This is a genomic window from Exiguobacterium sp. s192 (assembly GCF_018618795.1).
Taxonomy (GTDB): domain Bacteria; phylum Bacillota; class Bacilli; order Exiguobacteriales; family Exiguobacteriaceae; genus Exiguobacterium_A; species Exiguobacterium_A undae.
Genome location: NZ_JACSMS010000001.1, coordinates 346029 through 403553 on the forward strand (window position 1 = coordinate 346029; position 57525 = coordinate 403553).

General features: G+C 47.5%; 64 protein-coding genes (2 of these 64 running past the window's edge). All 64 read left to right on the forward strand.

Annotated elements, in window-relative coordinates; all coding sequences use genetic code 11:
- On the forward strand, nt 1-40 hold the 3' portion of the coding sequence (gene smc, locus KNP87_RS01670; protein WP_214720635.1) for a chromosome segregation protein SMC. The gene continues 3530 nt to the left of window position 1, outside the view; 40 of the gene's 3570 nt are visible here — the last part of the coding sequence; the start codon falls outside the window, past its left edge; it ends in the stop codon at nt 38-40.
- Nucleotides 37-1041 carry a signal recognition particle-docking protein FtsY gene (ftsY, locus tag KNP87_RS01675; protein WP_026832609.1) on the forward strand — a complete coding sequence of 335 codons (1005 nt, stop codon included), beginning with the start codon at nt 37-39 and terminating at the stop codon, nt 1039-1041. The genes smc and ftsY overlap by 4 nt, the downstream gene beginning before the upstream one ends.
- Before the next feature lie 101 nt (nt 1042-1142).
- Nucleotides 1143-1463 carry a putative DNA-binding protein gene (locus KNP87_RS01680; protein WP_026832610.1) on the forward strand — a complete coding sequence of 107 codons (321 nt, stop codon included), beginning with the start codon at nt 1143-1145 and terminating at the stop codon, nt 1461-1463.
- Nucleotides 1464-1474: 11 nt separating this feature from the next.
- Nucleotides 1475-2827, forward strand: coding sequence for a signal recognition particle protein (gene ffh / locus KNP87_RS01685; protein WP_026832611.1), 1353 nt, complete (start codon nt 1475-1477; stop codon nt 2825-2827).
- Between the two features lie 94 nt (nt 2828-2921).
- Nucleotides 2922-3197, forward strand: a complete 276-nt coding sequence (rpsP, locus tag KNP87_RS01690; protein WP_012370770.1) for a 30S ribosomal protein S16 — start codon at nt 2922-2924, stop codon at nt 3195-3197.
- A gap of 87 nt (nt 3198-3284) precedes the next feature.
- Nucleotides 3285-3794, forward strand: a complete 510-nt coding sequence (gene rimM / locus KNP87_RS01695; RefSeq protein ID WP_028106009.1) for a ribosome maturation factor RimM — start codon at nt 3285-3287, stop codon at nt 3792-3794.
- Nucleotides 3791-4519, forward strand: a complete 729-nt coding sequence (gene trmD / locus KNP87_RS01700; protein WP_119923193.1) for a tRNA (guanosine(37)-N1)-methyltransferase TrmD — start codon at nt 3791-3793, stop codon at nt 4517-4519. The genes rimM and trmD overlap by 4 nt, the downstream gene beginning before the upstream one ends.
- 112 nt (nt 4520-4631) lie before the next feature.
- Nucleotides 4632-4985 (forward strand): 50S ribosomal protein L19, encoded by a 354-nt coding sequence (rplS, locus tag KNP87_RS01705; RefSeq protein WP_012370767.1) that lies wholly within the window; start codon nt 4632-4634, stop codon nt 4983-4985.
- A 100-nt stretch (nt 4986-5085) separates the two neighbouring features.
- Nucleotides 5086-5625, forward strand: a complete 540-nt coding sequence (lepB, locus tag KNP87_RS01710) for a signal peptidase I (protein ID WP_026832614.1) — start codon at nt 5086-5088, stop codon at nt 5623-5625.
- Between the two features lie 215 nt (nt 5626-5840).
- Nucleotides 5841-6707 (forward strand): ribosome biogenesis GTPase YlqF, encoded by an 867-nt coding sequence (ylqF, locus tag KNP87_RS01715; RefSeq protein WP_026832615.1) that lies wholly within the window; start codon nt 5841-5843, stop codon nt 6705-6707.
- Nucleotides 6708-6765: 58 nt separating this feature from the next.
- Nucleotides 6766-7518, forward strand: coding sequence for a ribonuclease HII (locus tag KNP87_RS01720; protein WP_026832616.1), 753 nt, complete (start codon nt 6766-6768; stop codon nt 7516-7518).
- A gap of 13 nt (nt 7519-7531) precedes the next feature.
- A complete protein-coding gene (locus tag KNP87_RS01725) occupies nt 7532-8410 on the forward strand; it encodes a flagellar hook-length control protein FliK (RefSeq protein WP_214720636.1) in 879 nt (292 codons plus the stop codon).
- Nucleotides 8407-8667, forward strand: a complete 261-nt coding sequence (locus KNP87_RS01730) for an EscU/YscU/HrcU family type III secretion system export apparatus switch protein (protein ID WP_026832618.1) — start codon at nt 8407-8409, stop codon at nt 8665-8667. The genes KNP87_RS01725 and KNP87_RS01730 overlap by 4 nt, the downstream gene beginning before the upstream one ends.
- A gap of 88 nt (nt 8668-8755) precedes the next feature.
- Complete coding sequence (gene sucC, locus KNP87_RS01735; protein WP_026832619.1) at nt 8756-9916, forward strand: ADP-forming succinate--CoA ligase subunit beta; 1161 nt, start codon at nt 8756-8758, stop codon at nt 9914-9916.
- 13 nt (nt 9917-9929) lie between these two features.
- Nucleotides 9930-10844 (forward strand): succinate--CoA ligase subunit alpha, encoded by a 915-nt coding sequence (sucD, locus tag KNP87_RS01740; RefSeq protein ID WP_026832620.1) that lies wholly within the window; start codon nt 9930-9932, stop codon nt 10842-10844.
- 64 nt (nt 10845-10908) lie between these two features.
- Complete coding sequence (gene dprA, locus KNP87_RS01745) at nt 10909-11736, forward strand: DNA-processing protein DprA (protein WP_214720637.1); 828 nt, start codon at nt 10909-10911, stop codon at nt 11734-11736.
- Between the two features lie 47 nt (nt 11737-11783).
- The gene (gene topA / locus KNP87_RS01750; RefSeq protein WP_026832621.1) at nt 11784-13880 is read left to right on the forward strand and encodes a type I DNA topoisomerase; all 2097 of its coding nucleotides are present in this window, start codon (nt 11784-11786) and stop codon (nt 13878-13880) included.
- A 3-nt stretch (nt 13881-13883) separates the two neighbouring features.
- Nucleotides 13884-15188 carry an FADH(2)-oxidizing methylenetetrahydrofolate--tRNA-(uracil(54)-C(5))-methyltransferase TrmFO gene (gene trmFO / locus KNP87_RS01755; protein ID WP_026832622.1) on the forward strand — a complete coding sequence of 435 codons (1305 nt, stop codon included), beginning with the start codon at nt 13884-13886 and terminating at the stop codon, nt 15186-15188.
- Nucleotides 15189-15360: 172 nt separating this feature from the next.
- Nucleotides 15361-16239, forward strand: a complete 879-nt coding sequence (locus KNP87_RS01760; RefSeq protein ID WP_026832623.1) for a tyrosine-type recombinase/integrase — start codon at nt 15361-15363, stop codon at nt 16237-16239.
- Between the two features lie 13 nt (nt 16240-16252).
- The gene (gene hslV / locus KNP87_RS01765; protein ID WP_026832624.1) at nt 16253-16804 is read left to right on the forward strand and encodes an ATP-dependent protease subunit HslV; all 552 of its coding nucleotides are present in this window, start codon (nt 16253-16255) and stop codon (nt 16802-16804) included.
- Nucleotides 16791-18167 (forward strand): ATP-dependent protease ATPase subunit HslU, encoded by a 1377-nt coding sequence (gene hslU / locus KNP87_RS01770; protein WP_026832625.1) that lies wholly within the window; start codon nt 16791-16793, stop codon nt 18165-18167. The genes hslV and hslU overlap by 14 nt, the downstream gene beginning before the upstream one ends.
- A gap of 16 nt (nt 18168-18183) precedes the next feature.
- The gene (gene codY, locus KNP87_RS01775) at nt 18184-18963 is read left to right on the forward strand and encodes a GTP-sensing pleiotropic transcriptional regulator CodY (protein ID WP_026832626.1); all 780 of its coding nucleotides are present in this window, start codon (nt 18184-18186) and stop codon (nt 18961-18963) included.
- A gap of 252 nt (nt 18964-19215) precedes the next feature.
- Nucleotides 19216-19578 carry a flagellar basal body rod protein FlgB gene (flgB, locus tag KNP87_RS01780; protein ID WP_028106015.1) on the forward strand — a complete coding sequence of 121 codons (363 nt, stop codon included), beginning with the start codon at nt 19216-19218 and terminating at the stop codon, nt 19576-19578.
- A gap of 3 nt (nt 19579-19581) precedes the next feature.
- Entirely contained in the window at nt 19582-19980 is a 399-nt protein-coding gene (gene flgC / locus KNP87_RS01785; RefSeq protein WP_026832628.1) for a flagellar basal body rod protein FlgC, read from the forward strand.
- A 16-nt stretch (nt 19981-19996) separates the two neighbouring features.
- Nucleotides 19997-20284, forward strand: a complete 288-nt coding sequence (gene fliE / locus KNP87_RS01790; protein WP_026832629.1) for a flagellar hook-basal body complex protein FliE — start codon at nt 19997-19999, stop codon at nt 20282-20284.
- A gap of 28 nt (nt 20285-20312) precedes the next feature.
- On the forward strand, nt 20313-21881 hold the full coding sequence (gene fliF / locus KNP87_RS01795) for a flagellar basal-body MS-ring/collar protein FliF (RefSeq protein WP_214720638.1): 1569 nt from the start codon (nt 20313-20315) through the stop codon (nt 21879-21881).
- Between the two features lie 4 nt (nt 21882-21885).
- A complete protein-coding gene (gene fliG / locus KNP87_RS01800) occupies nt 21886-22893 on the forward strand; it encodes a flagellar motor switch protein FliG (RefSeq protein WP_028106017.1) in 1008 nt (335 codons plus the stop codon).
- On the forward strand, nt 22877-23602 hold the full coding sequence (locus tag KNP87_RS01805) for a FliH/SctL family protein (protein ID WP_214720639.1): 726 nt from the start codon (nt 22877-22879) through the stop codon (nt 23600-23602). The genes fliG and KNP87_RS01805 overlap by 17 nt, the downstream gene beginning before the upstream one ends.
- Nucleotides 23595-24908 carry a flagellar protein export ATPase FliI gene (gene fliI, locus KNP87_RS01810; protein ID WP_214720640.1) on the forward strand — a complete coding sequence of 438 codons (1314 nt, stop codon included), beginning with the start codon at nt 23595-23597 and terminating at the stop codon, nt 24906-24908. Before KNP87_RS01805 ends, fliI begins: the two co-directional genes overlap by 8 nt.
- A gap of 13 nt (nt 24909-24921) precedes the next feature.
- Nucleotides 24922-25356, forward strand: a complete 435-nt coding sequence (locus KNP87_RS01815) for a flagellar export protein FliJ (protein WP_214720641.1) — start codon at nt 24922-24924, stop codon at nt 25354-25356.
- Nucleotides 25353-25907, forward strand: a complete 555-nt coding sequence (locus KNP87_RS01820) for a MotE family protein (RefSeq protein ID WP_214720642.1) — start codon at nt 25353-25355, stop codon at nt 25905-25907. The genes KNP87_RS01815 and KNP87_RS01820 overlap by 4 nt, the downstream gene beginning before the upstream one ends.
- 16 nt (nt 25908-25923) lie before the next feature.
- On the forward strand, nt 25924-27090 hold the full coding sequence (locus KNP87_RS01825) for a flagellar hook-length control protein FliK (protein ID WP_214720643.1): 1167 nt from the start codon (nt 25924-25926) through the stop codon (nt 27088-27090).
- Nucleotides 27083-27553 carry a flagellar hook capping FlgD N-terminal domain-containing protein gene (locus KNP87_RS01830; RefSeq protein ID WP_214720644.1) on the forward strand — a complete coding sequence of 157 codons (471 nt, stop codon included), beginning with the start codon at nt 27083-27085 and terminating at the stop codon, nt 27551-27553. Before KNP87_RS01825 ends, KNP87_RS01830 begins: the two co-directional genes overlap by 8 nt.
- Nucleotides 27553-28389: a flagellar basal body rod protein FlgG gene (gene flgG, locus KNP87_RS01835; RefSeq protein WP_214720645.1), complete on the forward strand. Its 837-nt coding sequence runs from the start codon at nt 27553-27555 to the stop codon at nt 28387-28389. The genes KNP87_RS01830 and flgG overlap by 1 nt, the downstream gene beginning before the upstream one ends.
- Entirely contained in the window at nt 28386-28622 is a 237-nt protein-coding gene (locus KNP87_RS01840; RefSeq protein WP_026832639.1) for a flagellar FlbD family protein, read from the forward strand. Before flgG ends, KNP87_RS01840 begins: the two co-directional genes overlap by 4 nt.
- Nucleotides 28597-29046, forward strand: coding sequence for a flagellar basal body-associated FliL family protein (locus KNP87_RS01845; protein ID WP_028106024.1), 450 nt, complete (start codon nt 28597-28599; stop codon nt 29044-29046). The genes KNP87_RS01840 and KNP87_RS01845 overlap by 26 nt, the downstream gene beginning before the upstream one ends.
- 9 nt (nt 29047-29055) lie before the next feature.
- Entirely contained in the window at nt 29056-30039 is a 984-nt protein-coding gene (fliM, locus tag KNP87_RS01850) for a flagellar motor switch protein FliM (protein ID WP_012370738.1), read from the forward strand.
- 1 nt (nt 30040) lies between these two features.
- A complete protein-coding gene (gene fliY, locus KNP87_RS01855) occupies nt 30041-31171 on the forward strand; it encodes a flagellar motor switch phosphatase FliY (RefSeq protein WP_214720646.1) in 1131 nt (376 codons plus the stop codon).
- A 12-nt stretch (nt 31172-31183) separates the two neighbouring features.
- Nucleotides 31184-31549 (forward strand): response regulator, encoded by a 366-nt coding sequence (locus KNP87_RS01860; RefSeq protein WP_026832642.1) that lies wholly within the window; start codon nt 31184-31186, stop codon nt 31547-31549.
- Nucleotides 31546-32040 carry a flagellar biosynthetic protein FliO gene (locus KNP87_RS01865; RefSeq protein ID WP_214720647.1) on the forward strand — a complete coding sequence of 165 codons (495 nt, stop codon included), beginning with the start codon at nt 31546-31548 and terminating at the stop codon, nt 32038-32040. The genes KNP87_RS01860 and KNP87_RS01865 overlap by 4 nt, the downstream gene beginning before the upstream one ends.
- The gene (gene fliP, locus KNP87_RS01870; RefSeq protein ID WP_028106027.1) at nt 32037-32705 is read left to right on the forward strand and encodes a flagellar type III secretion system pore protein FliP; all 669 of its coding nucleotides are present in this window, start codon (nt 32037-32039) and stop codon (nt 32703-32705) included. Before KNP87_RS01865 ends, fliP begins: the two co-directional genes overlap by 4 nt.
- Before the next feature lie 10 nt (nt 32706-32715).
- Nucleotides 32716-32988 carry a flagellar biosynthesis protein FliQ gene (gene fliQ, locus KNP87_RS01875; RefSeq protein ID WP_012370733.1) on the forward strand — a complete coding sequence of 91 codons (273 nt, stop codon included), beginning with the start codon at nt 32716-32718 and terminating at the stop codon, nt 32986-32988.
- A gap of 20 nt (nt 32989-33008) precedes the next feature.
- The gene (gene fliR, locus KNP87_RS01880; RefSeq protein WP_353049346.1) at nt 33009-33752 is read left to right on the forward strand and encodes a flagellar biosynthetic protein FliR; all 744 of its coding nucleotides are present in this window, start codon (nt 33009-33011) and stop codon (nt 33750-33752) included.
- Between the two features lies 1 nt (nt 33753).
- Nucleotides 33754-34845 (forward strand): flagellar biosynthesis protein FlhB, encoded by a 1092-nt coding sequence (flhB, locus tag KNP87_RS01885; protein WP_214720648.1) that lies wholly within the window; start codon nt 33754-33756, stop codon nt 34843-34845.
- Nucleotides 34846-34859: 14 nt separating this feature from the next.
- Nucleotides 34860-36884: a flagellar biosynthesis protein FlhA gene (gene flhA, locus KNP87_RS01890; RefSeq protein ID WP_214720649.1), complete on the forward strand. Its 2025-nt coding sequence runs from the start codon at nt 34860-34862 to the stop codon at nt 36882-36884.
- Nucleotides 36885-36887: 3 nt separating this feature from the next.
- Nucleotides 36888-37946: a flagellar biosynthesis protein FlhF gene (locus tag KNP87_RS01895; protein WP_214720650.1), complete on the forward strand. Its 1059-nt coding sequence runs from the start codon at nt 36888-36890 to the stop codon at nt 37944-37946.
- Nucleotides 37943-38797, forward strand: a complete 855-nt coding sequence (locus KNP87_RS01900) for a MinD/ParA family protein (protein WP_026832649.1) — start codon at nt 37943-37945, stop codon at nt 38795-38797. The genes KNP87_RS01895 and KNP87_RS01900 overlap by 4 nt, the downstream gene beginning before the upstream one ends.
- A 21-nt stretch (nt 38798-38818) precedes the next feature.
- On the forward strand, nt 38819-40819 hold the full coding sequence (locus KNP87_RS01905) for a chemotaxis protein CheA (RefSeq protein WP_214720651.1): 2001 nt from the start codon (nt 38819-38821) through the stop codon (nt 40817-40819).
- An 11-nt stretch (nt 40820-40830) separates the two neighbouring features.
- Nucleotides 40831-41259 (forward strand): chemotaxis protein CheW, encoded by a 429-nt coding sequence (locus KNP87_RS01910; protein ID WP_026832651.1) that lies wholly within the window; start codon nt 40831-40833, stop codon nt 41257-41259.
- Nucleotides 41252-41860 carry a chemotaxis protein CheC gene (locus tag KNP87_RS01915; RefSeq protein ID WP_026832652.1) on the forward strand — a complete coding sequence of 203 codons (609 nt, stop codon included), beginning with the start codon at nt 41252-41254 and terminating at the stop codon, nt 41858-41860. Before KNP87_RS01910 ends, KNP87_RS01915 begins: the two co-directional genes overlap by 8 nt.
- Nucleotides 41853-42335 carry a chemotaxis protein CheD gene (locus tag KNP87_RS01920; RefSeq protein WP_026832653.1) on the forward strand — a complete coding sequence of 161 codons (483 nt, stop codon included), beginning with the start codon at nt 41853-41855 and terminating at the stop codon, nt 42333-42335. The genes KNP87_RS01915 and KNP87_RS01920 overlap by 8 nt, the downstream gene beginning before the upstream one ends.
- A gap of 13 nt (nt 42336-42348) precedes the next feature.
- Nucleotides 42349-43122 carry a FliA/WhiG family RNA polymerase sigma factor gene (locus KNP87_RS01925; protein ID WP_026832654.1) on the forward strand — a complete coding sequence of 258 codons (774 nt, stop codon included), beginning with the start codon at nt 42349-42351 and terminating at the stop codon, nt 43120-43122.
- Between the two features lie 11 nt (nt 43123-43133).
- A complete protein-coding gene (locus KNP87_RS01930) occupies nt 43134-43553 on the forward strand; it encodes a hypothetical protein (protein ID WP_026832655.1) in 420 nt (139 codons plus the stop codon).
- Nucleotides 43554-43682: 129 nt separating this feature from the next.
- Nucleotides 43683-44417 carry a 30S ribosomal protein S2 gene (gene rpsB / locus KNP87_RS01935; protein WP_012370721.1) on the forward strand — a complete coding sequence of 245 codons (735 nt, stop codon included), beginning with the start codon at nt 43683-43685 and terminating at the stop codon, nt 44415-44417.
- A gap of 82 nt (nt 44418-44499) precedes the next feature.
- Entirely contained in the window at nt 44500-45381 is an 882-nt protein-coding gene (tsf, locus tag KNP87_RS01940; RefSeq protein WP_214720652.1) for a translation elongation factor Ts, read from the forward strand.
- A 110-nt stretch (nt 45382-45491) separates the two neighbouring features.
- Complete coding sequence (gene pyrH / locus KNP87_RS01945; RefSeq protein ID WP_026832657.1) at nt 45492-46211, forward strand: UMP kinase; 720 nt, start codon at nt 45492-45494, stop codon at nt 46209-46211.
- Between the two features lies 1 nt (nt 46212).
- Nucleotides 46213-46770: a ribosome recycling factor gene (gene frr / locus KNP87_RS01950; RefSeq protein ID WP_014970659.1), complete on the forward strand. Its 558-nt coding sequence runs from the start codon at nt 46213-46215 to the stop codon at nt 46768-46770.
- Between the two features lie 83 nt (nt 46771-46853).
- A complete protein-coding gene (locus KNP87_RS01955; protein ID WP_026832658.1) occupies nt 46854-47591 on the forward strand; it encodes an undecaprenyl pyrophosphate synthase in 738 nt (245 codons plus the stop codon).
- Between the two features lie 19 nt (nt 47592-47610).
- Nucleotides 47611-48411, forward strand: a complete 801-nt coding sequence (locus tag KNP87_RS01960; protein ID WP_026832659.1) for a phosphatidate cytidylyltransferase — start codon at nt 47611-47613, stop codon at nt 48409-48411.
- A 12-nt stretch (nt 48412-48423) separates the two neighbouring features.
- Nucleotides 48424-49578 carry a 1-deoxy-D-xylulose-5-phosphate reductoisomerase gene (locus KNP87_RS01965; RefSeq protein WP_214720653.1) on the forward strand — a complete coding sequence of 385 codons (1155 nt, stop codon included), beginning with the start codon at nt 48424-48426 and terminating at the stop codon, nt 49576-49578.
- Between the two features lie 13 nt (nt 49579-49591).
- A complete protein-coding gene (gene rseP / locus KNP87_RS01970) occupies nt 49592-50833 on the forward strand; it encodes an RIP metalloprotease RseP (protein ID WP_026832661.1) in 1242 nt (413 codons plus the stop codon).
- Between the two features lie 29 nt (nt 50834-50862).
- The gene (locus KNP87_RS01975; RefSeq protein ID WP_214720654.1) at nt 50863-52563 is read left to right on the forward strand and encodes a proline--tRNA ligase; all 1701 of its coding nucleotides are present in this window, start codon (nt 50863-50865) and stop codon (nt 52561-52563) included.
- Between the two features lie 124 nt (nt 52564-52687).
- The gene (locus KNP87_RS01980) at nt 52688-56983 is read left to right on the forward strand and encodes a PolC-type DNA polymerase III (protein ID WP_214721025.1); all 4296 of its coding nucleotides are present in this window, start codon (nt 52688-52690) and stop codon (nt 56981-56983) included.
- Between the two features lie 129 nt (nt 56984-57112).
- On the forward strand, nt 57113-57525 hold the 5' portion of the coding sequence (gene rimP / locus KNP87_RS01985; protein ID WP_026832664.1) for a ribosome maturation factor RimP. The gene runs 55 nt beyond the window's last position; 413 of the gene's 468 nt are visible here — the first part of the coding sequence; the start codon lies at nt 57113-57115; the stop codon falls past the right edge of the window.

The window sequence follows — 57525 nt, forward strand, 5'->3', positions numbered from 1 at the left end:
TTTAAGTGAAGAAGTAGAATCAAAGGGGATAAAAAAATGAGTTTCTTTAAAAAATTAAAAGATCGTTTAACGACGTCCACACAGGAAGTCACATCGAAATTCACCGAAGGCTTGACGAAAACACGGGACGGATTAGCCAGCGCGGTCAACGATCTCGTTTATCGATTCCGTGAAGTGGATGAGGAATTCTTTGAGGAACTGGAAGAAGTGTTGATCCAGGCGGATGTCGGGGTGACGACGACAATGGATTTAGTTGAAAAACTAAAGGTGGAAGTCAAACGGAGAAACGTTAAAGACACCAAGGAAGTTCGTGATGTCCTCGTCGAGGTCGTCGCCAACATGTTAATCGAAGAGGAAGAGATGGAGCTTGACCTCACGCATGACCTCAATGTCATTCTGTTCGTCGGTGTCAACGGCGTCGGAAAAACGACGACGATCGGTAAACTCGCGAACCGTTTGAAAAATGAAGGGAAGTCGGTCATGCTCGCAGCCGGTGATACGTTCCGTGCCGGGGCAATCGATCAGTTGCAAGTCTGGGGCGAACGTTCCGGTGTACCGGTAATTCGTCAAGGAGAAGGGTCCGATCCGGCTGCCGTGATTTACGATGCAGTTCAAGCCGCAAAGGCACGGAAAGTGGATGTCTTGATTTGTGATACGGCCGGACGTCTACAAAACAAAGTCAATCTCATGAATGAGCTCGAGAAAGTCAAACGCGTCATCGAGCGGGAAATTCCGGGAGCTCCACATGAGGTGTTACTGGCGCTCGATGCGACGACGGGACAAAATGCGATGATTCAGGCCAAAGCGTTTAAACAAGCGACCGACGTCAGCGGAATCGTCTTGACGAAACTCGACGGCACAGCCAAAGGCGGAATCGTTCTTGCGATTAAGAACGAGCTGGATCTGCCGGTGAAATTCGTCGGTCTCGGTGAAAAAATCGACGACCTGCAACCGTTTGATGCGGAACAATTCGTCTATGGTTTGTTCGGAGATGTCTTCGAAGAAAAAGAAACGACGGAAGAAGTCCGAGAAGAGGACTGACCTCGATTTCCTTGTAAAGAAAAAAACTTGACAACACACTGTGAGGGCTGTACTATACTATCTGTAAAGGAATTTCACTTAACAACCGTGGAGGTGCTCGGATGACACTTGATAAAACGAACCGGATGAATTATCTGATTGACTTTTATCAGGAGCTATTGACGCCAAAACAGCGAAATTATATGTCACTTTATTATCTAGATGACTTTTCGTTAGGTGAGATCGCCGATGAGTTTGAAGTCAGCCGACAAGCAGTCTACGACAACATAAAACGTACGGAAGCGATGCTTGAACAATACGAAGAGCGGCTCGCTTTGTTCGCGAAATACGAACAAAGAAAGTTACTCCTTGATCAATTGAAGCAACTTGACCTTCCGAGCGAAGCTCACGTGACCATTGCGGCACTGGAGCAATTAGAGTAGGGGGCATTTTCATGGCATTCGAAGGATTATCGGAACGGCTTCAAGCCAGTCTTGCTAAAATGCGAGGCAAAGGTAAGATTTCTGAAGCGGACGTAAAAGAAATGATGCGTGAGGTTCGCCTTGCGTTATTAGAAGCTGACGTCAACTTCAAAGTCGTCAAACAATTCGTAAATGATGTGAAGGAACGTGCTGTCGGGCAAGATGTCATGACGTCCCTCACACCCGGTCAGCAAGTTGTCAAAATCGTCCATGACGAATTGACAAAACTGATGGGTTCGGAAGTTTCTCCACTGACGTTATCGAACCGTCCACCAACCGTCATCATGATGACCGGTTTACAAGGGGCGGGTAAAACGACGACGACAGGGAAACTGGCCAATCATTTACGAAAGAAACAAAATCGCAGTCCACTGCTTGTTGCAGCGGATATTTACCGACCGGCTGCGATCAAACAGCTCGAGACGTTAGGGAAACAACTCGAACTGCCTGTTTTCTCGATGGGAGATCAGGTCAGTCCACAAGAGATTGTCACTAATGCGCTCGACTATGCAAAAGAGCATCACCACGATATCGTGTTGATCGATACGGCGGGACGCTTGCACATCGATGAGGACCTCATGCAGGAACTGGTCGACGTAAAAGAAATCGCCAAACCAAATGAAATCTTCCTTGTTGTTGATTCGATGACGGGTCAAGATGCGGTCAATGTTGCTGAAAGCTTTAATGAAAAGCTGGGCGTGACAGGGGTCGTCTTGACGAAACTCGACGGCGATACTCGAGGCGGAGCAGCACTCTCCATCAAGGCAGTCACCGGAGCACCGATTAAATTCGTCGGTCTTGGAGAGAAGCTGGACGCAATCGAGCCATTCTACCCTGAGCGGATGGCGTCACGAATTCTCGGCATGGGCGATATGCTGACGCTGATTGAAAAAGCGGAGTCTCAAATGGACGCTACACGCGCCAAAGAGCTCGAAGGCAAAATGCGCGATGCATCGTTCACGTTTGACGATTTCATCGAGCAGTTGCAGCAAGTGAAACAGATGGGTCCTTTGGATGAGTTGTTAGGAATGATTCCGGGTGCCGGTAAAGGAAAGATGAAGGGTTTGAAAAATGCCCAAATCGATGAAAAGCAACTTGTGTATGTCGAAGCGATTATTCAATCGATGACGAAGCGAGAGCGCTCTGAACCGGAAATCCTCAATGCCAGTCGTCGGAAACGGATTGCGCGCGGCAGTGGTCGCAGCATTCAAGAAGTGAACCGATTGATCAAGCAATTTGAAGACATGCGGAAGATGATGAAACAATTCTCCGGCCAAATGGGCAAAGGAAAAAAGAAAGGCGGCTTTGGCCTCCCATTCTTCTAAAAGTCTTTTCACTTTTGCTGGAACGTTGTATACTAGTGAAGTTGTCAATTTGACTAAACGAAAAAAATTATTTATTACTTGGAGGGACTTACGAATGGCAGTTAAAATTCGTCTTAAGCGCATGGGCGCAAACAAATCACCTTTCTACCGTGTGGTAGTAGCAGACTCACGTGCACCACGTGATGGTCGTTTCATCGAGCAAATCGGATACTACAACCCGGTTGCTAAACCAGAAGCAGAAGTAAAACTTAACGAAGAGCTTGCTCTTAAATGGCTCGCTGAAGGTGCTAAACCTTCGGACACAGTTCGTAACCTCTTCTCAAAAGCTGGTATCATGGAGAAATTCCACAACGCGAAACTCGCGAAGTAAGACGATTGGAGGTGAGCGAAAGCTTACCTCCTTTTTCTATGGCGAAATAATGAGAAGTGCTATTTTTTAATTGAGGAAGTGAAACAGATGGAATGGTTGGAAATCGCAAAAATCGCGAATACACACGGTTTAAAAGGAGAGCTGAAACTCCTTGCTAGTACTGATTTTCCGGAAGAACGTTTCAAAGTCGGGAACGAGGTCTATTTGGAGTCGAACGGGACATATACACCGTTTACGATCGGCAGCTACCGCAAGCATAAACAATTCATCATGGTGACGTTCAAGGGAATGCACCACATCAATGATGTCGAGAAGTACAAAGGATTGAAGTTGTATGTGCAGCCGGAAGCGTTGCAGGAGCTTGGCGAACATGAGTATTATTATCATGAAATCATCGGTTGTACGGTCTTTGACGGAGAAGACGAGATCGGTGTCGTGTCTGAGATTCTGGAAACCGGAGCAAACGACGTCTGGACGATCAAACGTCCCGGGAAAAAGGATGTCTTGATTCCTTACATCGAACAAGTCGTCGCGTCGATCGACGTGCAAGAAAAACGGATTCAAATCACACCGTTGCCGGGATTAATCGAAGGATGAACATTACGGTCATGACCTTGTTCCCGGAGATGTTCACGGCACTGAATCACTCGATTGTCGCCCGTGCCCAAGAGGAGAAGCGGATCGAGCTGAACTATGTCAATTTTCGGGATTATTCCACCAATCGTCATGGTCGGGTCGATGATTCCCCTTATGGCGGCGGAGCCGGTATGTTGCTTACGCCACAACCGATTTTTGATGCGGTTGCGGCGCTTCCGGAGGCGAAACGACGAATCATCGTCTTGACGCCGACCGGACGCCGGTTTGACCAACGTCTGGCCGAAGAGTGGTCGCAGGAGACGGAGCTCGTCTTTTTGTGCGGCCATTATGAAGGCTTTGATCAACGGATTCATGATGAGCTCGTGACGGACGAAGTGTCGCTCGGTGACTTTGTCCTGACGGGCGGGGAACTTGCGGCGATGACGATGATTGACGCCACCGTACGCCTGTTGCCGGATGTCCTTGGAAAGTCAGCCAGTCATGAGGATGACTCTTTTTCAACCGGATTGTTGGAATACCCTCATTACACCCGTCCGGCAAATTTCAGAGGACTGACGGTTCCGGATGTCTTATTATCTGGCAACCATGCCCGCATTGAAACATGGCGACGTCAGCAGGCATTGAAGCGAACGCTCGAGCGGCGACCCGATTTACTTGACCAAGTAACCTTGTCAGATGCCGACCGTCACTATTTACAGTCAATTTCAGGATTGTCAAACGACTGAATCTGTGATAAGTTAAAACATGTGGCAAAAGCCACCTATTAACGATGTTCCGCTGTTGGATGCCAAGGGCAAATGAAGATACGAACATTGGTGAAAAAAGGAGAAATCATTCATGAACACACAACAATTGTTCCGTGAAATTACACAAGAACAAATCAAGTCAGACGTCCCTGCATTCCGTCCTGGTGATACAGTCCGCGTCCACGTTAAAGTCGTCGAGGGAACGCGTGAGCGGATCCAGCTTTTCGAAGGCGTAGTCATCAAACGTCACGGTGGCGGCATCAGCGAAACGTTTACAGTTCGTAAGATTTCTTACGGAGTTGGCGTTGAGCGTGCATTCCCGCTTCACTCACCACGTGTCGCACAAATCGAAGTCGTTCGTTACGGTAAAGTCCGTCGTGCGAAACTTTACTACCTCCGCAACCTTCGTGGTAAAGCGGCGCGTATTAAAGAAATTCGTCGTTAATCATGTGAAAAAGTGGCTTGTCTCCGGACAAGCTTCTTTTTTTTATCGTTTATGCGTATACTAAGTTTAGGCAAGAGATTGAATTGAAGGAGTGGAACGCGTGAAGGAGTTATTCAGCTGGGTCAAGGCGCTTGTCGTGGCGCTTGTAATTGCGTTCATCATCCGAACGTTTTTATTCGTACCGGTCATCGTAGATGGTGAATCGATGATGCCGACGTTACACAATTCGGATCGCATGATCGTCAACAAAGTCCCTTATTACTTTAACGAGCCGGAACGTGGAGATATCGTCGTGTTCCATGCGACGGAAACACGCGACTATATCAAACGTGTGATTGCGGTTCCTGGTGATACGATGTACTACAAAGATGACACATTATATGTCAATGATAAAAAAGTCGAGGAACCTTATCTCAATGAATTCAAGGCACAAATGAACGGGGTTCCGTTAACAGAAGACTTTACACTGGAAGAAAAAACGGCGCAGACGACTGTGCCAAAAGGGAAAGTGTTTGTAATGGGAGATAATCGTCAAAACTCGAAAGACAGCCGGGACATCGGTTTTGTGGATGAAGACCAAATCGTTGGCACAACGAACTTTGTCTTTTATCCGTTTAACGATGTACGGTCAGTGGATTAAGATAATCATCCCGAAACAGAAAAACGAGGTTCACCTCCGGTGGGCGTCGTTTTTTTGTTCGTTCTCAGACAGGGTTCTTTTCTTTCGAGAAGTTGCGTATACTAGAGAGTGGATCGTTTCTCTCGAACAGGGAGTGTATCGGTAATCATCGATACACGATAGATCAATCGTTCATTATTAGCAGTCCAGCAATATGAAAACTTGAGGTGGAAGATATGACAATACAATGGTTCCCGGGACACATGGCGAAAGCACGCCGTGAAGTCACGGAAAAATTAAAATTGATTGATGTCGTCATTGAGTTAGTGGATGCCCGCTTACCGATGTCGAGCCGCAATCCGATGGTCGAACAAATCACAGCCGGAAAACCCCGTTTGATCGTCTTGAATAAATCAGATATGGCAGATGGTCGTCTGACGGAACAATGGATGCAGGCACTGCGTAAAGACGGCGTGGACGTCATCGCGGTCGATGCGAAACACAATAAAGGACTCGGGCAGATCCATGAAGGTGCCTTGCGTCTGATGAAAGACAAACATGACCGGATGCGGGAAAAAGGCCGGAATCCAAGTGCGATTCGGGCCTTGATCATCGGAATTCCGAACGTCGGGAAATCGACGTTGATCAATCGCCTGGCCGGCCGAAACATCGCCATCACCGGTGACCGCCCGGGTGTGACAAAACGTCAACAGTGGATCAAGATGAAGACCGGTGAGATGGAATTGCTTGATACACCAGGGATTCTTTGGCCGAAATTCGACGATCAGCTTGTCGGCTATCGTCTTGCGGCAACAGGGGCGATCAAGGATGATATCTTGAATATCGACGACATTGCCTTATTTGCGATTCGGGAGCTGAAAACACGTTATCCGGAACAATTAAAAGCGCGTTACCGCTTGAATGAAGTTGCAGGTGAAGCTGTTGATGTACTGGAAGCGATCGGTAAAAACCGCGGATTCGTCACAAGTGGGTATGTCGACTTTGAACGAACAAGCGAAATGTTGCTCCATGAGCTGCGGACCGAGAAAATTGGACGGGTTACGCTTGAAACCGTCGAAGAGTGGGCCACTGTAACCGAATAAGACAGGCTTGGGTTTCTCTAAGGAGAATTCCAAGCTTTTTTCAAAAAGGAGACACGTCATGAACATCCAAGAATTAAAAATACACTTAGCAAACGTTCCCCGCAGTGAGCTGGAAGAATGGAAAGTGCGCCTCGGCGACGATTCACGAAAAGGAGTCATCACAGCCCTTGAACAAGCGGAACGGCGATTGGAGCGTGAAGAACAGCAACGCCTCCATTTTCAAGAACGGTCGTCTTTCGAAGAGCAGTACCGCGAGCAAGGATACACGCGGATTGCCGGTGTTGATGAGGTCGGACGGGGACCGCTGGCAGGTCCAGTCGTGGCGGCAGCTGTCATTTTACCGGTTGATTTTTACCATCCGGGTCTGACCGATTCGAAACAAATGTCGAAAAAACAACGGCTCGTTGCCTATCAACACATTCAGGAAGTCGCAGAAGTCGCAATCGGCATCATCGAACCGGAAGAGATTGACCGGATCAATATCTATCAGGCATCGAAACAAGCAATGCAACAAGCTGTCACGACGTTGCAGCCGGAAGCCTTGTTGGTGGATGCGATGGAATTGAACGTCGAGATTCCGCAGCTGTCCTTGATCAAAGGCGATGCCCGCAGTATCTCGATCGCAGCCGCGAGTGTCATTGCGAAAGAAACACGGGATACGATGATGGAACAGTACGCCCGACTGTATCCGGAGTATGGTTTTGAACAACATGCGGGGTATGGAACAGCACAACATTTACGCGCACTTGACACTGTAGGCGTGACCCCGATTCATCGGAAAACATTTAAGCCGGTCCTGGACCGACTCTAGGAGGTGAGTGGTCATGCAGATTGAACATCGTGCCTTACTGCCGTTCAAGATCATTGATGCATCCAATCAACCGTTGCGTGAAGGGGCGAATGTCATCGGAAAAGTGTTGAAGTTATTACCCGACGGTTTGATGGAGCTGCAAGTCGGTCAACGCGTTCTGACAGCCGGAACGACAGCGGAGCTCAAGGAAGGAGCGACCTATCGGTTCACCGTCACCAGTGCCGAAGGACAACCGGTCCTGAAAATTGTGTCACAGGAAATGGCGCCGCCAAAAACGGTCACGTTGCCCGTGTTTGACCGTCTCGGACAATTTTCGACAGAACCGGTTCCGCAAACGACACGGGATCTTTTGCAACAACTTGGTCAAAAAGTCATGGAAGGATCAGGACCTGCCTTTAAGCAAACCATCATCGAACTGGTACAATTGGCGCGCAGTGCGGACGGGACGACGGAGGGACAACTCGACCGAAAAACGAGTGATCAGGTGCTCGCGCAACAGGTCATACAAGCGACAAATGAGACGGGGCGCGGTGTTTTTTTGTTTCACTTACCACAGTTCGGTCCGTTTGAAGAAGTGGATTTGACAATGGAGGCGCCGTTTGACCAAAAAGAGTTTAACCCGGATCATGCACGCATTGCTTTTTACTTAAAACTACCTCAGCTCGGAGAAATTGCCCTCGATCTGTTGATCACGGACCGGAAAATCGCGATTTCTGTTTTCCATCCGGACGAACGGGTTGCAACCTTCATGGCGCATTATCAACCCGCGATCGAACAACGTCTGCAGGAGCAAGGATATGAATTGATCCGCTTTGAACAAGTGGAAGCGGTGAAAGAACGGATTTCCTTTCAACCGACGAACCGTGACGGAAGGGTGGATTATCAGATATGAAAAAAGCCATCGCGTTATCCTACGAAGAACAGATGCAAGCGCCTAAAGTCGTTGCCAAAGGTTCGGAACGGGTTGCCGAACGGATTCTCGAGGAGGCGTTGCAACACGGGATTCCGATTCGCCAAGATGAGACGCTGATCACCTTACTCGATGCCGTCCAAGTATCGGAACAAATCCCCAACGAATTGTATGGGGTCATCGCCGAGTTGTTTGCCTTTTTATATCAGCTTGACCAAACCGGAATTTCGAAGAAATAAATGCTTTCGGTCGATAACGATAGACAGCGCTTCCAATTTTAACTACAATGAAAGAGCCGAAACTAAAGGGGTTAAGGGGGATTTTTTCATGAATGTACATGAATATCAGGCAAAAGAGTTACTTCGTTCATACGGTGTACCCGTTCCGAACGGAATTGCGGCATTTACAGTCGAAGAGGCAGTCGATGCAGCGGAACAATTGTCAGGTCCGATCAAAGTCGTAAAAGCACAGATTCACGCAGGGGGTCGCGGTAAAGCCGGTGGTGTTAAATTGGCGAAATCGCAAGAAGAAGTGAAGGAATATGCGACAGAGTTACTCGGCAAAACACTCGTCACGCATCAAACAGGTCCAGAAGGTAAAGTCATTCAACGTCTTCTTGTAGAAGAAGGATGCGCCATCGATAAAGAATACTATCTCGGGATTGTCCTTGACCGTGTAACAGGACGGGTCGTCATCATGGGTTCAAGTGAAGGCGGAATGGACATCGAAGAAGTGGCGGAAGCGACTCCGGAAAAAATCATCAAAGAAGTGGTGGATCCGGCAGTAGGTCTTCAAGCGTTCCAAGCCCGTAAACTCGCATTTGCGATGGGTGTTCCGGTTAAACTCGTCAACAAGTTCGTCGGCATGGTCACGAAGCTGTATACGTTCTTCGTCGACAAGGATTGTTCAATCGCTGAAATCAATCCGCTTGTCACAACAAAAGATGGGGATGTATTGGCTCTTGATGCCAAGCTCAACTTTGATTCAAATGCACTGTACCGTCATCCGGACGTCGTCGCACTTCGTGACGAAACGGAAGAAGATCCGCGTGAAGTCGAAGCTTCTAAAAATGACTTAAACTACATCGCGCTCGACGGCAATATCGGATGTCTTGTCAACGGTGCGGGACTCGCAATGGCAACGATGGATATCATCAAACACTTCAGCGGGGACCCGGCAAACTTCCTCGATGTCGGCGGTGGCGCGACAAAAGAGAAAGTAACGGAAGCCTTCAAACTGATTTTGTCAGATGAAAACGTCAAAGGAATTTTTGTTAACATCTTTGGGGGAATCATGAAGTGTGACGTCATTGCAGAGGGTATCGTGGCCGCGACAAAAGAAGTCGGTTTAGAATTGCCGCTTGTCGTCCGTCTTGAAGGAACAAACGTCGATGCCGGAAAACAAATTCTCAAAGATTCAGGTCTAGCGATTACAGCAGCTACATCAATGGCAGACGGCGCAGAAAAAATTGCTGCGCTCGTGAAGTAAGGGGGAGCTAAGGATGAGTATTTGGGTAAATGAATCAACAAAAGTCATCATTCAAGGAATTACAGGGAATCAAGGGATGTTCCACGGGGAACAGATGATTGATTACGGAACAAACCTCGTCGGTGGTGTCACACCAGGTAAGGGTGGAACGGAAGTATTGGGTGTACCCGTGTTCGATACAGTCGCTCAAGCGGTTGAAAAAACAGGTGCCAATGCTTCCATCATCTACGTACCGCCTGCATTCGCAGCGGATGCAATCATGGAGGCAGCAGATGCCAATATCGCATTGATCATCTGTATCACAGAAGGTATTCCGGTACTTGACATGGTTAAAGTGAAACGTTACTTGGGCGGGAAACCGGTCCGGTTGATCGGACCAAACTGTCCGGGTGTCATCACGCCGGGCGTGGCGAAACTCGGAATCATGCCGGGATATATCCACACACCGGGTCATGTCGGAATCGTGTCGCGTTCTGGAACGTTGACATACGAAGCGGTGCATCAATTAACGACAGCAGGAATTGGTCAATCAACAGCTGTCGGTATTGGTGGCGATCCCGTCAACGGAACGGACTTCATCGATACGCTTCAAGCGTTTAATGAAGATCCGGAAACAAAAGCCGTCATCATGCTTGGTGAAATCGGTGGAACGGCGGAAGAAGAAGCGGCGGAGTGGGTCAAAGCCAATATGACGAAGCCGGTAATCGGATTCATCGGCGGACAGACAGCACCTGAAGGCAAACGGATGGGTCATGCCGGTGCTATCATTTCAGGTGGTAAAGGAACAGCTGCTGAAAAAATCAAAACCCTTCGTGCGAATGGCATCGAAGTGGCAGAAACACCAGCGATCATTGGTGAGACATTGATTCGTGTCATCAAAGAAGCCGGAATTTATGATGAATGTGTCACAGGTTCAACAGTAAAATAAAAAAGATGATGGCTGTCCTGATGAAATCAGGACGGCTTTCTTCTATATAAAAGGAGCCTCTTGGATGAACAGAGAACTGTATGCACGTTTTGCGACTTGCCGCGTTCCGTATTCACTCGTTGTCTTGATCGAGCAGTATGGTCTTTTGCCGGCAGAAAACTTACCGGTCACGAAAGCCGTTAAACATCGCTACCAACAAGCCTTACGATTGGATCAGGTCCCAACGAACCTCCTTGTTCCGGGTGATCCTCATTTTCCGCTTCAGTTGCTCCAGATTCCCCATCCCGTTTATAGCTTGTTTTATCAAGGGGATCCGTCCCTTCTGCAGCAACCGATGATCGGTATCATCGGAAGCCGAGATCCGTCCACCACTCATGAAAAACGTCTCTCTTTCCTTCAACCCTTTTTTAAACCGCCATTCGTTACCGTCTCCGGTGGAGCTCTCGGCATCGATTCGCTTGTCCATCGCCTTTCCCTGAAACATCACCAAGCAACAATTGCTGTCATGGCAAGCGGCTTCGAGACCCTTTATCCGGCACAACACCTTCCTTTATTTCAACGCATCCAACAATCCGGACTACTCCTGTCCGAATATCCACCTTCCACACCCATTCGAAAATATCACTTCTTAGAACGGAACCGTATCATTTCCGGTTTGTCTTCCGGCTTGATCATCGTCGAAGCAGCACAGAAAAGCGGTACGATGAATACAGCCGGTCATGCACTCGAACAGGGCAAAGACGTGTATTGCCTGCCGGGATGCCCAACAGAAAAAAACTTTCAAGGAACAAATCAATTGATTGCTGAAGGCGCAATTCCACTGTTAAATCCTGAAGAAGTTTCAAAAAGTATCTTGATGAACGTTGACAAATGGGAATCGAGACTACTATGATAAGTGAGATTAAAATACGAGTACGCCTCTAATAGGGAGCGATTGCAATGGCAAAATATCTAGTAATCGTCGAATCACCTGCAAAGGCAAAAACCATCAAACGTTATCTCGGTTCGAACTATACCGTGAAAGCTTCGATGGGGCATGTTATCGATTTGCCAAAGAGCCAAATGGGTGTTGACGTTGAACATGACTATGAACCGAAGTATATTACGATTCGTGGTAAAGGTCCGGTATTAAAAGAATTAAAAACTGCGGCTAAAAAAGCACAAAAAATTTATCTCGCGGCCGACCCCGACCGTGAAGGGGAAGCGATTGCCTGGCACTTGGCGAAAGCCCTCGGCGTCGATGAATCGACGGAATGTCGGGTCGTCTTTAATGAGATCACAAAAGATGCCATCAAAGATTCGTTCAAGAGACCCCGCAAGATCAACTATGATCTTGTCGATGCACAACAGGCACGGCGTATCTTGGACCGTCTTGTGGGATACAGCATGAGTCCATTACTTTGGAAAAAAATCAAAAAAGGATTATCTGCAGGACGTGTTCAATCCGTTGCGGTGAAGATGATCATTGACCGGGAACAGGAAATCAATGCCTTTTTACCAGAAGAGTACTGGACGATCAAACTCGAGTTGGATGCCAACGGTGAAAAACTAGAAGCAAACTTTTATGGAATAGATGGCAAAAAACGTGAGTTGCACTCGGAAGAAGAGGTCAACGAAGTGTTGGCGCAACTTTCCCAGTCGTTTACCGTTGATTCTGTGACGAAAAAAGAGCGGCGGCGTAATCCGGCACTTCCGTTTACGACCAGTTCGCTTCAACAAGAAGCAGCGCGTAAGCTGAATTTCCGAGCGAAGAAGACGATGATGATTGCCCAGCAATTGTATGAAGGAATCGAGCTCGGAAAAGAAGGGACCGTCGGTTTGATCACCTACATGCGAACAGACTCGACACGAACTTCTGAAACGGCGAATCTCGAAGCGCACGGCTTCATTGAAAATGCGTACGGAAAAGAATACATTGCCGTTGAGAAACGGAAAGAGAAAAAAGCGGCAAATTCGCAAGATGCCCACGAAGCCGTTCGTCCGACATCCACGATGCGGGATCCGCAACTGGTCAAATCGTATTTGTCACGCGATCAGTTCCGTTTATACAAACTGATTTGGGAACGGTTTGTCGCCAGCCAGATGGCACCTGCCGTCCTGGATACCGTAAAAGTGGATCTTGTCTCAAACGGAGTGACGTTCCGCGCAAACGGTTCAACGGTCAAGTTCGCAGGATTCATGAAAGTCTATATCGAGGATACAGACGACGAAGCCGTGACTGACGTTAAGGAAGGGTTATTGCCTCCACTTGACGATGGAGAAGTGTTGCAACAAGAAATGATTGAACCGAAACAACATTTCACGCAACCACCGCCACGTTATACAGAGGCACGGCTTGTCCGGGCGATGGAAGAACTCGGGATTGGTCGTCCGTCGACGTATGCTCCGACACTGGATACGATTCAAAAACGTGGGTATGTGACGCTGGAAGAGAAAAAATTCTTGCCGACGGAACTCGGTGAACTCGTCATCGATATGATCAGCGACTACTTCCAAGAATTCATCACCGTCCAGTTTACGGCCGATATGGAAGCCTTGCTTGATGCGATCGAAAAGGGTGATATGCAGTGGACAGAAGTCGTCGATCCGATTTATAAATCGTTCGCGAAACGTTTGACACGGGCAGAAGCCGAGATTGAAAAAATCGAAATCAAGGATGAACCAGCCGGAGAAGACTGTGAAGTCTGTGGGCACGCAATGGTCATCAAGATGGGCCGTTATGGTAAATTCATGGCGTGCTCGAATTTCCCGGAATGCCGGAACACCAAACCGATTCAAGTCGAAATCGGTGTCAAATGTCCGACATGCGGAACGGGTGAGATTGTGGAACGCCGGAGTAAAAAAGGCCGCCTGTTCTACGGCTGTTCCAATTATCCGGAATGTGAATTCGTTTCATGGGATAAACCGGTCGAAGAACCATGTCCGGTTTGTAGCAGTATGATGGTACAAAAGAAAATCAAGAACGGTGTGAAAGTAGAATGTACGTCTTGTGGACATCATGAAACACGCATCGATCAGGAGCAAGAGGAGGAATGACCGGTGAAACGAGTAACCGTGATCGGCGCCGGACTCGCAGGTTCTGAAGCAGCATGGCAACTTGCGAAACGTGGCGTTCAAGTAGATTTATATGAAATGCGACCAGTGAAGCAGACCCCTGCTCACCATACGGATCAATTTGCAGAGCTCGTTTGTTCAAATTCACTACGGGCGAATCAATTGACGAATGCAGTCGGTGTATTAAAAGAAGAAATGCGTCAATTGGATTCCTTGATCATGAAGGCAGCTGACTTGGCGAGTGTTCCGGCAGGTGGAGCACTTGCCGTCGACCGCCATGACTTTGCAGGATACGTGACAGAGACATTAAAGAATCACCCGAACGTTACCGTTCATCATGAAGAGATTGAAGCGATTCCGGACGGTCCGACCATCGTTGCGACGGGTCCGTTGACGAGTGCTGCTTTATCGGAGTCATTAAAACAGTTCACAGGAGAAGATTACCTGTACTTCTTTGATGCCGCAGCACCGATTCTTGACGGTGATACGATCGACCGGGAGAAGGTCTACCTCAAGTCACGTTATGACAAGGGCGAAGCCGCTTACTTGAACTGTCCGATGACAGAAGAAGAGTTTACGCATTTCCATAACGAATTGATTCAAGCGGAAGTCGTTCCGCTAAAAGAATTCGAAAAAGAAATTTATTTTGAAGGCTGCATGCCGTTTGAAGTACTTGCATCGCGTGGACCAAAGACGTTATTATTCGGACCGATGAAACCGGTGGGTCTCGAAGATCCGAAAACCGGAAAACGTCCGTATGCCGTCGTTCAACTTCGTCAAGATAATTCAGCCGGTACGCTTTTCAATCTGGTCGGTTTCCAAACGCATCTGAAGTGGGGCGAACAAAAACGGATCATCCGCCTGATTCCAGGTCTTGAGAATGCAGAGATCGTCCGCTATGGCGTCATGCACCGAAATACGTTTGTGAACTCGCCGAACCTGCTCCAACCGACTTATCAAACGCGGACACGTCATGATTTGTTCTTTGCCGGACAAATGACGGGTGTGGAAGGGTATGTCGAATCGGCCGCTTCTGGTTTGATGGCAGGAATCAATGCAGCGCGTCTGATCAATGAAGCAGAACCGGTGGCTTTCCCGAAAGAGACGATGATGGGGGCAATGGCTCACTACATCACGACGACGGAAGGAAAGAACTTCCAACCGATGAATGCAAACTTCGGACTTGTTCCGGCGCTGGTCGGACAGACCGGACGCATGAAGAAACCAGAGAAGTATGCGCTCTTTGCCGAACGGGCACTCGAAGCAATCAAAGACTTTACAGATATGTAAGAAAAGATGGGGGAAAAGGCGCATTTCAGCGTTCTTTTCGCCCATTTCTTAATTTGTCATAAAAGCGTGATAATTTTGTCATCTTTCTGGTTTTTGGTCTATTGTCAGACTACTTCCGGTATGCTATGCTAAGGTCGATTCGAGTATGAAATGGTTAGAAGGAGGCTCACTAATGGGAGTAGACTCAGAGTTTGACCTACTGCGGAAATCTTTTTTGCGGTATGTACACATCGAACGTCAATTATCTCCAAATACGGGCCGCTCTTATGATCAAACACTTCGACAATACGCCGCTTTTTGCCTCGATCATCAGCTGAGATCGATTGAATTGGCAACTGCACGGCGTTATTTGTTTGCCCTTTACGATCAAAACGCATCCAGATCGACCATTGCTCAAAAAGTCTCTTGCTTAAAACAGTTCGGACGGTTTATTACACGGGATACGGACAACGTGAATCCATTCGACGGACTGAAGGCACCAAAACGTGTTCAGACGTTACCAACGTTTTTAGTACCGTCCGAATACGAACGTTTTCTGGAGGCTTTCCGGACGTCAGATGCGTTTGGTGTCCGAAACGTGGCATTGATCGAATTGCTGTATGCAACTGGCATGCGTGTCAGTGAACTAGCCGGATTGAACCTCAAGGATTTGGATCAGGATTTAGAATATGTTCATGTGTATGGAAAAGGAAGAAAGGAACGCATTACACCCATTGGATCGTTTGCGAGAAAAGCGCTGGCCGCTTACTTAGTTGAGCGGACACCAATGGAGGGTGATGAACAGGCCTTGTTTCTTTCCCGGTCAGGTCGGCGTTTGACGACCGACGGGATTCGAAAGATTCTCAAAAAAGGGGATCCCCTGCTTTCGAAACACGTCACACCACATGCCTTACGACATAGCTTTGCAACAGATCTTCTGGAACGTGGAGCCGATTTACGAGCTGTACAGGAATTGCTTGGTCATGCTTCATTATCGACAACGGGACAGTACACACACGTCACGACGGAACGCCTTCGTCATGTTTACCAGCAAGCGCATCCGCGTGCCTAAGGGAGGAAACAAAATGTTTCATGCAACGACGATTTTTGCCATTCAACATAACGGTCAATCCGCGATGAGCGGGGATGGACAAGTGACCTTCGGAAACCAAGTCATCATGAAGAAAAGTGCGAAAAAAGTACGACGTCTCTATGGCGGCAAAGTGATTGCCGGTTTTGCTGGAAGTGTTGCCGATGCGTTCACACTATTTGAAAAGTTTGAAGCGAAACTCGAGATGTACAACGGGAATCTGCAACGAGCTGCCGTCGAATTAGCAAAAGAATGGCGTGGCGATAAGATGTTACGGCAACTCGAAGCGTTATTGCTCGTCATGGACGGCAGTCATTTGTTGCTTGTATCCGGAAACGGGGAAGTGATTGAGCCGGATGATGGGATCCTAGCAATCGGTTCAGGCGGTAACTATGCCCTGGCAGCAGGACGGGCGTTAGTACGCCATGCAGCACATCTGACGGCTGAAGAGATTGCACGGGCGGCTCTTGAAACAGCTGGAGAGCTATGTGTGTTTACGAATGATCAAATCATTTTAGAAACGATTGGGGGAAGTGCAGATGCATGAATTTACACCGAGACAAATCGTGGAAAAACTAAATGAACATGTCATTGGTCAAGCCGATGCCAAACGGGCTGTCGCGATTGCGCTTCGTAATCGTTACCGTCGTCAATTACTCGATCCAAGTTTGCGTGATGAAGTGACACCTAAAAATATTTTGATGATCGGACCGACTGGCGTCGGTAAAACGGAGATTGCGCGCCGACTGGCGAAATTAGTCCGGGCACCGTTCGTCAAAATTGAAGCGACAAAGTTTACGGAAGTCGGCTATGTCGGACGAGACGTCGAATCGATGGTCCGTGATTTAGTGGAGGCATCACTTCGCCTCGTAAAGGATGAGAAGAAAGAAGCCCTGAAAGAACGTGCCGAGGCAGTCGCAAACGAACGAATCGTCGATGCTCTGGTCGGGAAAAAATCTTCCGCCGGTCTTGGGGGCGGCAATCCGTTTGAGATGTTATTTGGAGGCAACCAAAAACCACCTGAACAAGAAACTGCGAACGATACAGCAGACCGCTCGGTGATTCGTCAACAACTTTTCCAAGGTCAACTAGAAGACCGCATGATTGATGTTGACATCGAAGAGCGGCAAATGGATCTGTTCTCCGGCCAACAGGGGATGGAAGGTCTAGCAAACTTGCAAGACATGCTCGGACAAGTGATGCCGAAGAAAACGAAAAAGCGTCAATTGAGCGTCAAAGAGGCACGTCCGATTTTGACGGCGGAAGAAGCGGAACGGTTACTCGATTTAAATGAAGTGCATGATGAAGCGGTCCGTCGCGCGGAACAGATGGGCATCATCTTCGTCGATGAAATCGATAAGATTGCGACAAAAGGTCACGACAGTGCCGGTGTGTCGCGTGAAGGCGTCCAGCGGGACATCTTACCGATTGTCGAAGGGTCAACGGTCGTCACAAAATATGGACCGGTCAAGACTGATCACATGTTATTTATTGCAGCCGGTGCCTTTCATATGGCAAAACCGTCCGATTTGATTCCCGAATTGCAGGGACGTTTTCCAATCCGGGTGGAACTCGACAGTCTGACGGAAGACGATTTCGTTAAAATCCTGACGGAACCAAACCAAGCTTTACTCAAACAATACAAAGCCTTACTTGGGGCGGAACAGGTACATGTGACCTTTACCGAAGAAGCCATCCGTCAAATTGCACGGATTGCGGCACAAGTGAATGATGAAACAGATAATATCGGTGCTCGCCGTTTATATACCATCATGGAGCGTGTGCTGGAAGAATTATCATTTGAAGCGGCAGATATGCCGGAAACAGATGTGACCATTACACCGCAATATGTCATGGATCGAGTCGGAAAAGTAGCAGATGATCGTGACCTAAGTCAGTTCATCTTATAAGTGGAGGAAGAAAATCATGAATTTACTGGCAAAAACACGAAAGCTCAACACGATGTTACAACAAGAAGCAAGCACACACGTAGACTTTAAGGTCATGGCAGATCGTTTAAGCGAAGTCATGGAGTCGAATACATTCATTGTCAGCCGTCGTGGAAAGTTGCTCGGCATTGCGATCAAGCAACAGATTGAAAACGCACGGATTCGTGGTTTCCTCGAAGAACGCCAGTTCCCGGAAGATTACACGAAAAAATTATTTAACGTAACAGAAACGACGGCAAACATTGCCATCGACAGCGAGCACACGGCTTTTCCGATTGATAACCGGGAGATGTTTGAGACATCAAAAACAACGATCGTTCCAATCATCGGCGGTGGAGAACGCCTTGGAACACTTGTTCTTGGTCGAATGATCGAAGATTTCAACGAAGAGGATCTTGTTTTGGCAGAGTACGGAGCAACCGTCGTCGGAATGGAAATCTTGCGTGAAAAGGCACATGAAGCAGAAGACAAGGCGCGAAAGAAAGCGGTCGTTCAAATGGCAATCAATTCACTCTCCTATTCGGAGCTTGAAGCCATCGAGCACATCTTTGAAGAGTTAGATGGGAACGAAGGATTACTCGTTGCTTCGAAAATTGCGGATCGTGTCGGTATTACACGTTCAGTCATCGTCAATGCACTTCGTAAACTGGAGAGTGCCGGTGTCATTGAATCCCGTTCACTCGGAATGAAGGGCACATACATCAAAATCTTGAACGATAACTTCCTTTATGAACTAGAACGGATTAAATCGAACTAAAAAAAGGGAAATGTAAGAATTATGAAGAAGACCTAGTAAAGTACTGGGTCTTCTTTTTTTTATAGGTATTATTTATCATTTTTATAAGAAAAGGGTTTAAAAAGCGAATAATTAACATCTCATTCCCCTCTTTTTCAAAAAACTTCTTTTCAAACATTGACCTATTTGTTTCAATTATTTCAGATATATTACTAACCGCTTACGGTATAATACTAAGTTTTACCATATAAAAATAAGAGTGGAGGTTGAATGATGAACTGGCTTGGTTCAGATTATGCAACGATGACACAGGCCGTCAATCGGACGGTGGCAGCGCAAAAAGTAATTTCAACAAATATTGCGAATGTCGATACCCCGGGTTATAAAGCAAAACGTCTTGTGTTTGGGGATGTCTTGAATTCGGAAATGAAAATGAGTTTAAAACGCCACGCCACGATTGGATCTTCTGGGAGTATCGTTGAACAATCATCTGCGATGCGTAACGATGGCAATGGTGTCGATATTGATCTCGAAATGTCTGAATTATCACGCAACCAGATTGAGTATGAAGCACTGGTCGAACAGTTGAACCGGAAATTCTCTGGCATTCAATCTGTCATTCGGGGAGGACGCTAAACGATGAGTATGTTCTCAGGATTTCATACATCTGCAACGGGACTGACAGCACAACGACTGCGACTGGATACCGTTTCGGCGAATATCGCCAATGCTCAGACGACACGTGGGGAATTGGTCAATGGTGAATGGCAGCCTTACGCCCGAAAATTGGCGGTCTTAAAAGAAACGGGCAACGGTGTGACCGTGAGTGAGATTCGAAAGGATCAAGAGCCGTTCAAACTAGAATACAATCCGAACCATCCAGATGCGGATGATTTAGGATACGTCAAAATGCCGAATGTCGATTTATTAAAGGAAATGGTCGATATGATGGGAGCGACACGCTCATATGAAGCGAATGTCACTGCCTTGAATGCAACAAAAGCAATGTTAGTCAAAGCAATGGAAATCGGTAAGTAATAAAGGAGATGACAAGATGGCGATTCAACCGATTCAAAATATGCAGATGGTCCTACCGTCTCAGTCTGTCGCAAAAACGACACCAAGTGATTTCAGTGAAGTATTGAGTCAAGCCATGAACGGCTTAAATGAGGCCCAACAAGCTTCATCCCAGGCACGGGTCGATCTTGCGACCGGAAAGACAACCGACTTACATAACATCATGATCAAAACAGAAGAAGCATCGCTTTCTATGCAGCTAGCTATCGAAGTCCGCAATAAAGGCATCGAAGCATACCAAGAAATGATGCGTATGCAACTGTGATTGTTGAGGAAAGCGTGGGAGATGTTTGATGAATGAAGGACTAAAAACGCGCTTTGGCGCATTAAAAACGACGTGGCAAGAATGGTCACTGGCGAAAAAGGCGACCATCATCGGATTGGTTCTGATTGTAATAGCAGCCATCATCGTCGCATCGATCTGGTTGACGAAACCAACAATGACGCCATTATATTCGAAACTTTCTCCAGAAGAAGCAGGTCAAGTGACAGAGAAATTAAATGAAGACGGCGTCAAGTCAGAAGTTGTCAGCGGTACGGACGGTGTGACGATTCTTGTCCCGGAAGAAAGTGCTGAAAACCTAAAAGTTGAACTCGCAACAGCGGGTATTCCAAAGTCCGGTCAAATCGATTATTCCTTCTTTAGTGAAAACGCCGGTTTCGGAACGACGGACAAAGAAATGAATATTTTAGAGCGCGACACGATGCAGACCGAACTTGAAAACTTGATTACACAAGTAAACGGGATTGACGCAGCAAAAGTCATGATCACCTTACCTGAGAAAAGCGTCTTTTTATCCGATCAGGAAGAAACCTCAACGGTGTCGGTCGTGTTGACGTCTAGTGCCGGGAGTGACTTGAATCAACAGACCGTCCAAGGGCTGTACCATTTGATCGCAAAAAGTATTCCGAACTTAAAAGAGGAAAACATTACGATCATGGATCAATACTTTACGTACTATGAACCGGGCAAAGGATCACAGACTGCTGGTGGTACAGATCCGATGCAATTAAAAAAGACGACGGAAAACGATTTACGAAAACAAATCCAACAGATGTTGTCGGTTGTCCTAGGACCACAAAAGGCTTTGGTTTCCGTGACAGCGGATGTAGATGTCACCCAACGCCAAGAAGAACAAAAATTAGTCGAACCGGTTGATCCGGATAAAATCGAAGGAATCGTCACGTCTGCTGAAAAAGTAGCGGAAGCCTACACAGGAGCAGCCAACGAAGGTACAGCCGGAACCGGTGAGAACGAAACGATCAACTTCCCGGAAGGTACCGGCACGACAGGTGATACCAGTGAGAAAACACACGATATCATCAACTATGAAGTGAATCGGATTACGAAACAAATCACGGGTGCGCCTTATGAAATCCGCGATTTGGGGATTCAAGTCATCGTCGAGCCACCAAAAGGTCAAAATCAAATCGATCCACAACTGCAAACCGATCTTCAGACGATGATGTATTCCATCATTCGCACATCTTTAACAAAAGAAGATGCCAAAACGACGTTAACGGATGCAGAACTGGCGAATAAAGTCGTCGTCATGTCTCGTCCATTTGCTGAGACACCAAAAGAAACGGTGACAACGGAAACGACACCGATGTGGGTCTGGTTCGCACTCGGTGCTGCCGCATTGGTGGTAGTAGGTGCAATCTTCCTCTTGATGCGCAGAAAACGAACAGCTGAAATCGAGGAACTGGAAGAGTGGACGCCGATTGAAACGGATATTCCTGAGCTGTCAACGGAAGATACAAGTGACGGTGCAGTCAAACGGAAACAGCTTGAAAAACTTGCCTCATCTAATCCAGATGAATTTGCGAAGTTATTACGCACATGGTTAGCGGAGGATTGATGACATGAAAAAATTAGAAATGAACAGTCGCGAAAAAGCTGCGATTTTAATGATTTCGCTTGGACCGGAAGTGGCAGCGAGTGTCTATAAACATCTGTCGGAAGAAGAAATGGAATGGCTGACCTTACAAATTTCCAGTATGAAACGGATTGATCCGGAAGAAAAACTGGAAGTGCTGGAAGAATTCCATGAGTTGGCAATGGCACAAAACTACATCACACAAGGCGGCATTGGATTTGCGAAATCGGTTCTTGAAAAAGCGCTCGGTGAAGAGAAGGCGATGGAGCTCATCTATCGCCTGACATCGACCTTGCAGGTCAGACCGTTTGAATTCGCAAGAAAGGCGGATCCAAAGCAGTTACTGAATTTCATTCAAAATGAACATCCGCAGACAATCGCCTTGGTATTAGCGCATCTGGACCCGGCCAAATCGGGACAAATTCTATCCGAACTTCCGGCAGAAGCACAATCGGATGTGGCGCGACGGATTGCGACGATGGATCGGATGAATCCGGAAATCATCAGTGAGGTCGAACAAATTCTGGAACGGAACCTGTCACAAGCCGGCATGCAAGACTATGCCCAGTCGGGTGGTATTGAAGCCGTTGTCCAAGTCTTGAACGGTGTCGATCGAACAACCGAACGGACCATTTTGGATACGCTTGAAATTCAAGATCCGGAATTAGCAGAAGAAATCAAAAAACGGATGTTTGTCTTTGAAGACATCGTCACACTCGATGCCCGTGCCATTCAACGCATCATCCGCGAAGTATCGAATGAAGACTTGTTGCTTTCGCTTAAAGTATCTTCAGACGACGTCAAAGAAATGGTGTACCGAAACATGTCGCAACGAATGGTCGAATCATTCAAAGAAGACATGGAATTCATGGGCCCCGTTCGGTTGCGTGATGTTGAAGAAGCACAAAGTCGGATTGTCGGCATCATTCGCCGCTTAGAAGATATGGGTGAGATCGTGGTAGCGCGTGGTGGAGGAGATGATATCGTTGTCTAACGTCATTAAACGGCAAATTGTTTTTGAACGGGATCAGAAAACGATTTTTCACCAGACAAGCTCACCGCAGACAGTTGATCCGGAACCCGTCGTTTCTTATGAAGAGATGATGAATGAAGGACAGGAACGACTGCAACAACAACAAGCGGTATTAGAACAACAAGAACAGGCGCGGCGGGCTGCACTGGAACAAGAACGAATCGCTGTGCTAGAAGAAGCACGACAACAAGGATATGCGGATGGTTTTGAATCCGGGCAACAAGCCGGACAAAATGTGTATCAACAACGGATTGAAGAGACGAATCAATTTACGCAACGTCTTGAACAAATGTTTGCTGACCGAATTGTCATGATGGAAGACGAACTATGTGCGCTTTCGCTGCAACTGACACATCAGTTTTTGGAGCGGCTACATGATACGGACGAAGAAGCACTCTATCAGACCATTCATAAGTTGATTCTGCAATTTCGCGATCGTGAAAAACTGATTGTCTACACATCTGCTGAAGACTTTGAACGGGTCGTCTTACTAGAGGAGCGACTGCATACGATTTTAGGCGGAACGGCGACCATCAGCCTGCGGATTGATCCGGAACTGGCAGCGCGGGACTTCCGGGTTGACTCGGAGAACGGAGCGATTACAGGTGGATTGACTGCCGGTTATGATCTGTTGCTAGCGCAGTTATCTGAGGTATTGCAGGATGTATAAACTCAAAAAATTACAAGCCGCGATTCGGGATGTCCGTCCGGAAGATTTGGTCCAACATTCGGGTAAAGTCGTGCAAGTCATCGGATTGATGATTGAATCGCGTGGACCAACAGCGGTCGCAATCGGAGAACGGTGTTTGATCCGGATTCATCGCGGAGAGGAAATCGAAGCGGAAGTGGTCGGATTCAGAGAAGGACATGTCTTGCTAATGCCGTACGGTGAGACGACAGCTATTGCTCCCGGGTCAATCGTCATCGCAACTGGGAAACCACTTCATGTTCCGGTCGGAGAAGAATTGATTGGCAAAGTCCTCGACGGATTAGGACGTTCCTTGGACGGAGAGTCACTGAAACATTTACGAACGACGTCAATCGTCCGTAAACCACCGAGTCCATTGGATCGTCCGCGGATTGATCAAGTGTTATCGACCGGAATTCGTGCCATTGATGGGTTATTGACGGTCGGTCAGGGGCAACGGGTTGGACTGTTTGCCGGTTCCGGGGTCGGGAAATCGACCTTGCTTGGGATGATTGCGAAACGTTCGACAGCCGACATCAACGTCATTGCACTGATTGGTGAGCGGGGACGTGAAGTGAAGGAATTCATCGAAGCGGAACTCGGTGAAGAAGGCATGAGTCGGTCGATCATCGTCGTAGCGACCAGTGATCAACCGCCACTCGTCCGACTGAAAGGCGCGTATACGGCAACCGCGATTGCGGAGTATTTCCGGGATCAAGGCAAAAATGTCGTGCTGATGATGGACTCCGTCACCCGGTTTGCCATGGCGCAACGGGAGATTGGTCTTGCAACGGGAGAACCGCCGGCATCAAAAGGGTATACGCCGAGTGTATTTGCCTTGTTGCCTCAATTGCTCGAACGCAGCGGGAAAACGACAGAAGGTTCGATTACCGCCTTTTACACGGTTTTAGTGGACGGGGATGACATGAATGAGCCGATTGCCGATGCAGTTCGCGGAATTCTCGACGGTCACTTCGTGTTGGATCGAAATTTGGCCAACAAAGGGCAGTATCCGGCGATTCATGTGTTGCGCTCGATCAGCCGGGTCATGAATCAAATCACATCTGCTGAACATAAGGACAGTGCCATTACCTTTCGGCAGTTGCTTTCGACTTATCTCGATGCAGAGGATTTAATCAATATCGGTGCCTATAAAAGCGGTACGAATAAGGAGATTGACCGTGCGGTCGAAAAGTATCCCGAGTTGATCGGGTTTTTGAAACAACGTGTGGAAGAAAAATCTCATTTTGAAGAAGGAATGAATCGTTTGATTACGACAATCCGTTAAAGGAGGTGCAAGTATGAAGACGATATATGAACGCATCATCCCTTTGGCGGAGGCGGAAAAGGATCGTGTTTCAAAACATACTGCTGAAAAAAAGAAACACTATGAAGTGGAAGTTGAAAAATTGTATCACCTTCTGGTTCGTTATGAAGCGTTTTTAAAAGCTCAAAACGAGACGGGTGCCGTTGAATTGTTAGCCTCCCAGTACCGGGAGCGTGCACGCGATGTCGTTAAACAACAAATTGAGCGGCAACAATTGTACGTGACACAAGCTAAAAACCAATATGAGCGGGCTCAAATCGATTTAAAAGAAGCATTAATCGAAGAAAAGAAATTTACTCGACTGCAATCCAATCAATTAGAAGAAAATCGGCGGTCACTTGCACTGGTCGAGCAAAATCAGATGGATGAATTGGCCTTATTACAGTTTGGAAGAAGGCGAACGACATGAGTGATCAAAAATCATCAAAACAATGGATTCTGCCGTTATTGATCATTCCGTTATTATTGCTCTTATTTACAGCTTATCTGGTCTTAAATTATGCAAACGGTCGTCCGATTTTTTCAATGCCTTTTTCTTCTGAGGAAACGACCACACAATCGTCAACGTCGAGTCAACAAGCCGATCTTGAAAAACGTTTGAAGTTGGCGAACGGAGAAATTAAGAAATTACGTGTTCAAGCTACAGAACAAGCGGACGTCCTTCAAGCCAAAGAACAGGAAGTCGTCCGGTTAATTGCCGAGCGGGATCGGTTGAAAAAAACACCTGTTACACCCGCTGCAACAAGCGAAGAGACGGACAAGAAAAAAAAGGCGGCAAATGTGACAGATGTTTACGCAGAAATGCCTCCAAAAGAAGCAGCTAACATTTTAAATGAATTGAGCCCAACGGAAGTTGTGCCAATCATCCAAGACATTGACGCTGAACAACAAGCCGCGATCATGGCAAAGATGGATCCTAAAAAAGCAGCCGCCTTGACGCAATTGTTGGCAGTCGAATGAGAGGTGAATCGAAACGATGAATTTGATGGATCTGCAACAGGTACAGACAGCGAAACCGATTACGAAGTTGAACGGAAAGGACATTCCAGCGACGGGCGTCGGAAACTTTGCATCGTTACTGCAGTATTTTGCACAGACGGCGACAGCGGGATCGGAAAACGTGTCACAGGAACAAAACACAACGCCAGTGGAATCCATGAATGAAGCAGAAGTGGAACAACTTGTGCTTCAATTGGCGAAGCAGCCCGAGCAGGTCTTGCAATTACTGGACCAACCTGTCCTTGAAGAATTGAAACAAGATCCAAAAAAGGCGATGGAATTGATTCAGTTCATTAAAACGATGCAAGAGGGGCAAGGCGAGCAAGCACTGGATTTGTTGCAACAGGTATCACCTCCGGTCCAACAAGCGATTGTAGCCGCTGTCTCGTCGATTGTCAGCGTAATCAAAGAGAACACCTCCCCTAAAGAGGTGACTGGAAATCCGGTGATCCGAGCGAATGTGGATCCAAAAGCAGTGGTTCTCTTCAACACACTCCCGGCGGTGAATCCGACAGGGACAGGGATTGCTAAAACCGGACAGAAGTCAGCCGATTCACCGATTCTGAATCGTCCTGTTTCGGCAGAGTTAATGGGCAGTACAGTCAAGACATGGATTGAGGGGAAAAAAGGACTTGAACCAATGAAAGTAGTGGCTGATCCGGAAGGGAAAGAACAACCGGTCGCGTTAACTGGATTAAAAATCGACCGGATGACGTTAGCGACACCGACACTCACACGTAATCTGGTTCCGAACCCGAGTGTCGATGAACAATTGGCCAACCGAATCGAAGCGGCTCTCAAACAAGCCCCCTTTTTAAAAGGCGCTGATGGCTCGACCCGGATGTCGATTCGTTTGTATCCCGAGCAGTTGGGTGAAGTCGTCGTCCAGCTGGATCGTAAAGAAGGAATGTTGACGGTCAAGCTATTTGCAGCAACAGAACAAGCTAAGCAACTGATGGATCAACAGCTTGGAAAACTGCATACGTCCTTGCAAGCACAAGCACCACTCGTCAAAGTCGAAACGGGACTGCTTGCTGCGAACGTAAAGGAGTTTGAACAAGGATTACCGCAGGAACGCCGAGAACGGCAACAAGAAGAACCTGTACCTTACGAGGAAGAACCAGAGGAGGATGAAGATGACTGATCCCATCAAAAATGAGGCATCGTCTTACCAGTTACCGGAGAAAACAAAAGTACCATCCAGTAATTCGATGGACAAAGACATGTTCATGAAAATTCTGATTGCCCAGTTATCGAATCAGGATCCGACCGCCCCGATGGAAGATAAAGAGTTCATCTCCCAAATGGCGCAGTTTTCTTCACTCGAACAGATGCAATCGATTGGTAAAGGGATTGAAACGATGATGCTCAATCAACATGCGGGTGCTTTGATGACGTACAGTAACCTGATTGGAAAATCCGTCAGTTATGAAAGTGAGACCGTCACAAAAGATGCCTCTGGAGCAGATACGACGTCGACTGTCAAAGAAACAGCGAGCGTTTTGAGTGTCAAACGCGACGGAGTCGACATCATCGCCGAGTTATCGAACGGAAAAAGCGTCAGTGTCTACGACCTGACTGAGATCAAAACAAAGGAGGAAAAATAATGTTACGTTCAATGTATTCAGGAATCAGTGGGTTAAAGAACTTCCAAACGAAATTAGACGTGGTCGGGAATAACATCGCCAACGTCAATACGTTTGGATATAAAAAAGGCCGTGTCACGTTTAAGGATCTTGTCAGTCAATCCGTCGGTTCTGCATCAGGTAACGGTGGTGGAGTCGGTGGGGCAAACCCGAAACAGGTCGGACTCGGAGCATCGATGTCGACGGTTGACAGTGTCTCGAATCAAGGGGCGTTACAAAATACAGGCCGTACACTGGATATCGCCATTTCGGGCGAAGGTTTTTTCCAGATTCAAACGGCTGACGGTGTTCGTTATGCGCGGTCTGGTAACTTCTATACTGATCTTGACGGAAATTTAGTAACGGGAGACGGGAACTACGTCATTGGATCGAACAATGCCGGTCCTTTGGGCACACCAACAATTCCGTTAGGCGGCGACTACAAAACAATTCAAATTCCGGCTAATGCACAGAACCTGGCAATTGCAAAAGATGGTCTCGTCACTTATGTTGACCCGGCAGGAACGCTTCAACAAGCAGGTTATATCTCGTTAGCAAACTTCCCGAACCCGGGTGGTCTGGAGAAGTCAGGTTCAAACTTATACTCGATTTCACAAAACTCTGGTTTACCGACATCGGCGACACCAAGCACAAATGGTCTGGGACAATTGACATCCGGAACGCTGGAAATGTCGAACGTCGATTTATCGGAAGAATTCACGGAAATGATCATTGCCCAACGTGGATTCCAAGCGAATACGCGAATCATCACGACGTCTGATCAAATTTTAGAAGAACTCGTCAATCTCAAACGATGATCACGCTGACGACATTACGTGAAGCACCGCTTGTCTTAAATGCAATCTTGATTGAAGCGGTCCGGTCAACACCCGATACCACGATTCAACTGGTCGGGGGACAGACTTATGTCGTAAAGGAATCGTTAGAAGAGGTAAAAGCAGCGACAATCGACTTTTACCGACAAGTCGGTTTAACGGGCTTGAACAGTGCTAGGAGGCTCGAAGATGGCAGAAGAAAAGAAGAAGAGTAAATTAAAATTACCACTCATCATGATCATCGTCGCAATCATGATGGTCGGTGCCGGGTATATGCTTTCGAAATACTTGTTAACGAGTGATGCGACGGAAGCAAAAGTAGAACAACCGACCGGTGCCGAACTTGAGGAACGAAGTTTTCAAACCGATGACTTGACGACGAACATCGCAGACGAACGATTTTTAAATGTTCAGTTCACGATCGTCACGGATGATGCGGCGACACGGGAAGAGTTAGAGTTACGAAAATTCCAAATCAACAACATCATCTTAGGAGACTTGGCTTCGATGAAAAAACAAGATTTGGATTCAAAACAAGACATGGCGAAGCTGGAAGAAAAATTACGGGGGCAATTTAAAAAGCTTCTGCAAGAAGGCGATGTTCAACGTGTCTACACGACGAAAAAAATCATCCAGTGAGGTGGGCGCATGAGCGAAGTATTATCACAACATGAAATTGACGCCCTGCTATCAGCCATTTCAAGCGGAGATATGGAAGTCGAGGAAATACGCAGTCAAGAAGAGGAACGACGGGTAAAAGTGTATGACTTTAAACGGGCGTTACGATTCTCTAAAGATCAGATGCGTAACCTGACACGAATCCACGAGCAATTCGCTCGGGTTCTGACGACGCATTTCTCAGCACAACTTCGGACGTACGTCCAGTTTACGGTCAACACAGTGGAACAACTGCCGTATGACGAATTCATCCATTCGATTCCGAACATGACGTTGATCAATCTCGTTAACCTCCATCCACTGGATGGACGGGTCATCTTTGAAGTCAATCCGAACATCGCCTATGCGATGCTTGACCGACTGCTTGGTGGACCGGGCGAAGGGATGAACAAAATTGAGAATTTGACTGAAATCGAGACACGGATTTTAACGCAACTGTTTAAGCGGGCTTTTGTCCAGTACGGTGCAGCATGGGAATCGATTGCGGAGATCGAAGCGGAATATGACGATTTAGAGATTAATCCGCAGTTTCTCCAACTCGTTTCGCCGAATGAGACGGTCATTCTTGTCTCGATTTATGTGACGGTCGGTGAGGTCAGCGGGACGCTGAACGTCTGTCTGCCGTTCGTGACACTCGAACCGATCATTCCAAAACTATCCAGCCACTTTTGGATGCAACAAGAAAAACGAAAGTCAGCCGATAATCAAGAGTCGGAACATATGCAAACACAGTTGATGGGATCAATCGTCGATTTGAAAGCAGTGCTCGGCCAGACGGAACTTTCGTTTGGAGAATTGTTACACCTCGAGGTAGGCGACTGCCTGTCCCTGCAGACACGTACATCCGATCCGGTTGAATTGTTCGTCGATGATCGGAAAATGTTCAAAGCGCGACCTGGTCTGAATGGGAAGCATCTCGCTTTACAAGTCTTACAACGAATTGAGGAGGAATAACATGAGCGATATGCTTTCGCAAGATGAAATCGATGCGTTATTACGCGGGACCCCATCAGCTGACGAACCAACTGACACAGGTTCGACAGATGAATTAAGTCAATTGGACGACATGGAAATTGATGCACTCGGCGAAGTCGGGAATATCTCGCTTGGTAATTCGGCGACCGCCTTATCCGCCTTATTGAATCAAAAAGTTGAAATCACAACACCGCACGTCCGAATGATTACGATGGAAGAGTTGCGGAGTCGGTATCCGATTCCACACGTCGCCCTTCGTGTCGGCTATACGGAAGGCTTTAAAGGCGAAAATGTCTTGATTTTAACGCAACGGGATGCTTCCGTCATTGCGAATTTGATGATGGGTGGAGACGGTGTCGTCGACGAAAGTTTAGAGATGGAGCCGATTGCGTTATCAGCGGTTCAGGAAGCGATGAACCAAATGATGGGTGCGGCAGCGACTTCGATGTCGACCGTCTTCTCGATGCGAATCGATATTTCGCCACCTGCGGTTGAGATCTTTGACTTCTCGCAAGAAAAAAGTATCGTTGACAGCTTCTCGTTATGGGAGAGCATGGTCATCATTGAGTTTGATTTAAAAATCGGGACACTGATTGACTCCAAAATCGTACAGTTGGCACCTCTTGAATTTTCCAAACAATTGATTCAGAAATTATTCAGTGCCAGTACGACAACAACCGAGCCGGCTCCAGCGGCTCCAGTCAGTAGACCTGAGCCGGCCCAAGAACAGCCGGCCGCGTCTCAGGTGCAACCGGAACCACGGTATGAAGCGCCACCGGAACCGAAAAAAGAGCCAGTCGGTGTCAGTCCCGTTCAATTCGGTCAGTTTTCCGATGTGCAACAAGAAGGTCCACCGGGAAATATCGGGATGCTGTACGATGTCCCGTTGAACGTCACCGTTGAGCTTGGACGGACCCGCCGCTCGGTCCGGGATATTTTGGAACTGACGCAAGGTTCAATCATTGAACTCGATAAATTAGCAGGTGAACCGGTCGACGTATTCGTAAACAATACATTGATTGCAACAGGTGAAGTCGTCGTCATCGAAGAAAACTTCGGTGTACGGATTACAGAGATCGTCAATACAAAAGAACGTCTGCGGATGTTCTAAGGAGGAAATAGGATGAGTGCAAAAGTTTTGATCGTAGATGACGCAGCTTTCATGCGAATGATGATTAAGGAAATTTTATCGAAAAATGGATACGACGTCGTTGGGGAAGCGGAAAACGGTCGTGAGGCTGTTTCGAAATACAAAGAGTTATCTCCGGATCTCGTCACACTCGACATCACGATGCCGGAAATGGACGGAATTTCTGCTTTGAAGGAAATCAAAGCGTTTAACCCGGCTGCGAAAGTCATCATGTGTTCAGCGATGGGACAACAATCGATGGTTATTGACGCGATTCAAGCAGGGGCAAAAGATTTCATCGTCAAACCGTTCCAAGCGGATCGGGTACTCGAAGCCGTTTCGAAAACCGTTTCGTCATGAGAAGATTGGCCTGTTTGACCTGTCTTCTCCTGTTATTGCTGACGAACCATGCGGGTGCGGAAACAGTAGAAGAGAATTTGAATCCATCTAAGAATAACGAACCTACAACACAACAGGTCGACGGGTCATCGACGGTGGTCACGGTCGTAAAAGTCGTCGTGGCCCTCGTAGTCTTAATTGGCGGGTTTTTACTTGCCGTCCGTTTCATCAATGAACGGACAAAAGGAGTCCGTCATTCGAGCCGTCTTTCGCATCTCGGAGGCGTGCCGCTCGGTAAAGATCGATCCGTTCAGCTTGTCAAGGTTCACGGGAAGATCTATGTGGTCGGTGTCGGTCAGAATGTTGAATTGCTCGATACGATTGAAGACGATGATGAGTGGACATCGTCTGCAGATCTTCCGGACAACACAACCCCGTCGTCTGCGTCTCCATTTCTGGAATCGTTTAAGCAACAGCTGGAGCAGTTCCAGAAGAATCGAGGGCAGTCATGACGACGATTGAAAATCTGATTTCGCTCGATACACCGTCGGATACAGCGACGTCCATCAAACTGTTAGTCTTACTTACATTGTTATCGCTTGCTCCATCTTTGTTGATTTTAATGACCTGTTTCACCCGTGTCATCGTTGTCTTGTCCTTTGTCCGTTCGGCACTCGGGACGCAACAGACACCTCCCAACCAACTGCTGGTTGGACTGGCCTTGTTCATTACGTTGTTCGTCATGGCACCCGTTTTGACGGAACTGAACACGACGGCACTTCAGCCGTATATGGATGACAAAATCAGTCAGGACGAAGCCTTTGAAGAGGCCGGCGGGACGATGAAACGTTTTATGTCGCAGTATACACGGACCAATGATTTAGAATTATTTTTGAAATACGGCAATTATGAAAAACCGGAAAAAGTCGAGGATATCCCGCTCGTTGCGTTGGTACCAGCCTATGCGATCAGTGAATTGAAGACGGCTTTCCAAATCGGCTTTATGATCTTCATTCCATTTTTAGTCATCGATATGGTCGTTTCGAGTGTCTTGATGTCAATGGGGATGATGATGTTACCGCCTGTCATGATTGCCTTACCGTTTAAATTATTACTGTTTATTTTAGTAGATGGTTGGCATTTGATTGTCGAGTCTCTGCTGGTCAGCATGCGATAGGGGGGACGACATGACGCAGGAAATGATTATTCAGTTGGCAAGTTCAGCGGTTTGGACGTTGCTTAAGGTGTCGGCACCGCTCTTGCTCGTCTCACTCGTCGTGGGTCTTCTCGTCAGTATTCTGCAAGCGACGACTCAAATTCAAGAACAGACGTTATCGTTTGTTCCAAAAATCGTTGCCGTCTTCTTAGCGCTTGTCTTTTTCGGACCGTGGATCATGGAAGAGTTAAAAACGTTTACGATTGAAATTTTCAAACAGATTGCCGAGGTTTCACGAAAATGACGTTATTGTCCTTTGTGAGTGTGTTTTTACTCGTTTTTGGTCGACTCGTCGGTTTTCTTGTCGCAGCCCCGTTGTTTTCATCCAAACAGTTACCGGCTCAGCATAAATTGGCGATTGCCGCCGGACTCGCTTATTTTGCGAGTTATGCGGTCAAGACGAATGTCCAAGTGGATGACATCGATTTCTTTTTCCGGATGGGCACAGAAGTCATCATCGGACTGGCGCTCGGTTTACTCGCCAGTTTCTTGCTCTATGCACCACAAATTGCCGGATCCATCATTGATTTACAGATGGGTCTTGCGATGGCCTCGGCGTATGATCCGATGTTTGGAGGACAATCACCGATTGTCGGTCGATTTTATTACATGATGACACTCCTCGTGCTGCTTGCGTCCGATATGCATTTGATTTTACTGGACGGTGTTTATACGAGCTTTCAAATTTTTCCGCCTGGCAGTGCGATCCAGGTTTCCGGCGAAGCGGGCATGAGTTTAGTCGTCCGCATCATCGGTCTTGCGATGTTGACGGCGTTACAGATGGCTATGCCGTTAGTCGTCTCCTTGTTTCTGGTCGATTTGGCACTTGGATTTTTAGCTAAAACAGCGCCCCAGTTCAACATCTTTGCGATTGGTTTCTCCGTTAAACTACTGATGGGTTACGCCATTTTGTTTTTACTGGCCGGCGCGATGATTACCGGGATTTCTCGATTCATCCCGCTGTTACAAGAATTATTGTCGGACGCGATTCAATTACTGGGAGGTTGAGATGAAGACGTATAAATTAACTCTCGACCTTCAGTATTTTGCAGGCGAAAAGACAGAAAAAGCTTCCCCGCGAAAACGGGATGACTCTCGTAAAAAAGGTCAGGTAGCAAAATCAGCCGATTTGACGAGCAGTCTGATGTTATTTGCGATGTTTTTAGTGCTGTTTTTCTTTGGTCCGTTTTTAGGGAAACGATTCGTCATGGTGCTGGAAGATGGATTAAGTGCCCAAACGGTATTGGTCGCAGTCGAAGAGGGGCGGATCCAGGAAATCATGATTGAGATGTTGGTTCAGATGGCGATTCTCGTCGCACCATTCTTCTTGACCGCCGTCGTAATCGGAATTTTAGGAAATTTCGTGCAAATCGGTGCCCTGCTCAGTGCGGAATCAATTCAACCGAAACTGGATCGGATCAATCCGTTGCAAGGTGTAAAACGGATCGTCAGTATGAAAGCATTCATTGAATTTTTAAAATCAGTTTTTAAACTCCTTGTCATTGGTGTGACCAGCGGAACCGTCTTATGGAACAACAAGGTCGAAATTTCACGACTGACATCGGAACCGATTGGAGACGCCTTGGCAATTGTGGGTCACTTAACTTTTTTACTCGGCATGTCGGTCAGTATTGCCTTGATTGCGCTGGCGATTCTTGATTTTGCCTATCAAAAGTTCGATTTTGAAAAATCGATCCGGATGAGTAAACAAGATTTAAAAGACGAGCATAAAAATACAGAAGGTGATCCGCAGATTAAAGGAAAAATCAAACAGCAACAACGTGAAATGGCGATGCGGCGGATGATGCAAGAAATACCGAATGCCGATGTTGTCATTACGAATCCGACCCATTATGCGGTGGCGATTCAATATGATGACGGCAAGCATGCAGCACCGATCGTCGTTGCCAAGGGAGTGGATGCTGTCGCATTCCGAATTCGGGAGAAGGCGACAGCCGCTGAGATTCCCATTATTGAAAACAGACCGCTCGCACGAGCATTATTCGCAAAATCAGAAATAGGAATGGCAGTGGATGAATCATTTTATCAGGCACTCGCTGAAACACTTGCCTTTGTCTATCAAATGAAACAAGCGAAATGAAAGGATGAAGCATCATGACCATTTCAACACGAGATTTAACCGTCCTGCTAGGCGTCATTATGATTGTCTTCATGCTCGTCATTCCACTGCCAGGATTTTTACTCGATTTTTTAATCATCATTAATATTTTAATTTCGTTGATGGTCTTACTTGTCGCGATGAACGCCAAGGAAGCATTGGAGTTCTCGGTCTTCCCGACCTTACTATTGATTGTGACCTTATTCCGGTTGGCACTGAACGTGTCGACGACTCGTGCGATTCTCTCGAACGGGAACGGCGGAGAAGTCATTGAAGCGTTTGGTAGTTTCGTGGTCGGAGGAAACGCTCTTGTTGGATTCGTCGTCTTCTTGATTCTTGTCTTGATTCAGTTTCTGGTCATCACAAAGGGATCGGAGCGTGTATCGGAAGTTTCGGCACGTTTTACGTTAGATGCGATGCCAGGGAAACAGATGGCGATTGATGCTGATTTGAATTCCGGGATGATCGACGAGCTACAAGCACGGACACGGCGGCAAAAAATTCAATCGGAAGCTGATTTTTACGGAGCGATGGATGGTGCCTCGAAGTTCGTCAAAGGAGACGCAATCGCCGGAATCATTATCGTCATCATCAACTTGATTTTCGGAATGATCATCGGGGTGGTGCAACAAGGACTCCCGATGACAGAGTCGATCAGATTGTACACGCTATTGACGGTCGGAGACGGACTTGTCAGTCAAATTCCAGCGCTGTTGATTTCTGTCGCGACCGGAATCATCGTCACCCGCTCGACTTCTGACGGGAATTTGGGCGAAGACATCATCGGACAGCTTTCGCGGACACCATTGCTTGTCATGATTGGTGCCGGGGCAATCTTCTTGTTAGGGTTATTCACGGCCATTCCGGATTACGTGACGATTCCCGTTGCAGCTGCAGCCGGTTTCTTCGCCTGGCAGTTGACCCGGACGTCGAAAACAACCAAAGAAGAGGTCGCCGTCGAAGAAGCACCTGCAGAAAATCTGCGGTCAAGTGAATCAGTCATCTCCCTTTTGAATGTCGATACGATCGAATTTGAATTTGGATATGGGTTGATCCCGCTCGCGGATGAAGCACAGGGCGGTGACTTGTTGGACCGGGTCGTCATGATCCGCCGTCAATTGGCGCTTGAACTTGGGTTTGTGTTGCCGACGGTTCGGATTCGTGATCATCTGCAACTGCCTCCAAATCATTACCGGATTAAGATTCGAGGTAGCGAGATGGCGACAGGTGAGTTGTTGCTCGACCATTACTTAGCGATGAGCCCCGGTGTCGATGATCCGGAGATCCAAGGGATCGAAACGGTTGAACCGGCATTTGGCATGCCGGCTCTCTGGATTGATGAACGGACAAGAAGTCGGGCCGAGATGTCCGGTTATACGGTCGTTGATCCACCATCCGTCGTAGCGACGCATTTGACGGAGTTGTTAAAGAAACATGCCGCTGATTTATTGGGACGAGAAGAGACGAAGCAGCTGGTTGATCATCTAAAGGAGTCCCATCCAATCTTAGTCGACGAAGTGACGCCACAGTTGTTATCGATTGGGGAGTTACAGAAAGTCTTTGTTCAGTTGTTAAAAGAAAAAATTTCGATCCGAAACCTGCCGTTGATTTTTGAAACGTTAGCCGACTATGCCACTGTGACAAAAGATAGTGACCTGTTAGCAGAATATGTCCGCCAAGCGTTGGCACGACAGATCACGGAACAAGTGTTGCAAGGTGAGATTCTTCATGTCGTCACTGTATCAAGTGAGATGGAACTGGACATTCAATCGGCGATTCAAAAAACGGAGTTCGGCAATTATTTAGCACTTGATCCGGATCGAGCGACCCGCTTCATCGAATCGTTCAACGAACTGACGACGGAATTCGAGCGTTACGGCGCTCAACCGATCATCTTAGCGTCTCCAAGTATCCGAATGTTCGTTCGTCAATTGACAGAACGTTATTTCCCTGATGTTCCTGTCCTGTCTTACAATGAGTTAATTCCGACGATCGAAGTCAAGAGTATTGGGGTGATCTAACAGATGATGGTCAAACGAGTTATTGCGAATTCCGTCAGTGAAGCGATGGAACTGGTCAAGAAAGATATGGGCGAAGAGGCGATTATCTTAAATACCCGACAGATTAAAGTAGGCGGATGGTTGGGTTTGTTCGCTCAAAAAAAAGTTGAATTGGTTGCTTCCATCGAAGAACATCCGGTTCAAGCCCCGGTGTCTAAAAAACAGGTACCTATTGTACCACCAGTCAAACTGCCTGTTCGAAACGACCGCGGGACGCAACCGGTCATTCCAAAAATCGTGTCGTTCGCCTCACGTCGGATGCCGGATGCTCTCCGGGCGTATGAAGCCCTGTTGGCTGAGCCAGCTCTTCAACAACGAGCAGAAGAACTCTACGATATGATGGTGTCGACGTATTACAAGACGAATGATGTGACACAAGTGGAACGCGTGTTGCTTGATACGATTGAACAAGACATTCGCGTCACACAGGCGACCGCACGGTTCATCATGGTGACAGGTCCGACGGGGGGCGGTAAAACGACGACCCTTGCCAAACTGGCTGCCTACTATCGTTTGACGAAACAACAAACGGTAGGATTGATTACGACAGATACATACCGGATTTCAGCCATCGAACAGTTGCGCACCTATGCGGATATCATCGATATTCCGTTGCGTGTCGCCTATGACTTACAGGAATTTGAACAGGCGAAAGCCGACTTGGCCGATTGTGATGTCATCTTGATTGATACAGCAGGACGAAATTTCCTTGATGCAGGTTACGTCGAACAGTTGAAAAAGCGGCATGATTTTTCGGATACAGACGTGTTCCTTGTTCTCAGTTTAACGTCAAAATATCGTGACTTGGAACAAATTCAACAACGGTTTGATCAAGTACCGCTTGCTGGATTTATTTTTACCAAGGCCGATGAAACGACGGAATTATGGTCGATTTACGGTTTGGCGATGCAAACGCGGATTCCTGTGTTTTGTCTGACGACAGGTCAAGAAGTGCCTGAAGACATCATCTGGCCGACAAGTGCAGAAATTTCCCGAATGATTGTAGAAAGAGGGTTAAGATGATGCGAGAAGATCAGGCCCGCGCTTTGCGGTCTAAAGTTTCGGTGCGACAAACGAAAACAATCGCCATTGTCAGTGGCAAAGGCGGCGTAGGCAAAACGAACGTCGCAGTGAATCTCGGTGTTGCGTTATCGTTACAAGCAAAAAAAGTATTGATCATTGATTTAGATATCGGGATGGCGAACGTCGGAGTGTTACTTGGAAAGTCTTCCAAGACTTCCTTAATGGACTGCGTCAAAGAGCGGACATCGTTGACTCAAGCCGTCGTCGAGGCGACACCGGAATTACATTTCATTCATGGGGGAAGCGGCTTCACGGAATTGATGGATCTGACTGACCATGATGTTGAGTTCATGATGAGCGAGTTTCGGTTTTTTTACGACTATGACTTCGTATTACTTGACTTAGGAGCGGGCGCGACACATCAAACCTTTGATTTCATCAGCAGTGCGGATGAAGCATGGTTGGTCGTTACGCCGGAACCGACGTCGATCATGGACGGATATGCATTCGTTAAACTTGCGCATCATCACGCTAATGAACTTCCGGTTGCCGTCGTCGTCAACCGCGCGACGAACGGACAAGAAGCACTCGAGACGTTTGATCGTCTCCATCAAGTGAGTCAAAATTTCTTGGATAAATCCTTACGGTTCATTGGATTTTTACCAGATGATCCGACCGTCATGAAAGCAGTCAAAGCCCAGCGTCCGTTTTATCTGTTTGACCGGACGAGTGACGTCAGCTGGCGGCTCGATCACATTACGACGGCGCTGACAGGCATTCAAGTACAGGAACAAAAATTTTTAGATCGGTTATTGAACCGTTTGAAAAAACGGCATAATCGGGTGCGCTAATCACGAAGGAGGATATGATCCATGGATTTAAATGAATATTTAGGCTTGTTTCTCGATGAGTCAGTCGAACATTTACAAGCAATCAACTCAAGTCTGTTGATTTTTGAACAACGCCTCGATGACGAAGCCGTCATCGATCAGATTTTCCGTTCTGCCCATACATTAAAAGGGATGGCGGGAACGATGGGGTATGATGCGATTGCGGATTTGACGCATGAAATGGAAAGTGCTCTGGATTTAGTGCGCTCGAAAACGCAACCGGCGACGCCGGAATTGATTGATGTCTTGTTCGTCGCGGCGGAACAGCTCGAGACGATGGTAGAAGATATCAGTCAAGGCGGAACAGGGAAATTGGATGTGGCGGCGACCGTCGTCCGTCTCAAAAAATTCATTCAAGCGGATTCAGAAACAGAGGTGACTGAAGCTGAGACACTCATCCCGGTCTTGAAAAATTTTGAGTGTGATGTCTATTCCGAGTCGGTTGTCCGTCAATCAATGGCGTCGGGCTATCATGCCTATGTAATTACCGTTGAGTTGTCAGCGGATGTGATTTTGAAGGCAGCACGTGTGTACATGGTCTTTGACCGTCTTCAGAGTCTCGGGGATGTCATTTTGTCGAACCCGACATCTGACGAACTCGAACAAGAACAGTTTGAAACCAGTTTTGATGTCCTGTTCGTGACGATGAAATCGGAACAAGAAATTCAAGAAGGCATCAAGTCCGTCTCGGAAGTAGCCCATGTGACCATCCAACCGTTTGAAGCGCCGATTGAAGCGGTCGCAGCAACGGAAACATTGCTTGTCCCAACGACAAATGAGACGGCTTCCGTCAAGACAGTTGAATTGACGGAAGCGACGGAAGTTCAGGCACCGGTTGCAGCGAAGACGATTCGAGTCAATTTAGAGCGGATCGACCGATTGATGAACTTATTTGAAGAATTCATCATCGACCGCGGACGTTTGGAGCGGATTGCGGCGGAGGCCGGTTCGTCTGATTTGACGGAGACCGTCGAACGGATTAAACGGGGAACAAACGAACTACAATCGCTTGTCCTGACGTTGCGGATGATGCCGATCGAACAAGTATTCAACCGTTTTCCGCGGATGGTGCGGTCCGTTTCAAAAGATGTCGGGAAAAACATCAAACTCCACATTACTGGAGCGGAAACCGAACTTGATCGGACGGTTATTGACGAGATTGGCGATCCCCTCGTTCATTTGATTCGTAATGCAGTCGATCACGGAATCGAGAGTAAAGCCGACCGGATTTTAGCCGGAAAACCGGTGGAAGGAAATCTGTCGTTGCGGGCGTATCACTCCGGGAACCGTGTATTTATCGAAATTGAAGATGATGGAGCGGGAATCAACCACGAGCGTGTCACACAAATCGCGCTTGAAAAAGGGTTGGTGACGGACGAAGAAGCAGCGTTGTTAACGCCGGAAGAAGCATCAATGTTATTGTTTGCACCTGGGTTCTCGACGGCGGAAACAGTGACGGATCTGTCAGGACGCGGTGTCGGGCTGGATGTCGTTAAATCGAAAATCGAATCGCTTGGCGGTGAAGTGTTCGTCGAAACGAAGCGTGGAGCAGGCACCATCTTTAGAATCAGTCTGCCGCTGACGTTATCCATCATTTCCGCAATGTTAGTCAAATTGGGACAAGAAACATATGCCATTCCGTTGACGGCCATCATTGAGACGACCTCGCTCAAACAAGAGGCGATTTTACAAGCGCACCGGGAGAAAGTCTTTGATTTCCGGGGACAACTCGTTCCGTTGATTTCATTGAATCAAGTGTACGGATTGCCGCAAACGGATGCAGAAGCCTACTCCGTTGTCGTCGTAAGAAGCGGCGAAAAATTAGCCGGTCTGATTGTATCTGAATTGATTGGTCAACAGGAGATTGTCATGAAACCGCTCGGAAGTTATCTTGAAGGAATTCGTGCGATTTCCGGTGCGACGATTCTTGGCGACGGACAAGTGGCATTGATCATCGACAGTAATGCATTGTTACGAAAGTGAGGGAATGAAGAATGGAACAAAAATGGGTTGTCTTTCAACTAGAAGAAAATGCGTACGGAATTGATGTCCAATCTGTTCGTTCGATTGAACGGGTCATCCCGATTACACGTATCCCGAATGCGGCATCGTATGTCAAAGGTGTCATCAATCTGCGCGGCGTCGTGACACCGGTCATTGACTTACGGACACGGTTGGGTTTTGAAACAATCGACGAAACAGAAGAGACACGGATCATCATTGCGACACTGGAACACGGGGATGCCGGTTTTATCGTTGATCGAGCCAACGAAGTCGTCGAAGCGACCGATGTTCGGATTGAACCGTTGACGGATCAGAAACAGGATGAGTCCAGCTACTTGACCGCCATCGCTAAAGGGGAAAATCAATTGTTTTCGTTGCTTGAACCAAATCGTTTGTTTGAAGAGATCGTCCATGCTTAATCGGATGGAACAAGACGTCTTTCGGGAAATCGGCAATATTGGAGCTGCACACGCGGCAACGGCCTTATCGACATTGCTTGGACAACCGGTCGAAATCGAAGTTCCTTCAGCAGATTTGGAAAGCTTTTCAACGATCATCGAACGAGTGGGGGGAGCCGAGGCGTATACCGCCGGTGCACTCCTTCGCTTTTCGGGGGATATAAAAGCCTGTTTATTATTTTTAATGCCGCTCGAAGATGCAGAAAAATTGGTTGCCCAGTTGCTTCAACAGCCGTTTCGATTTTTCTCGGATCAGCATGCTTTGGGGGTTTCCGCGTGGGAAGAAATCGGCAATATTTTGATCGGCGCCTATGCCCGCTCGATTTCCGACTGGCTGAATCTATCGGTCCACGTGACTGTCCCGGCATCTGCTTTTGATATGGTCGGAGCAATTTTGGAAGTAGCCTTACTTGAGTCGACAAAATTTGGTAACATGGCAGTATACATTGATACACGTTTATCCAGTTCAGGGAATGACTTGAATGGTCATTTACTGTTATTACCTGAAGAGGGTGCGTTCACATCAGTATTCGAACGATTGGGTGTGGACATCGATGGATGAAGTCGTTCGGATCGGAATAGCAGAATATGCCGTCAGCCAAAAACCGATCATTCTTCGAACAGCTGGCTTAGGCTCTTGTGTCGGTGTCATCATTTACGATCAAGAACGTGGACTTTCCAGTATGGCGCACGTCATGCTGCCAGACTCCGCGATCAGTCGGAACGTTGCACTTGAAATCGGTAAGTTTGCCGATACGGCGGTCGTGGAATTAGCGCGTCGTCTTAGACACAGCGGTGCCATCCGCTTACGGGCGAAGATTGCCGGTGGCGCCCAAATGTTTCAATTCAAGTACGAACATGAATCGATGCGGATCGGTGAACGAAACATTGCGGCAGTCAAACTGGCTTTACGAAAAGCAAACGTCCCACTCGTTGCGGAAGACGTCGGGGGAACGAACGGTCGGACGATCGAGTTCCACTCCACTACTGGCCGACTCGTGATTCGGACAGTGAACGTCGGAACGCTGGAAATTTAGAGGAGGAATGGTCATGCGTGAGGAATTACAACAACTTTGGGATCAATGGCTATCGACGCGTGATATAGCGGTAGCTGACCGGTTACTTCTGAATTATGAACCTCTAGTTCAATACCACGTTCAACGTCTCAGTGCGACACTTCCGAAAAGTGTTGACCGTGATGAGTTAAAAAGTCTCGGGATGATGGGTCTGTATGATGCCTTACAGAAATTCGATCAAAACCATAACAATAAATTTGACACGTACGCCGCTTTTCGGATTCGTGGTGCTATTCTCGATGGACTGCGGAAAATTGATTGGTTACCTCGTTCGTTACGGGAAAAATCAAAACGCGTCGAAGCAGCGGTTGAAATTTTAGAACAGAGCCTCCAACGGACACCGACAATCGATGAAGTGTCTTCGATCGTCGAGATGAGTCCGGAAGAAGTGAAGACGGCGCTTGCAGAGAGTTATTTCGCGAACATCTTATCAATCGACGAAGCCGTGACGTTGCAGGATGAAGGAAAAGCAATGTCGGTCTCCTACCTGGATCCCGATGCCGCGACGCCGGAAGATACGTTACTGATGCGTGAACTGATTTCGAAATTAGCGGAAGAAGTCGAACAACTATCGGAAAAAGAACAGTACGTCGTGTCGCTCTTTTATTTTGAAGAGTTGACACTAACGGAAATCGGAGAAGTGTTGGGGCTGTCGACTTCCCGGATTTCGCAGATTCATTCCAAAGCGCTCCGGAAATTGAAACAGGCGTTAGGAAGTGCGTATCTTTCTGATCGTGTCGCGATGTGAAAGGAATAATGATGACACTCTTTTATATTTTACTTGCTGCACTCATGTGTTACGGTCTGTTGCTTTTATTTAAACAACAGGCAATATTGAAAGATCGGATTACGAATCTAGAACGTCAAAAACAAGAAACGGAAGAAATCTTGTTGCAATTTATGGAACATGTCAATGAATTGACGGGTACGGAAGCATCCGTCTCTTCTCCTCGACAAAACATCGAATTGATTGTACCGGCGGACGAAGACGAACGGCTAGCACCTCTTACAGAGGAAAAACCAGTCGAACTTGTTCCGGAAAAGCCGGTCTTTGATGTAAAACAACAGCTGGAGGAAGGGGCCGATCTGGATCAATTAGCCCGTTCCTTGAACCGGGGGGCGGGAGAGGTCGCCTTGATTGCCAAACTTTCTAAGAAAACGAAGGTTGCCCGGCGCTAATCTTTATGCTATATTAGTCTACGGTGTTAATTACGCACGCATGTATCGCCGGCTGCGGTGCCTTTAATAGGTTAGCTGGAACAACGATCATCGCGGAGGACATCCAAAACCCAAAAGGAGGAATTCATCATGGCAGTAATCTCGATGAAACAATTGTTAGAAGCTGGTGTACACTTCGGTCACCAAACACGCCGTTGGAACCCAAAAATGGCAAAATACATCTTCACAGAACGTAACGGAATCTACATCATTGACCTACAAAAAACGGTTAAAAAAGTAGACGAAGCTTACAACTTCATCCGTGAAGTAGCGTCTGAAGGCGGAAACGTTCTTTTCGTTGGTACGAAAAAACAAGCTCAAGACACTGTGAAAGAAGAAGCGATCCGTGCGGGTCAATACTTCATCAACGAACGTTGGTTGGGTGGAACACTCACGAACTTCTCAACAATCAAAAAACGGATTAACCGTTTAAAACAACTCGAAAAAATGGAAGAGAACGGTACATTCGAAGTTCTTCCTAAAAAAGAAGTCATCATTCTTAAAAAAGAAATGACTCGTCTTGAGAAATTCCTTGGCGGTATCAAAGATATGCCAGGCGTTCCAGATGCACTCTTCATCGTTGACCCACGCAAAGAGCGTATCGCGATTGCAGAAGCACACAAACTCAACATCCCAATCGTTGCGATCGTTGATACAAACTGTGATCCAGACGAAATCGACTACGTCATCCCAGCAAACGACGATGCGATCCGTGCAGTCAAATTGCTTACTGGTAAAATGGCTGACGCAATCCTCGAAGTTAAACAAGGCGAAGATAACGTAGCACCTGAAACTACTGAAGAAGTAGTAGCAGACGCTGAGTAATTCGTGATGCCAGGTGATAAAGGGAATTGACCTTTTATCACCTTTTTTTTGAAAATAAGGACGTTATAAGGAGGAATATCGAATGGCTATTACAGCAGCTATGGTAAAAGAACTTCGTGAAAAAACTGGTGCAGGGATGCTTGACTGCAAAAAAGCACTCGTCGAAGCAGACGGGGACATGAACGCAGCAATCGATTTCTTGCGTGAAAAAGGAATCGCGAAAGCAGCAGCAAAAGGCGATCGTATTGCAGCAGAAGGTTTGACAGCTGTCGCAGTTGACGGAAACAAAGCAGCACTAGTTGAAATCAACTCAGAAACAGACTTCGTTGCGAAAAACGAACGTTTCCAATCACTTGTTCAAAACATTGCAGACGCAGTACTCCGCAATGGTTCTGAAACGGCTGAAGCAGCAATTGCTTCTGAATACGAAGCAGGAAAAACAATCGACACATACATTTCTGAAGAAGCATCAACAATCGGAGAGAAAATTTCACTCCGTCGTGTGGCTCTCTTCGCTAAAGAAGACAACGCAGCATTCGGTTCTTACCTCCACATGGGTGGACGGATCGGTTCTGTTGTCGTCATCGAAGGAACAACAGACGAAGCTGTCGCAAAAGACGTTTCAATGCACATCGCTGCAGCACGCCCACTTTACGTGGACCGTTCTTCTGTCACAGAAGAAGAAAAAGCACGTGAAGAAAAAGTCTTGACAGAGCAAGCATTAAACGAAGGCAAACCTGCCAACATCGTTGAAAAAATGATTGCTGGTCGCATGAACAAATTCTACGAAGAGATCTGCCTCGTCGATCAGACGTTTGTTAAAGATCCAGACTTCAAAGTCGGTAAATACGTGGAATCAAAAGGCGGAAAAATCGTTTCATTCGTACGCTTCGAAGTTGGAGAAGGTATGGAAAAACGTGAAGAAAACTTCGCTGAAGAAGTTATGAATCAACTTAAAAAATAAGAATCAGGATTTCCTGATGACAAAAGAAGGAACACGTATGCTTCAATCCACTTTCGTGTGGAAGTGGGTCGTGTTCCTTTTTTACGGAATTTAGCAAGGGGGACATAGTCATGCAACCGAAATATAACCGGATTGTGTTAAAATTGAGCGGAGAAGCGCTCGCAGGAGATCAAGGGTTCGGAATCCATCCTGGAATTGTCAATTCAATTTCCAATCAGATTAAAGAATTGGTTGAATTGAACGTTGAAGTCGCTGTTGTCGTAGGTGCAGGAAACATCTGGCGCGGTAAAACAGGAGCAGAGCTTGGAATGGACCGGGCCAATGCCGATTATATGGGGATGCTTGCAACCGTCATGAACTCGCTCGCTTTACAAGATAGTTTGGAGTCGGTCGGTGTTGAGACACGCGTCCAGACGTCGATTGAAATGCGACAAGTTGCTGAACCGTACATCCGTCGTCGGGCAATGCGTCATCTTGAAAAAGGACGTGTTGTCATCTTTGCCGCCGGAACAGGGAATCCTTATTTCTCAACAGACACGACGGCAGCACTTCGGGCAGCTGAAATCGAGGCGGAAGTCATCTTGATGGCGAAAAACAACGTCGACGGTGTCTATTCTGCTGATCCGAATCTCGATCCAGAAGCGAAGAAGTTCGAAACGTTATCTTATCTGGATGTTTTAAAAGATGGCCTTCAAGTCATGGATTCGACAGCGACATCGCTTTGTATGGATAATGATATCCCGCTCATCGTCTTCTCGTTAATGGAAGAAGGAAACATTAAACGGGTCGTCATCGGTGATGAAATCGGGACACTCGTAAGGGGGAAATAATATGTCACAAGCAATCATGAAACAAGCAGAAGAACGGATGGAGAAAGCGCATCTGTCACTTAAAAAAGAACTCGCGACGTTACGTGCGGGTCGTGCCAACGTAGCGATTCTTGATCCGGTCCAAGTGGAATATTACGGTTCACCGACACCACTGAACCAGGTGGCGAACGTCAATACACCGGAAGCCCGCTTGATTTTGATCACGCCGTGGGATAAATCCATGGTAACGGAAATCGAAAAAGCGATTCAACGCGCTGATTTAGGGCTCGCTCCTTCATCAGACGGAACGGTGATTCGTCTTGCGATTCCACCACTGACAGAAGATCGTCGGAAAGAACTCGTGAAACTTGTCAAAAAGTACACGGAAGAAGGAAAAGTTGCTCTTCGGAACATCCGTCGTGATACAAATGAACAATTGAAGAAACAAGAAAAAGACGGAGCGTTGACGGAAGATGATCTTCGTGGTTACACAGAAGACGTTCAGACGTTAACGGATAAGTTCGTTAAATTGCTGGATCAAACGGCAACAGATAAAGAACAAGAAATCATGGAAGTATGACGCAATACGTCGTCATGTTGGGGACTCTTTGTCACACGAAGAGTCCCTTTCTTCTTAAACTAAACGAGGGGAGGAAGAAGTAAATGTTTCAATGGTTAAACCAGACTAAAGAAGTGATTGGACAACAAGTGCCTGAACATATTGCAATCATTATGGATGGAAACGGACGTTGGGCTAAAAAACGAGGCCTTCCCCGCATCATGGGTCATCGTGAAGGAATGAAATCCGTTCGAGAAGTCGTCCGGACCGCGAATGAATTAGGTGTCAAAAGTTTGACGTTATACGCCTTCTCAACCGAGAATTGGACACGTCCTGAAGAAGAAGTCAGTTTCTTGATGAAGTTACCGGCACAATTTTTAGAGTCCGATCTAAAAGATCTGAAGGAACGGAATGTGAAGGTCGAAGTAGCGGGCGAAGTTTCCCGTTTACCGATCTACACACGAGAAGCCGTCCAGCAAGCCAAAGAAGATACGGCAGGCAACACGGGATTACGATTGATTTTTGCCTTGAACTATGGCGGACGGGACGAAATCGTTCAAGTCATGCAGAAAATTGCCGAAAAGGTGCAGAGCGGTGTGTTGCTCCCTGAGATGATCACGAACGAAGTCATCGAACAAGAATTGATGACCGGTTCGATGACGGATGTCGACTTAGTCATTCGGACGAGCGGTGAGCAACGGCTGTCGAATTTCTTGTTGTGGCAGGCAGCGTACGCGGAATTTTACTTTACAGACGTCTTGTGGCCGGAGTTTCGGCGCGATCAGTTCCTGGCGGCGATCGAAGATTACAATCAACGGACACGTCGCTTTGGCGGAGTCTGACTAAACGAGGATATTGCTTATGAAAACACGAATTATTACCGGAATATGGGCAGGTGCGATCTTTTTAGGATTACTGTATTTAGGCGGCCTCCCATTCCTGGCATTTATGGCAGTTTTAACTGTGATCGGTTATACGGAATTAATCAAAATGAGGCAACTGTCGTTTAAGACGATTCCTGTCCTCTTATTCGGAGTTGGCACATTGCTCCCGTTCATCGGCATTTATGAACAGGCGAGTGCACAGACCCTCTCACTTGGTTTAACACCGCTTGCTTGGGGCATGCTGATTGTATTAATTGCTTTATTTTGGACGGTTTTTTCGAAAAATGTCTTCACGTTTGATGATGTGGCGTTTCTCTTGTTAACCTCTGTTTATGTAGGCGTCGGATTTGCGTCGTTTACGTATATCCGCCTGCTTGAAGACGGACTGGTCTTTTCGTTGCTGATCATTCTGCTGATTTGGTTTACGGATTCAGGTGCCTATTTTATCGGGAAAAGTCTCGGCAAAACAAAGTTGTGGCCTGCGATCAGTCCAAACAAAACAGTAGAAGGGGCAATTGGTGGAGTCGTACTCGCCATCGTGCTCGGACTTGTGTTTGAATGGATTCATCCGACAGTCGGTTTTGGACAAGTCGTCTTGTTGGCAATGATTGTTGCCGTAGTCGGTCAGTTGGGCGATTTGGTCCAATCAGCGTACAAACGTCACTACGGCGTAAAAGATTCTGGTGCGTTGCTACCGGGACATGGTGGCATTCTCGATCGATTCGACAGTATGATCATCGTCTTTACCGTACTGATCGTACTCGGTATATTCGGCTAAGGGGGAAAAACGATGAAACATGTCAGTATTATTGGTGGAACCGGTTCGATCGGAACACAAACATTGGATGTCATTTCAGCAAACCCTGATCGTTTTCAATTGGTCAGCTTTGCATTTGGTAAAAACGTACAAGTTGCGTTACCGTGGTTGAATCGTTTGCGTCCGGATCTCGTTGCCGTATTAGATGAAACGGTCAAGAGCGAGTTGGAAGCGGTTCTCGACTATACGCCGACGATTCTTGTTGGAGAAGCGGGATTAATTGCGGTCGCGACGGCAGAAGCAGCCGACATCGTGATCACGGCAGTTGTTGGGGCAGTGGGACTGCGTCCGACGCTTGCAGCGATTGAAGCCGGAAAAACAATCGGGTTGGCCAATAAAGAAACGCTCGTGACGGCAGGACACCTCGTGATGAAAAAAGCACGTGAAAAAGGCGTCATAATTCTTCCGGTAGACAGTGAACATGCGGCCATTTTCCAGTGTTTGAACGGGGAACGCCGTCAGGACGTCCGGCAAATTATTTTGACGGCATCAGGCGGGAGTTTCCGGGATCAGACGCGGGAAGAGTTGGCGAACGTAACCGTCGAACAAGCACTCGATCATCCAAACTGGTCGATGGGCGCAAAGATTACGATTGATTCGGCAACGATGATGAACAAAGGGTTCGAAGTGATCGAGGCCCACTGGTTGTTTGATGTCACGTATGATGAAATTGATGTCGTCATCCACCGCGAATCGATCATTCATTCGATGGTCGAATTTAATGACGGAGCGGTCATGGCGCAACTGGGAATGCCGGATATGCGTGAACCGATTCAATATGCCCTTACATATCCGTCCCGCCTTGAAATTCAAGGGGGAGAACGGTTAAACTTAAAACAAATCGGACGCCTGAATTTTGCGGAAGCTTCCTTTGAACGCTATCCACTGCTCCGTCTTGCGTTTGAGGCAGGACGTGCCGGTGGTTCGATGCCTTCCGTGCTGAATGCTGCGAACGAACAAGCCGTGGACCGCTTTTTAAAAGGGGAAATCAGCTTTTTAGAAATTGAAGCGAGCGTCGAGGCGGCCCTTCAAGCACACGAAAAAGTCGAAGATCCGTCTCTTGAACAAATCCTTACGGCGGACCGATGGGCACGTGCGTTTGTCGCGTCACTCTCACTCGCTAACTAAGGATGGGATAGCAATGACGACCTTTATATCAATCGTATTGATGTTCGGTGTATTAGTTGCCGTACATGAATGGGGTCACCTCGTAATGGCGAAACGCGCGGGAATTCTTTGCCGTGAGTTTGCCATCGGGTTTGGTCCAAAAATCTTTTCTTTTTTTAAAAACGAGACACTGTATACGGTTCGTCTTCTACCAATCGGCGGTTATGTCAAGATGGCCGGAGAAGAACCTGAATTTGTTGAAGTCAAACCCGGTCAAACGATTGGTTTGGCACTTCAAGACGGGGTCATCCAAAAGATGTATCTGGACCCGGCACACCCGAAGACTGATCAAGTCGTCACGGTTGAAAGCATCGACTTGTTGCATAAGTTAGAAGTAGTCGCTTTACAAGATGAGGTCTCGACCCGTTATCCGGTCTCAAAGACGGCATTCCTGGTCGAAGGACAAACGGAAACACAAATTGCTCCGTATGACCGGACGTTCGGATCGAAATCGGTCTTTAAACGGGTCTTAGCGATTGCGGCGGGTCCGGCGATGAACTTTGTCCTCGCGTTCGTCATCTTGTTTGGACTTGCTTTATATAACGGTTCACCAACCGGCGACAGTGTGATCGGAACGGTTCAAAAAGGTTCACCTGCCGATCAGGCGGGGCTTGTCGAAGGAGACCGGATCGTTTCCGTCAATGGTGATCAGACGGAGAAATGGACGGACTTGCGTGCCGGATTCCAAGATCAGGCCGGTAAAGAAACAACCGTCGTCTACGAACGGGACGGGCAAGAGAACACAACGGCGATCACACCAAAGGTCCAGCAACAAGGTGATCAAAAGGTCGGCATCATCGGCGTCACGAATGAGACTGAAAAATCATTCGGAACGGCTCTGCAGACCGGTGTTTCTGAAACATGGCGGATGTCAACGCTGATCGTCGGTGCTGTCGGCGATCTTGTGACAGGCGTCGTCGGTGTTGATCAATTGTCTGGTCCGGTCGGTATCGTCAAAATGACCGATCAAGTCGCAGACAGTGGTTTTTCGATGTTGTTGACATGGACAGCGTTGCTTTCGGTCAACTTGGCGGTATTTAACTTATTGCCGCTACCGGCTCTTGATGGTGGACGATTGTTGTTCCTCTTCCTTGAAGCGTTGCGTGGAAAACCAGTTGATCCGCAAAAAGAAGGGTTAGTCCACTTTGTTGGATTTGCGCTTTTGATGCTCTTGATGTTAGTCGTCACATGGAACGATATCCAGAAATTCTTTTAAATTATTAGTCAAAGGGGTTCACGACTCAAATGAAACAATCCAAACTATTTATGCCAACTTTGCGTGAAGTACCATCTGATGCAGAAGCCGTCAGCCACCAACTGTTGTTACGGGCAGGCTTCATGCGTCAAAATGCTGCCGGAATCTATTCTTACCTGCCGTTAGCCAAACGTGTCCTCGGCAAAATCGAGACGATTGTGCGTCAGGAAATGGAAGCGGCTGGAGCGCAGGAACTGTTGATGCCAGCGATTCAGCCGGCTGAACTATGGGAAGAGACAGGGCGTTGGGACATCTACGGTCCAGAATTGATGCGTCTGACCGATCGTCACGACCGCCGGTTTGCGCTTGGTGCTACTCATGAAGAATTGATCACATCGATTGTTCGTGATGAGTTGAACTCTTATAAAAAGCTCCCTGTTAACTTGTTCCAAATTCAAATGAAGTACCGTGATGAGCGACGCCCGCGTTTCGGATTACTCCGCGGACGCGAATTCATCATGAAAGATGCGTATTCGTTCCATGCGACACAAGAAAGCCTCGAGGACGAATATCAAAATATGTTTGATGCCTATACGAAAATCTTTACCCGTGTAGGACTCGAATTCCGTCCGGTCGTCGCCGACTCCGGTGCGATCGGTGGAAGCGGGACACACGAATTCCACGCGTTGGCTGCAATCGGAGAAGATACGATCGTCTACTCGGACCAGTCGGATTACGCGGCGAACCTGGAAATGGCGGAATCGGTTGATGCCTACACGAAACAAAATCAAACACCGGAAGCGCTCGAAGAAGTGCATACAGGTGAGGCGAAGACGATTGAAGCGGTCAGTGAAGTCTTAGGACTGCCTGCTGTTGAATCAATCAAAACGGTCATTTTCAAGACGGAACAAGGTCTCGTCATGGCGCTTGTCCGGGGAGATCATGAAGTCAATGACATCAAGCTGAAGAACTATCTTGGTGCACTGGACATCACGATGGCATCCGACGAAGAAATCGAACAGGCTCTTCATTCGACACCGGGTACACTCGGACCGATCGGAGCAGAGATGAAAATCGTTGCGGACTATGCCGTTCGGGCGTTGACGAATGCTGTTTGCGGTGCGAACAAGTCGGAAACGCATTACGTTCATGTTGATCCAAGCCGTGATTTCGAAGCGGAATATACGGACTTACGGTTTGTCGAAGAAGGTGATGTGTCACCGGATGGTGCGGGACACGTCAAATTTGCCCGCGGGATTGAAGTCGGACAAGTCTTCAAACTCGGCACACGTTACTCGGAAGGTATGAACGCAACGTTCCTTGATGAAGGCGGAAAAGCGCAACCGTTGATCATGGGTTGTTACGGCATCGGTGTTTCGCGGACATTATCTGCCGTCGTCGAGCAACATTACGATGAGCGTGGGATCATCTGGCCAAAAGCGATTGCACCGTTTGATGTTCATTTGATTGCCGTCAACGGAAAAAATGCTGATCAGATGCAAGTCGCAGAAACTGTGTATCAAGAACTGACGGATGCTGGATTTAGCGTGTTGTTTGACGATCGAAAAGAACGAGCGGGTGTGAAATTTGCTGATGCAGACTTGATCGGCTTACCTGTTCGAATCAATGTCGGTAAAAAAGCACCGGAAGGAATCGTTGAACTCAAAGCCCGTCGCGGGGGCGAGGCAGAAGAGATTGCACAAACAGATCTTCTTGAGGCTGTTCGTTCGCTTTATGAAGGTTTAGAATAAACTATGGGAACGGTCACTTTTCGTAAAGTGACTGTTTTCTTGTCTCACACCCATTCGCCCCTTGGGCAATCTGCAAGAGGAGGAGGAGTGGCTGTCACGGTGTGAAGCGATAACGACAGCACAAATGCGAGTGGATACACAACAACGCATGGCGCTCTTAATGAGCGATTTGGAATTACCGACGGGGATCGTCGAAGAATATTTTACCGATGCCTCGCTCGAAAAATTACGTGTTCAAAAAGCAACCGCGACGTGGACCTTCCATATCCGGATTGCACAAGTTTTACCCCAAAACGTCTATCAGATGTTTTACAGCCGTCTCAAAAGCCGTTACCAACAATTTGCGGAAGTCAAATTGTATCTGGAATCGGAGGGACGCCCGGATGCAAAACTGTTTATTGATTACTGGCCCTATATCGTCGAAGACTTGGCGGATGCCTCATCCGCGATGCGGAATCATCTCAGCCGTGTCTTGCCGGAGTATCGCGACCATAAATTATTTATCCCTGTTCGAAGTGAGCCGGAAGCCGGCTTTCTCAAAAATGATCTATGCGGCGAAATGCAACTCTTGTACGGCGCATACGGTTTTCCAAAATTCAATTGTGAACCGGTCGTCCAAATGGATCAGACAACGCAAGAAGCGTTACGCAATCAAGTGAAACAAGAAGATATTGAAGAAGCGAAACGGATGCTCGAACTTCAATTCAAGCGGGAACAATCACGCGACGACGATGAGGGACCGGTCGATATTCGAATCGGAAAACCGATTCAAGATGAAGTCGTCCCGATCAAGACGATTCAAGACGAAGAACGCCGGATTGCGATCCGTGGTCTCGTCTTTTCAGCTGAGAGCCGCGAACTGCGGAGCGGAAAAACGATCTTTACGTTCAAACTGACGGACTATACCGATTCTTTGGTCGTCAAGATGTTTGCGCGGGATGAAACCGATGTCAAAATTTTGTCAGCGATAAAAAAAGGCATGTGGATCCAAGTCGCAGGTCGGGTTGAGTTTGATACGTTCCTACGCGATTTATGCATGATGATCGCGCAATTATCTGAAGTCAAGATGGAGTTGCCGGCCGATCCATGGGCGGGCGAGAAGCGTGTCGAATTGCATGCCCATTCCCAAATGAGTCAGATGGATGCGGTCATGAACGTGACGAAATACGTCGAACGTGCGGCAGCATGGGGACACCCGGCAGTTGCCATCACAGATCATGCCGGAGCGCAAAGCTTCCCGGATGCGTACTATGCCGGAAAGAAAAACGATATCAAGATTTTGTACGGCATTGAAGCGAACGTCGTCAATGACGGGGTGCAAGTCGCGTATCATCCGGTCGATCAGGAGTTAGAGAAAGCAACGTTCGTCGTGTTTGACGTCGAGACAACCGGATTGTCTGCGATGTATAACAAAATCATTGAGCTCGCGGCAGTCAAAATTTACGATGGGGATGTCATCGACAAGTTTGAAGCGTTTGCGGATCCGAAACATTTGTTATCAGCGACGACAATCGATTTAACCGGCATCACGGATGAGATGGTACGAGGGAAACCGGATCCGGAGCAAGTCGTTAAAGAGTTCATGGACTGGGCGGGAGATTCGATCCTTGTTGCCCACAATGCCTCATTTGATATCGGGTTCTTGAATGCGACGTTACGGTCCGGCGGTCACGACGAGTCACTGTTACCCGTCATTGATACGTTGGAGCTCGCACGTGTCCTGATGCCAAGTCTTAAAAATCACCGGCTGAATACACTTGCGAAACGGTTTGATATCGAATTGACCCAGCATCACCGGGCGATTTATGATGCGGAAGCGACCGGATACTTGATGCTCAAGTTACTCCAAATGGCGGATGAGATGTTTAACATGAAAACCCATCTTTCGCTCAACCGGGAAATGGGGAAAGATATTTCGCGGGCCCGTCCATACCATGCGACGGTTTATGCGAAAAATCGGACCGGACTTAAAAACCTGTACCGCTTGATTTCACTGGCGCATACAAAACACGTCCACCGTGTCGTTCGGACACCGCGCTCGCAACTCGTTGCGCACCGAGAAGGTCTTCTGATCGGTTCGGCTTGTGACAACGGCGAAGTGTTTGATGCGGCACTCAATAAATCAGATGAAGACTTGGCGAAGGTCATGCGTTTTTACGATTTTATCGAAATCCAGCCTCCTGCCATGTACGGACACTTGATTGAACGGGAAATCGTTCAAAATGAGTTGGAATTGCGGGAACTGATCAAAAAAGTCATTCGCGTGGCTGAAGAAAATGATATTTTGCCGGTTGCGACAGGAAACGTCCATTACCTCGATCAACATGATGCGACCTACCGGGAAGTACTGATTCGGACGCAAGGCGGCGCCAACATGTTGAACATGCGAAAACAATTGCCGCCGGCCCATTTCCGGACGACGCAGGAAATGATGCATGACTTTAAGTTTTTAGGACCGGATATGTCAGAGCGGCTTGTCATCACGAACAGCCAACAAGTGGCCGACTGGTTTGAAAATATCGATATCATTCCAAAGGATTTGTTTACGCCGAAAATCGAAGGGGCCGACGAGGAAGTCCGGTCACTGTCTTATGATATGGCGCATCAGATTTACGGGGATGTGTTACCGGAAATCGTTGAAGCACGTCTTGAAAAAGAGTTGAAATCGATCATCGGTCACGGATTTGCCGTCATCTATTTGATTTCGCATAAACTCGTTAAAAAATCACTTGATGACGGATATCTCGTCGGTTCCCGTGGTTCCGTCGGTTCCAGCCTCGTGGCGACGATGACGGAAATCACGGAAGTGAATCCATTGCCGCCGCATTATGTCTGTCCGAATTGTAAAGAATCGGAATTCTTTGATGACGGGTCGGTTGGTTCGGGATTCGATTTACCGGATAAAGCATGTAAAACTTGTGATGTCCCATTGATTAAAGACGGACATGATATTCCGTTCGAAACATTCCTTGGTTTCAAAGGGGATAAAGTACCGGATATCGACTTGAACTTCAGTGGGGAATACCAGCCTAAAGCCCATGCTTACACGAAGGTCTTGTTCGGGGACGACTATGTCTACCGGGCGGGCACGATCGGTACGATTGCCGAAAAAACGGCGTATGGTTACGTCAAAGGGTACCAGTCTGAAAATGATCTTAATTACCGGAATGCCGAAGTAGACCGGCTGGTCAGTGGTGTGACCGGCGTCAAACGGACGACGGGGCAACACCCGGGCGGAATCATCGTTGTGCCGGATTACATGGACATCTATGACATCAGTCCGATTCAGTTTCCGGCGGACGACATGGGCTCCGAGTGGAAAACGACTCACTTTGACTTCCACTCGATTCACGATAATCTGTTGAAGCTCGATATCCTCGGACATGATGATCCGACGATGATCCGTATGTTACAGGATTTATCCGGACGCGATCCGAAAACGATTCCCGTCGATGATGCGGAAGTCATGAAGATCTTTAGCTCGACGGAATCGATTGGTGTGACGCCGGAACAGATTGACTCGAAAACTGGAACACTCGGGATTCCGGAGTTCGGGACAAAGTTTGTCCGTCAGATGCTGGAAGAAACGAAACCGACGACGTTCTCAGAGCTCGTCCAGATTTCCGGTCTGTCCCACGGGACGGACGTTTGGCTCGGAAATGCCAGTGAATTGATCTACAACGGAACGTGTGAACTGAAAGACGTCATCGGATGTCGGGATGATATCATGGTCTACTTGATTTATGCGGGTCTTGAACCGTCGCTTGCCTTCAAAATCATGGAGTCGGTCCGAAAAGGAAAAGGACTTTCGATTGAGATGGAAGAAGCGATGATTGAAAACCATGTGCCGCTCTGGTACATCGACTCATGCAAAAAAATCAAGTATATGTTCCCGAAAGCCCACGCCGCGGCATACGTTCTGATGGCTGTACGGATTGCCTACTACAAAGTGCATCATCCGATGTACTATTACGCGTCATACTTCACGGTCCGGGCCGGTGATTTCGATATCGGGGCAATGAACAAAGGGTCGGCTGCCGTCCGAAAAGTCTTACAAGACATCAAGGACAAGGGATTCGAAGCGACAGCGAAAGACAAAGGACTTTATACCGTTCTTGAAATCGCACTCGAAATGATTGAACGCGGCTTTACGTTTAATAAAGTGGATCTTTATAAATCAAGCGCGTCCGAGTTTCTGATTGACGGCGACACGTTGTTACCGCCGTTTGATGCTGTGACCGGTCTTGGGACCAACGCGGCAAAACAGATTGTCGAAGCCCGAAAAGGGGGCGAGTTCTTGTCAAAAGAAGATTTGCAAAAACGCGCTAAATTATCAAAAACAATTATTGAAACACTCGATAATCTCGGTTGTCTAGAAGGTCTTCCGGATGAAAACCAACTCTCTTTATTTGACCTCTAAAGCCTTGCGGATACTTGCTTACACCGGTTCATTATGCTATATTGAGTGAGGAAATGTTTTTTATACTACGACTTGGAAGGAGTAGGGGGACCTGCTCCTTTCTTGTTTGTTTTTTGAAGGAGGATGAAGATGACGAACGTAACTGAGAAGGTCGAACTGCTCGCAAAACCGATCGTAGAACGAGAGGGGATGGAGCTTGTCGACGTCGAATTCGTCAAAGAGGGGGCGGATTGGTTCCTACGTGTCTCCATCGATAAGGAAGGTGGCGTTGACCTGGAAGACTGTGTCAACATCAATGAAAAGTTGTCAGAAGCGTTGAATCAAGACGATCCGATCGACGAACCCTACTATTTGGATGTTGCCAGCCCGGGTGCCGAACGACCGCTTAAAAAAACCGAGGATTTCGAGAAGGCGATTGGGAAACATGTCTACATCAAGACCCATGATCCGGTCAAGGATGCAGTAGAGTTCGAAGGAACTTTACTTTCGTATTCCGAGGAAATGCTTGAACTCGAAGTCCGTGTGAAGACACGCAAATTGAA

Excerpts from the sequence above, each read along its gene's own strand:
- fliP (WP_028106027.1), top strand. The coding sequence starts at position 32,037 with ATGACGACGATTGAAAATCTGATTTCGCTCGATACACCGTCGGATACA.
- flgG (WP_214720645.1), top strand. The coding sequence starts at position 27,553 with ATGTTACGTTCAATGTATTCAGGAATCAGTGGGTTAAAGAACTTCCAA.
- KNP87_RS01900 (WP_026832649.1), top strand. The coding sequence starts at position 37,943 with ATGATGCGAGAAGATCAGGCCCGCGCTTTGCGGTCTAAAGTTTCGGTG.
- trmD (WP_119923193.1), top strand. The coding sequence starts at position 3,791 with ATGAACATTACGGTCATGACCTTGTTCCCGGAGATGTTCACGGCACTG.
- flhB (WP_214720648.1), top strand. The coding sequence starts at position 33,754 with ATGAAGACGTATAAATTAACTCTCGACCTTCAGTATTTTGCAGGCGAA.
- KNP87_RS01820 (WP_214720642.1), top strand. The coding sequence starts at position 25,353 with ATGAGTGATCAAAAATCATCAAAACAATGGATTCTGCCGTTATTGATC.
- KNP87_RS01960 (WP_026832659.1), top strand. The coding sequence starts at position 47,611 with ATGAAAACACGAATTATTACCGGAATATGGGCAGGTGCGATCTTTTTA.
- KNP87_RS01725 (WP_214720636.1), top strand. The coding sequence starts at position 7,532 with ATGCAGATTGAACATCGTGCCTTACTGCCGTTCAAGATCATTGATGCA.
- fliF (WP_214720638.1), top strand. The coding sequence starts at position 20,313 with ATGAATGAAGGACTAAAAACGCGCTTTGGCGCATTAAAAACGACGTGG.
- KNP87_RS01860 (WP_026832642.1), top strand. The coding sequence starts at position 31,184 with ATGAGTGCAAAAGTTTTGATCGTAGATGACGCAGCTTTCATGCGAATG.
- KNP87_RS01840 (WP_026832639.1), top strand. The coding sequence starts at position 28,386 with ATGATCACGCTGACGACATTACGTGAAGCACCGCTTGTCTTAAATGCA.
- KNP87_RS01720 (WP_026832616.1), top strand. The coding sequence starts at position 6,766 with ATGAACATCCAAGAATTAAAAATACACTTAGCAAACGTTCCCCGCAGT.
- KNP87_RS01760 (WP_026832623.1), top strand. The coding sequence starts at position 15,361 with ATGGGAGTAGACTCAGAGTTTGACCTACTGCGGAAATCTTTTTTGCGG.
- KNP87_RS01845 (WP_028106024.1), top strand. The coding sequence starts at position 28,597 with ATGGCAGAAGAAAAGAAGAAGAGTAAATTAAAATTACCACTCATCATG.
- sucD (WP_026832620.1), top strand. The coding sequence starts at position 9,930 with ATGAGTATTTGGGTAAATGAATCAACAAAAGTCATCATTCAAGGAATT.
- KNP87_RS01805 (WP_214720639.1), top strand. The coding sequence starts at position 22,877 with ATGATATCGTTGTCTAACGTCATTAAACGGCAAATTGTTTTTGAACGG.
- KNP87_RS01980 (WP_214721025.1), top strand. The coding sequence starts at position 52,688 with ATGCGAGTGGATACACAACAACGCATGGCGCTCTTAATGAGCGATTTG.
- rpsP (WP_012370770.1), top strand. The coding sequence starts at position 2,922 with ATGGCAGTTAAAATTCGTCTTAAGCGCATGGGCGCAAACAAATCACCT.
- ffh (WP_026832611.1), top strand. The coding sequence starts at position 1,475 with ATGGCATTCGAAGGATTATCGGAACGGCTTCAAGCCAGTCTTGCTAAA.
- KNP87_RS01825 (WP_214720643.1), top strand. The coding sequence starts at position 25,924 with ATGAATTTGATGGATCTGCAACAGGTACAGACAGCGAAACCGATTACG.
- fliM (WP_012370738.1), top strand. The coding sequence starts at position 29,056 with ATGAGCGAAGTATTATCACAACATGAAATTGACGCCCTGCTATCAGCC.
- ylqF (WP_026832615.1), top strand. The coding sequence starts at position 5,841 with ATGACAATACAATGGTTCCCGGGACACATGGCGAAAGCACGCCGTGAA.
- flgB (WP_028106015.1), top strand. The coding sequence starts at position 19,216 with ATGAACTGGCTTGGTTCAGATTATGCAACGATGACACAGGCCGTCAAT.
- topA (WP_026832621.1), top strand. The coding sequence starts at position 11,784 with ATGGCAAAATATCTAGTAATCGTCGAATCACCTGCAAAGGCAAAAACC.
- KNP87_RS01955 (WP_026832658.1), top strand. The coding sequence starts at position 46,854 with ATGTTTCAATGGTTAAACCAGACTAAAGAAGTGATTGGACAACAAGTG.
- fliQ (WP_012370733.1), top strand. The coding sequence starts at position 32,716 with ATGACGCAGGAAATGATTATTCAGTTGGCAAGTTCAGCGGTTTGGACG.
- KNP87_RS01730 (WP_026832618.1), top strand. The coding sequence starts at position 8,407 with ATGAAAAAAGCCATCGCGTTATCCTACGAAGAACAGATGCAAGCGCCT.
- fliI (WP_214720640.1), top strand. The coding sequence starts at position 23,595 with ATGTATAAACTCAAAAAATTACAAGCCGCGATTCGGGATGTCCGTCCG.
- rplS (WP_012370767.1), top strand. The coding sequence starts at position 4,632 with ATGAACACACAACAATTGTTCCGTGAAATTACACAAGAACAAATCAAG.
- KNP87_RS01965 (WP_214720653.1), top strand. The coding sequence starts at position 48,424 with ATGAAACATGTCAGTATTATTGGTGGAACCGGTTCGATCGGAACACAA.
- KNP87_RS01895 (WP_214720650.1), top strand. The coding sequence starts at position 36,888 with ATGATGGTCAAACGAGTTATTGCGAATTCCGTCAGTGAAGCGATGGAA.
- fliY (WP_214720646.1), top strand. The coding sequence starts at position 30,041 with ATGAGCGATATGCTTTCGCAAGATGAAATCGATGCGTTATTACGCGGG.
- fliE (WP_026832629.1), top strand. The coding sequence starts at position 19,997 with ATGGCGATTCAACCGATTCAAAATATGCAGATGGTCCTACCGTCTCAG.
- tsf (WP_214720652.1), top strand. The coding sequence starts at position 44,500 with ATGGCTATTACAGCAGCTATGGTAAAAGAACTTCGTGAAAAAACTGGT.
- KNP87_RS01830 (WP_214720644.1), top strand. The coding sequence starts at position 27,083 with ATGACTGATCCCATCAAAAATGAGGCATCGTCTTACCAGTTACCGGAG.
- dprA (WP_214720637.1), top strand. The coding sequence starts at position 10,909 with ATGAACAGAGAACTGTATGCACGTTTTGCGACTTGCCGCGTTCCGTAT.
- pyrH (WP_026832657.1), top strand. The coding sequence starts at position 45,492 with ATGCAACCGAAATATAACCGGATTGTGTTAAAATTGAGCGGAGAAGCG.
- KNP87_RS01930 (WP_026832655.1), top strand. The coding sequence starts at position 43,134 with ATGACACTCTTTTATATTTTACTTGCTGCACTCATGTGTTACGGTCTG.
- ftsY (WP_026832609.1), top strand. The coding sequence starts at position 37 with ATGAGTTTCTTTAAAAAATTAAAAGATCGTTTAACGACGTCCACACAG.
- KNP87_RS01910 (WP_026832651.1), top strand. The coding sequence starts at position 40,831 with ATGGAACAAAAATGGGTTGTCTTTCAACTAGAAGAAAATGCGTACGGA.
- KNP87_RS01680 (WP_026832610.1), top strand. The coding sequence starts at position 1,143 with ATGACACTTGATAAAACGAACCGGATGAATTATCTGATTGACTTTTAT.
- flhA (WP_214720649.1), top strand. The coding sequence starts at position 34,860 with ATGACCATTTCAACACGAGATTTAACCGTCCTGCTAGGCGTCATTATG.
- frr (WP_014970659.1), top strand. The coding sequence starts at position 46,213 with ATGTCACAAGCAATCATGAAACAAGCAGAAGAACGGATGGAGAAAGCG.
- hslV (WP_026832624.1), top strand. The coding sequence starts at position 16,253 with ATGTTTCATGCAACGACGATTTTTGCCATTCAACATAACGGTCAATCC.
- KNP87_RS01915 (WP_026832652.1), top strand. The coding sequence starts at position 41,252 with ATGCTTAATCGGATGGAACAAGACGTCTTTCGGGAAATCGGCAATATT.
- codY (WP_026832626.1), top strand. The coding sequence starts at position 18,184 with ATGAATTTACTGGCAAAAACACGAAAGCTCAACACGATGTTACAACAA.
- flgC (WP_026832628.1), top strand. The coding sequence starts at position 19,582 with ATGAGTATGTTCTCAGGATTTCATACATCTGCAACGGGACTGACAGCA.
- KNP87_RS01925 (WP_026832654.1), top strand. The coding sequence starts at position 42,349 with ATGCGTGAGGAATTACAACAACTTTGGGATCAATGGCTATCGACGCGT.
- rpsB (WP_012370721.1), top strand. The coding sequence starts at position 43,683 with ATGGCAGTAATCTCGATGAAACAATTGTTAGAAGCTGGTGTACACTTC.
- KNP87_RS01920 (WP_026832653.1), top strand. The coding sequence starts at position 41,853 with ATGGATGAAGTCGTTCGGATCGGAATAGCAGAATATGCCGTCAGCCAA.
- sucC (WP_026832619.1), top strand. The coding sequence starts at position 8,756 with ATGAATGTACATGAATATCAGGCAAAAGAGTTACTTCGTTCATACGGT.
- KNP87_RS01905 (WP_214720651.1), top strand. The coding sequence starts at position 38,819 with ATGGATTTAAATGAATATTTAGGCTTGTTTCTCGATGAGTCAGTCGAA.
- KNP87_RS01815 (WP_214720641.1), top strand. The coding sequence starts at position 24,922 with ATGAAGACGATATATGAACGCATCATCCCTTTGGCGGAGGCGGAAAAG.
- rseP (WP_026832661.1), top strand. The coding sequence starts at position 49,592 with ATGACGACCTTTATATCAATCGTATTGATGTTCGGTGTATTAGTTGCC.
- rimM (WP_028106009.1), top strand. The coding sequence starts at position 3,285 with ATGGAATGGTTGGAAATCGCAAAAATCGCGAATACACACGGTTTAAAA.
- KNP87_RS01865 (WP_214720647.1), top strand. The coding sequence starts at position 31,546 with ATGAGAAGATTGGCCTGTTTGACCTGTCTTCTCCTGTTATTGCTGACG.
- fliG (WP_028106017.1), top strand. The coding sequence starts at position 21,886 with ATGAAAAAATTAGAAATGAACAGTCGCGAAAAAGCTGCGATTTTAATG.
- KNP87_RS01975 (WP_214720654.1), top strand. The coding sequence starts at position 50,863 with ATGAAACAATCCAAACTATTTATGCCAACTTTGCGTGAAGTACCATCT.